The organism is Stenotrophomonas sp. YJH_SMC_64 (assembly GCF_059371375.1).
In genome coordinates this window covers 1-53893 of the sequence record NZ_JCAFUN010000007.1, presented here as the reverse complement: position 1 = coordinate 53893, position 53893 = coordinate 1, and the positions used below count along the sequence as shown (strand labels likewise).

At 67.6% G+C, this 53893-nt stretch carries 61 protein-coding genes (1 of these 61 cut by a window edge); 44 read left to right on the top strand and 17 right to left on the bottom strand.

Going from position 1 to position 53893, the window contains the following annotated elements; all coding sequences use genetic code 11:
- Together sufD and AC5P9L_RS08860 are read left to right on the top strand one after the other, a co-directional pair.
- A protein-coding gene (sufD, locus tag AC5P9L_RS08865; protein ID WP_012479367.1) for a Fe-S cluster assembly protein SufD crosses the window boundary here: on the top strand, positions 1-326 show its final stretch. Its footprint begins 937 nt before the window's first position; 326 of the gene's 1263 nt are visible here — the last part of the coding sequence; its start codon lies beyond the left edge, outside the window; the stop codon is at positions 324-326.
- The gene (locus AC5P9L_RS08860; protein ID WP_010483557.1) at positions 323-1579 is read left to right on the top strand and encodes a cysteine desulfurase; all 1257 of its coding nucleotides are present in this window, start codon (positions 323-325) and stop codon (positions 1577-1579) included. The genes sufD and AC5P9L_RS08860 overlap by 4 nt, the downstream gene beginning before the upstream one ends.
- A 15-nt stretch (positions 1580-1594) precedes the next feature.
- Here AC5P9L_RS08860 and AC5P9L_RS08855 read toward each other — a convergent pair whose 3' ends face one another.
- Positions 1595-2245 carry a transposase gene (locus AC5P9L_RS08855; RefSeq protein ID WP_227415302.1) on the bottom strand — a complete coding sequence of 217 codons (651 nt, stop codon included), beginning with the start codon at positions 2243-2245 and terminating at the stop codon, positions 1595-1597.
- Positions 2246-2452: 207 nt separating this feature from the next.
- Here AC5P9L_RS08855 and AC5P9L_RS08850 point away from each other — a divergent pair, with 207 nt between their 5' ends.
- The 13 genes from AC5P9L_RS08850 (at position 2453) to AC5P9L_RS08790 (ending at position 15928) form a co-directional block, all read left to right on the top strand.
- Positions 2453-2992 carry a GNAT family N-acetyltransferase gene (locus tag AC5P9L_RS08850; protein ID WP_005408429.1) on the top strand — a complete coding sequence of 180 codons (540 nt, stop codon included), beginning with the start codon at positions 2453-2455 and terminating at the stop codon, positions 2990-2992.
- A complete protein-coding gene (locus AC5P9L_RS08845; RefSeq protein ID WP_005408428.1) occupies positions 2989-3321 on the top strand; it encodes a non-heme iron oxygenase ferredoxin subunit in 333 nt (110 codons plus the stop codon). The genes AC5P9L_RS08850 and AC5P9L_RS08845 overlap by 4 nt, the downstream gene beginning before the upstream one ends.
- Before the next feature lie 200 nt (positions 3322-3521).
- Positions 3522-3926 carry a hypothetical protein gene (locus tag AC5P9L_RS08840; RefSeq protein ID WP_005408427.1) on the top strand — a complete coding sequence of 135 codons (405 nt, stop codon included), beginning with the start codon at positions 3522-3524 and terminating at the stop codon, positions 3924-3926.
- A 151-nt stretch (positions 3927-4077) separates the two neighbouring features.
- The gene (locus AC5P9L_RS08835) at positions 4078-6384 is read left to right on the top strand and encodes a TonB-dependent receptor (protein ID WP_005408426.1); all 2307 of its coding nucleotides are present in this window, start codon (positions 4078-4080) and stop codon (positions 6382-6384) included.
- 68 nt (positions 6385-6452) lie between these two features.
- Entirely contained in the window at positions 6453-7172 is a 720-nt protein-coding gene (locus AC5P9L_RS08830; protein ID WP_227415301.1) for a tetratricopeptide repeat protein, read from the top strand.
- 10 nt (positions 7173-7182) lie between these two features.
- Entirely contained in the window at positions 7183-7860 is a 678-nt protein-coding gene (locus AC5P9L_RS08825) for a Fe2+-dependent dioxygenase (protein WP_012510312.1), read from the top strand.
- 164 nt (positions 7861-8024) lie between these two features.
- Positions 8025-8426 (top strand): hypothetical protein, encoded by a 402-nt coding sequence (locus AC5P9L_RS08820; protein WP_044569619.1) that lies wholly within the window; start codon positions 8025-8027, stop codon positions 8424-8426.
- A gap of 146 nt (positions 8427-8572) precedes the next feature.
- Entirely contained in the window at positions 8573-10993 is a 2421-nt protein-coding gene (locus tag AC5P9L_RS08815; RefSeq protein WP_227415300.1) for a TonB-dependent receptor domain-containing protein, read from the top strand.
- Positions 10994-11192: 199 nt separating this feature from the next.
- Positions 11193-11831: a PepSY-associated TM helix domain-containing protein gene (locus AC5P9L_RS08810; protein WP_005408421.1), complete on the top strand. Its 639-nt coding sequence runs from the start codon at positions 11193-11195 to the stop codon at positions 11829-11831.
- Between the two features lie 26 nt (positions 11832-11857).
- Complete coding sequence (locus tag AC5P9L_RS08805; protein WP_005408420.1) at positions 11858-12376, top strand: DUF2271 domain-containing protein; 519 nt, start codon at positions 11858-11860, stop codon at positions 12374-12376.
- 122 nt (positions 12377-12498) lie between these two features.
- Positions 12499-13302: a DUF4198 domain-containing protein gene (locus tag AC5P9L_RS08800; RefSeq protein ID WP_005408419.1), complete on the top strand. Its 804-nt coding sequence runs from the start codon at positions 12499-12501 to the stop codon at positions 13300-13302.
- Positions 13303-13355: 53 nt separating this feature from the next.
- On the top strand, positions 13356-14327 hold the full coding sequence (locus tag AC5P9L_RS08795) for an FAD:protein FMN transferase (RefSeq protein WP_111117617.1): 972 nt from the start codon (positions 13356-13358) through the stop codon (positions 14325-14327).
- Positions 14324-15928 carry a sulfite reductase subunit alpha gene (locus AC5P9L_RS08790; RefSeq protein WP_227415299.1) on the top strand — a complete coding sequence of 535 codons (1605 nt, stop codon included), beginning with the start codon at positions 14324-14326 and terminating at the stop codon, positions 15926-15928. The genes AC5P9L_RS08795 and AC5P9L_RS08790 overlap by 4 nt, the downstream gene beginning before the upstream one ends.
- A 147-nt stretch (positions 15929-16075) precedes the next feature.
- Here the strand turns inward: AC5P9L_RS08790 and AC5P9L_RS08785 are convergent, their stop codons facing one another.
- The 4 genes from AC5P9L_RS08785 to AC5P9L_RS08770 all read right to left on the bottom strand — a co-directional run bounded on the left by AC5P9L_RS08785 (position 16076) and on the right by AC5P9L_RS08770 (position 19226).
- Entirely contained in the window at positions 16076-16684 is a 609-nt protein-coding gene (locus AC5P9L_RS08785; RefSeq protein ID WP_262238512.1) for a HutD/Ves family protein, read from the bottom strand.
- A gap of 34 nt (positions 16685-16718) precedes the next feature.
- Complete coding sequence (locus AC5P9L_RS08780; RefSeq protein WP_005408415.1) at positions 16719-17444, bottom strand: murein L,D-transpeptidase catalytic domain family protein; 726 nt, start codon at positions 17442-17444, stop codon at positions 16719-16721.
- A 17-nt stretch (positions 17445-17461) separates the two neighbouring features.
- Entirely contained in the window at positions 17462-18547 is a 1086-nt protein-coding gene (locus tag AC5P9L_RS08775) for a L,D-transpeptidase (RefSeq protein ID WP_227415297.1), read from the bottom strand.
- Between the two features lie 352 nt (positions 18548-18899).
- Positions 18900-19226, bottom strand: coding sequence for a ComEA family DNA-binding protein (locus tag AC5P9L_RS08770; RefSeq protein WP_024958219.1), 327 nt, complete (start codon positions 19224-19226; stop codon positions 18900-18902).
- A 199-nt stretch (positions 19227-19425) separates the two neighbouring features.
- Here AC5P9L_RS08770 and AC5P9L_RS08765 point away from each other — a divergent pair, with 199 nt between their 5' ends.
- From AC5P9L_RS08765 to murU, 4 genes are all read left to right on the top strand, one after another.
- Complete coding sequence (locus AC5P9L_RS08765; protein ID WP_049459155.1) at positions 19426-20919, top strand: M20 family metallopeptidase; 1494 nt, start codon at positions 19426-19428, stop codon at positions 20917-20919.
- 68 nt (positions 20920-20987) lie between these two features.
- Positions 20988-21257 (top strand): GlsB/YeaQ/YmgE family stress response membrane protein, encoded by a 270-nt coding sequence (locus AC5P9L_RS08760; RefSeq protein ID WP_005408411.1) that lies wholly within the window; start codon positions 20988-20990, stop codon positions 21255-21257.
- Positions 21258-21321: 64 nt separating this feature from the next.
- Positions 21322-22347 (top strand): aminoglycoside phosphotransferase family protein, encoded by a 1026-nt coding sequence (locus AC5P9L_RS08755; protein WP_279915752.1) that lies wholly within the window; start codon positions 21322-21324, stop codon positions 22345-22347.
- Positions 22344-23054 carry an N-acetylmuramate alpha-1-phosphate uridylyltransferase MurU gene (gene murU, locus AC5P9L_RS08750; protein WP_005408409.1) on the top strand — a complete coding sequence of 237 codons (711 nt, stop codon included), beginning with the start codon at positions 22344-22346 and terminating at the stop codon, positions 23052-23054. Before AC5P9L_RS08755 ends, murU begins: the two co-directional genes overlap by 4 nt.
- Positions 23055-23545: 491 nt before the next feature.
- Here the strand turns inward: murU and hda are convergent, their stop codons facing one another.
- The 3 genes from hda to AC5P9L_RS08735 are packed head-to-tail and all read right to left on the bottom strand — an operon-like array spanning position 23546 to position 26558.
- Complete coding sequence (gene hda / locus AC5P9L_RS08745; protein WP_005408408.1) at positions 23546-24253, bottom strand: DnaA regulatory inactivator Hda; 708 nt, start codon at positions 24251-24253, stop codon at positions 23546-23548.
- A complete protein-coding gene (locus AC5P9L_RS08740) occupies positions 24253-25422 on the bottom strand; it encodes an AI-2E family transporter (protein WP_005408407.1) in 1170 nt (389 codons plus the stop codon). Before AC5P9L_RS08740 ends, hda begins: the two co-directional genes overlap by 1 nt.
- Complete coding sequence (locus AC5P9L_RS08735; RefSeq protein WP_005412509.1) at positions 25419-26558, bottom strand: DUF2066 domain-containing protein; 1140 nt, start codon at positions 26556-26558, stop codon at positions 25419-25421. Before AC5P9L_RS08735 ends, AC5P9L_RS08740 begins: the two co-directional genes overlap by 4 nt.
- A gap of 99 nt (positions 26559-26657) precedes the next feature.
- On the opposite strand from AC5P9L_RS08735, the gene purM reads away from it, so the two are divergent.
- The 7 genes from purM to AC5P9L_RS08700 all read left to right on the top strand — a co-directional run bounded on the left by purM (position 26658) and on the right by AC5P9L_RS08700 (position 31582).
- Positions 26658-27716, top strand: coding sequence for a phosphoribosylformylglycinamidine cyclo-ligase (purM, locus tag AC5P9L_RS08730; protein WP_005412508.1), 1059 nt, complete (start codon positions 26658-26660; stop codon positions 27714-27716).
- Between the two features lie 23 nt (positions 27717-27739).
- Positions 27740-28228, top strand: a complete 489-nt coding sequence (locus AC5P9L_RS08725; RefSeq protein WP_005408404.1) for a hypothetical protein — start codon at positions 27740-27742, stop codon at positions 28226-28228.
- Positions 28225-28647, top strand: coding sequence for a hypothetical protein (locus AC5P9L_RS08720; protein ID WP_005412507.1), 423 nt, complete (start codon positions 28225-28227; stop codon positions 28645-28647). The genes AC5P9L_RS08725 and AC5P9L_RS08720 overlap by 4 nt, the downstream gene beginning before the upstream one ends.
- Positions 28648-28688: 41 nt before the next feature.
- Complete coding sequence (locus AC5P9L_RS08715) at positions 28689-29351, top strand: DUF2238 domain-containing protein (RefSeq protein WP_262101735.1); 663 nt, start codon at positions 28689-28691, stop codon at positions 29349-29351.
- Positions 29348-30007, top strand: coding sequence for a phosphoribosylglycinamide formyltransferase (gene purN / locus AC5P9L_RS08710; RefSeq protein ID WP_227415294.1), 660 nt, complete (start codon positions 29348-29350; stop codon positions 30005-30007). The genes AC5P9L_RS08715 and purN overlap by 4 nt, the downstream gene beginning before the upstream one ends.
- Before the next feature lie 67 nt (positions 30008-30074).
- Positions 30075-30896, top strand: coding sequence for a DUF3108 domain-containing protein (locus AC5P9L_RS08705; protein ID WP_005412504.1), 822 nt, complete (start codon positions 30075-30077; stop codon positions 30894-30896).
- Positions 30897-30898: 2 nt separating this feature from the next.
- A complete protein-coding gene (locus AC5P9L_RS08700) occupies positions 30899-31582 on the top strand; it encodes a DUF3108 domain-containing protein (RefSeq protein ID WP_005408399.1) in 684 nt (227 codons plus the stop codon).
- A 139-nt stretch (positions 31583-31721) separates the two neighbouring features.
- Here AC5P9L_RS08700 and AC5P9L_RS08695 read toward each other — a convergent pair whose 3' ends face one another.
- Genes AC5P9L_RS08695 through AC5P9L_RS08685 form a run of 3 tightly spaced genes read right to left on the bottom strand, consistent with a single transcriptional unit; the run spans position 31722 to position 33559 of the window.
- Positions 31722-32039 (bottom strand): hypothetical protein, encoded by a 318-nt coding sequence (locus AC5P9L_RS08695; RefSeq protein WP_005408398.1) that lies wholly within the window; start codon positions 32037-32039, stop codon positions 31722-31724.
- Entirely contained in the window at positions 32036-33307 is a 1272-nt protein-coding gene (gene murA / locus AC5P9L_RS08690; RefSeq protein WP_227415293.1) for a UDP-N-acetylglucosamine 1-carboxyvinyltransferase, read from the bottom strand. The genes AC5P9L_RS08695 and murA overlap by 4 nt, the downstream gene beginning before the upstream one ends.
- 21 nt (positions 33308-33328) lie before the next feature.
- A complete protein-coding gene (locus tag AC5P9L_RS08685; RefSeq protein ID WP_005408396.1) occupies positions 33329-33559 on the bottom strand; it encodes a BolA family protein in 231 nt (76 codons plus the stop codon).
- A gap of 54 nt (positions 33560-33613) precedes the next feature.
- Between AC5P9L_RS08685 and AC5P9L_RS08680 the strand changes: the two genes are divergently transcribed.
- The 16 genes from AC5P9L_RS08680 to AC5P9L_RS08605 all read left to right on the top strand — a co-directional run bounded on the left by AC5P9L_RS08680 (position 33614) and on the right by AC5P9L_RS08605 (position 47026).
- Positions 33614-34615, top strand: coding sequence for a KpsF/GutQ family sugar-phosphate isomerase (locus tag AC5P9L_RS08680; protein WP_005412502.1), 1002 nt, complete (start codon positions 33614-33616; stop codon positions 34613-34615).
- A gap of 66 nt (positions 34616-34681) precedes the next feature.
- A complete protein-coding gene (locus tag AC5P9L_RS08675) occupies positions 34682-35230 on the top strand; it encodes a KdsC family phosphatase (RefSeq protein WP_099527774.1) in 549 nt (182 codons plus the stop codon).
- Positions 35227-35802, top strand: a complete 576-nt coding sequence (gene lptC, locus AC5P9L_RS08670; protein ID WP_164223284.1) for an LPS export ABC transporter periplasmic protein LptC — start codon at positions 35227-35229, stop codon at positions 35800-35802. The genes AC5P9L_RS08675 and lptC overlap by 4 nt, the downstream gene beginning before the upstream one ends.
- Positions 35803-35905: 103 nt before the next feature.
- On the top strand, positions 35906-36457 hold the full coding sequence (gene lptA, locus AC5P9L_RS08665; protein WP_005408392.1) for a lipopolysaccharide transport periplasmic protein LptA: 552 nt from the start codon (positions 35906-35908) through the stop codon (positions 36455-36457).
- A complete protein-coding gene (lptB, locus tag AC5P9L_RS08660) occupies positions 36457-37176 on the top strand; it encodes an LPS export ABC transporter ATP-binding protein (protein ID WP_005408391.1) in 720 nt (239 codons plus the stop codon). The genes lptA and lptB overlap by 1 nt, the downstream gene beginning before the upstream one ends.
- A gap of 39 nt (positions 37177-37215) precedes the next feature.
- A complete protein-coding gene (locus tag AC5P9L_RS08655; protein WP_099474778.1) occupies positions 37216-38637 on the top strand; it encodes an RNA polymerase factor sigma-54 in 1422 nt (473 codons plus the stop codon).
- Positions 38638-38695: 58 nt separating this feature from the next.
- Complete coding sequence (gene hpf, locus AC5P9L_RS08650; RefSeq protein WP_004147311.1) at positions 38696-39013, top strand: ribosome hibernation-promoting factor, HPF/YfiA family; 318 nt, start codon at positions 38696-38698, stop codon at positions 39011-39013.
- Between the two features lie 21 nt (positions 39014-39034).
- Entirely contained in the window at positions 39035-39487 is a 453-nt protein-coding gene (locus tag AC5P9L_RS08645) for a PTS sugar transporter subunit IIA (protein WP_005408389.1), read from the top strand.
- Positions 39484-40434 carry an HPr(Ser) kinase/phosphatase gene (hprK, locus tag AC5P9L_RS08640; protein WP_099484778.1) on the top strand — a complete coding sequence of 317 codons (951 nt, stop codon included), beginning with the start codon at positions 39484-39486 and terminating at the stop codon, positions 40432-40434. The genes AC5P9L_RS08645 and hprK overlap by 4 nt, the downstream gene beginning before the upstream one ends.
- A gap of 27 nt (positions 40435-40461) precedes the next feature.
- Positions 40462-41346 carry an RNase adapter RapZ gene (gene rapZ, locus AC5P9L_RS08635; RefSeq protein WP_005412498.1) on the top strand — a complete coding sequence of 295 codons (885 nt, stop codon included), beginning with the start codon at positions 40462-40464 and terminating at the stop codon, positions 41344-41346.
- A gap of 500 nt (positions 41347-41846) precedes the next feature.
- Complete coding sequence (locus tag AC5P9L_RS08630; RefSeq protein ID WP_005408386.1) at positions 41847-42239, top strand: PTS sugar transporter subunit IIA; 393 nt, start codon at positions 41847-41849, stop codon at positions 42237-42239.
- Positions 42232-42501 (top strand): HPr family phosphocarrier protein, encoded by a 270-nt coding sequence (locus tag AC5P9L_RS08625; RefSeq protein ID WP_005408385.1) that lies wholly within the window; start codon positions 42232-42234, stop codon positions 42499-42501. Before AC5P9L_RS08630 ends, AC5P9L_RS08625 begins: the two co-directional genes overlap by 8 nt.
- 2 nt (positions 42502-42503) lie before the next feature.
- A complete protein-coding gene (gene ptsP, locus AC5P9L_RS08620; RefSeq protein WP_059033400.1) occupies positions 42504-44273 on the top strand; it encodes a phosphoenolpyruvate--protein phosphotransferase in 1770 nt (589 codons plus the stop codon).
- 194 nt (positions 44274-44467) lie between these two features.
- A complete protein-coding gene (gene mgtE / locus AC5P9L_RS08615; RefSeq protein WP_005408383.1) occupies positions 44468-45829 on the top strand; it encodes a magnesium transporter in 1362 nt (453 codons plus the stop codon).
- 62 nt (positions 45830-45891) lie between these two features.
- On the top strand, positions 45892-46158 hold the full coding sequence (locus tag AC5P9L_RS08610) for a hypothetical protein (RefSeq protein WP_005412494.1): 267 nt from the start codon (positions 45892-45894) through the stop codon (positions 46156-46158).
- Between the two features lie 70 nt (positions 46159-46228).
- Positions 46229-47026, top strand: a complete 798-nt coding sequence (locus tag AC5P9L_RS08605) for a carboxylesterase family protein (protein WP_033834838.1) — start codon at positions 46229-46231, stop codon at positions 47024-47026.
- A 120-nt stretch (positions 47027-47146) separates the two neighbouring features.
- Here the strand turns inward: AC5P9L_RS08605 and AC5P9L_RS08600 are convergent, their stop codons facing one another.
- The 4 genes from AC5P9L_RS08600 to AC5P9L_RS08585 form a co-directional block, all read right to left on the bottom strand.
- Positions 47147-47638 carry an REP-associated tyrosine transposase gene (locus tag AC5P9L_RS08600; RefSeq protein WP_227843833.1) on the bottom strand — a complete coding sequence of 164 codons (492 nt, stop codon included), beginning with the start codon at positions 47636-47638 and terminating at the stop codon, positions 47147-47149.
- A gap of 397 nt (positions 47639-48035) precedes the next feature.
- Entirely contained in the window at positions 48036-48986 is a 951-nt protein-coding gene (locus tag AC5P9L_RS08595) for an aspartate carbamoyltransferase catalytic subunit (RefSeq protein WP_043398325.1), read from the bottom strand.
- A 15-nt stretch (positions 48987-49001) separates the two neighbouring features.
- The gene (gene ruvX / locus AC5P9L_RS08590; RefSeq protein ID WP_005408378.1) at positions 49002-49496 is read right to left on the bottom strand and encodes a Holliday junction resolvase RuvX; all 495 of its coding nucleotides are present in this window, start codon (positions 49494-49496) and stop codon (positions 49002-49004) included.
- The gene (locus AC5P9L_RS08585; RefSeq protein ID WP_005408377.1) at positions 49489-50055 is read right to left on the bottom strand and encodes a YqgE/AlgH family protein; all 567 of its coding nucleotides are present in this window, start codon (positions 50053-50055) and stop codon (positions 49489-49491) included. Before AC5P9L_RS08585 ends, ruvX begins: the two co-directional genes overlap by 8 nt.
- A gap of 91 nt (positions 50056-50146) precedes the next feature.
- Here AC5P9L_RS08585 and AC5P9L_RS08580 point away from each other — a divergent pair, with 91 nt between their 5' ends.
- Both AC5P9L_RS08580 and AC5P9L_RS08575 read left to right on the top strand, forming a co-directional pair.
- A complete protein-coding gene (locus AC5P9L_RS08580; RefSeq protein ID WP_227416100.1) occupies positions 50147-51934 on the top strand; it encodes a DUF4153 domain-containing protein in 1788 nt (595 codons plus the stop codon).
- Positions 51931-52476, top strand: a complete 546-nt coding sequence (locus AC5P9L_RS08575) for a DNA-3-methyladenine glycosylase I (protein WP_114619170.1) — start codon at positions 51931-51933, stop codon at positions 52474-52476. Before AC5P9L_RS08580 ends, AC5P9L_RS08575 begins: the two co-directional genes overlap by 4 nt.
- 83 nt (positions 52477-52559) lie before the next feature.
- Here AC5P9L_RS08575 and AC5P9L_RS08570 read toward each other — a convergent pair whose 3' ends face one another.
- A complete protein-coding gene (locus tag AC5P9L_RS08570) occupies positions 52560-53267 on the bottom strand; it encodes a YitT family protein (RefSeq protein ID WP_043034218.1) in 708 nt (235 codons plus the stop codon).
- A gap of 110 nt (positions 53268-53377) precedes the next feature.
- Positions 53378-53590, bottom strand: coding sequence for a DUF4287 domain-containing protein (locus AC5P9L_RS08565; RefSeq protein ID WP_043034209.1), 213 nt, complete (start codon positions 53588-53590; stop codon positions 53378-53380).
- Positions 53591-53893: the final 303 nt, after the last annotated feature.

The following is a 53893-nucleotide window of genomic DNA, read 5'->3' as shown; positions in this document are numbered from 1 at the left end:
GCATCCAGATCCGCGAAGGCGCCGACGGCACCGATGCGAACCTGTCCAACAAGAACCTGCTGCTGTCGGCCGACGCCGAGATCGATACCCAGCCGACGCTGGTCATCGACGCCGATGAAGTGAAGGCCGCGCATGGCGCCACCGTCGGCCAGCTCGATGCCAACGCGCTGTTCTACCTGCGCTCGCGCGGCCTGCCGCAGGCACAGGCGCAGGCACTGCTGAGCGCCGCGTTCTGCCACGAGCCGCTGAAGATCCTGCCGGAAGCCCTGCGCGAGCAGCTGGCACGCCGTTTGGACAAGGCCCTGGCCGAGGCGGGTGTGGCATGAACCTGTCCACCCCGCGCCCGATCGAAGAACGCACCGGCGCGCCCGATTGGGATCGCGTCCGCCTCGACTTCCCGCTGCTGATGCGTGAAGTGCACGGCAAGCCGCTGGTCTATTTCGACAATGCCAACACCGGCCAGAAGCCGGTGCAGGTGATCGGCGCGGTGGACGAGTTCTACCGCCGCTACAACGCCAACGTCAGCCGCGCGGTGCATGCACTGGGCAGCGAAGCCACCGACGCCTACGAAGGCGCGCGCAACACGCTGGCACGCTTCCTCAACGTGCGCCCCAGCGACCTGGTGCTGTGCAGCGGCACTACCTTCGCCATCAACCTGGTGGCGTATTCGTGGGCCCTGCCGCGGTTGAAGGCCGGCGACGTGATCCTGATCACGCGCATGGAACACCACGCCAACATCGTGCCGTGGCAGCTGGTCGCACAGCGTACCGGCGCCACCATCCGCGTGGCCGAGATCACGCCTGACGGCGCACTCGATCTGGATGCGCTGCGCGCGGCAATGACCCCGGAGGTCAAGCTGCTGGCGGTCACCCACGTGTCCAACGTGCTGGGCACGGTCAACCCGGTGCGCGAGATCTGCCGTGAAGCGCGCAAGCGCGGCATCATCACCGTGGTTGATGGCTCGCAGGCCGTGCCGCACCGCAAGGTCGACGTGGCCGCGATCGGCTGTGACTTCTACGCCATCACCGGCCACAAAATGTGTGGTCCGACCGGCACCGGTGCGCTGTGGGCGCGCCGCGAGCACCTGGATGCGATGCCGCCGTTCCTTGGCGGCGGCGAGATGATCAAGGAAGTCAGCTTCGACGGCACCGTGTTCAACGATGCCCCGCACAAGTTCGAAGCCGGCACCCCGAACATCGCCGGCTTCATCGGCCTGGGCGTGGCCGCCGACTACCTGCAGCAGCTTGGCCAGGAGAACGTGGAAGCACGCGAGGCTGAACTGCTGGCGCATTTCACCGAAGAGCTGCGCCGCGTCGACGGTCTGCGCATCATCGGCGAAGCACCGGAGAAGGCCGCCGTGGTCTCGTTCCTGATCGACGGCGCGCATGCCCACGACCTGGCAACCCTGCTCGACCTGGAGGGTGTGGCCGTGCGGTCAGGCCAGCACTGCGCGCACCCGCTGCTGCAGTACTTCGGTGTGGCGGCCACCTGCCGTGCCTCGCTGGCGTTCTACAACACCCACGCCGAGATCGAGCGCTTCATGACCGCGCTTACCAAGGTGCGCAAGCTGCTGGGCTGAGCCGGCACACCGGGGTCAGAGCCCTTTCGCGATGCGAAAGGGCTCTGACCCCACCAGCATTCCCGACAGCCGCCGTTGCGACTGCAATGCCCGCCGGATCGCCAGCAGATCCCCCGCCGGAATGCCCGCCTCGATGAACTCCACATAGCGCCTGCGCCGTTCATCCGCATCAGAACCCATCAGCTCGAATGCCGAATGCGGCTCGAGCAGCGCATTGGGCCTGCCACGCGCATTGGCGCGATAGCTGGACCAACGATAGTCGCCGGGATGCGCCACCTTCCCCGCCCGAACCGGGTTGAGCTCTATGTAGCGCTGGCAGGCCAGCAGATAGCGATCCGAATCCACCACCGTGGAGTGGAAGCGCCCCTCCCATAACGTGCCGGTGCGGCCCTGCCGATCATTCACCCGACGTACGTAGGCCCGGCTCACGGCCTGCATCATCCGGGACAACCCGCCGGATGCATCAGGCGTTGCCAGAAGATGGACGTGGTTGCCCATCAACACATAGGCGTGAACCCGGCAATGCTGCTGGTGCGCGTGATGACACAGCAGGCGAAGGTAGGCGGCGCGGTCGCCATCGGTGAAGAACACGGGCTGGCGATTGTTGCCGCGCTGGACGACATGTTGCGGGTATCCGGGCGCATCGACCCGTCGTGGCCTCGGCATGGGCAGCTCCTGGTAACAGAGGGTCAGAGCCCTTCGCTGCGCAAAGGGATCTGACCCCGAGCATCTGCCGATTCCGCGCCCGTGCCAGTCGGTCCATGGCCTGCCGTTGGGTCAGTAGACGCCGGGGGCAGAGCTCCTCCGCGTTGCGAAAGGGATCTGCCCCCTCCCCCCATTTGCGCCCGCCCACGCCCAACCTAGAATGGGGCCATGAGCACCCTGACCTTCCGCGCCGCCACGCCGGCCGACATCCCCGCCCTGATCGCCCTCGTCACCTCGGCCTACCGTGGCGACGCCAGCCGCGTCGGCTGGACCACCGAAGCCGACCTGCTGGATGGCGCCCGCATCGACGCCGAAGGCATCCAGGCCGACCTCGACCGCCCGCGCTCGACCATCCTGCTGGCCGAGCGCGGGGACCAGCTGGTGGCCTGCGCCCACGTCGCCGATGTCGACGGCAAGGGCTACTTCGGCATGTTCTCGGTCGATCCGGCCCAGCAGGGCGGCGGCGTCGGCAAGCAGCTGATGGATGCCGCCGAAGCACACGCCGCGCGCGAATGGAACGTACCGGTGATGCAGATGACCGTCATCGACGTGCGCGACGAGCTGATCGCCTTCTACGAGCGCCGCGGCTACAGCCGTACCGGCATCAAGAAGCCGTTCCCGTATGGCGACGAACGCTTCGGCATCCCGAAGCGCGACGACCTGCGCTTCGAGATCCTGGAAAAGCCGCTGAACGGAGCCGCCGCGTGAGTGAGGCCTGGACCTTTGTCTGTGCCGGCAACGAGCTGCTGCCGGGTGAAATGAAGAGCGTGTTCGACGAAGTGACCGGCACGCCGATCGTGGTATTCAACCTCGACGGCGAGCTGTACGCACTGGAAGACCAGTGCACGCATGAAGAGTTCGAACTGTCCTCGGGCGAGTTCAACACGACCGAAGGCAGCGTGGAGTGCGTGCTGCACGGCGCGCGCTTCGACGTGCGCGATGGCCGCGCCCTGTGCGCCCCGGCCTACAGCCCTGTGCCCAAGTTCCCGGTGAAGCGCGAGCACGACGCGATCTGGACCCGCGACGACCGGGATTGAGGCGGCGCTGGGCCCGGAGAGCCCCCAGAGGGCGCCTCGCGGGAGAGCATCCACCCATGGGGTGATCCACTGGAGTGCACTGAGGGGCCCTCCAGGGCCCTTCCAGGCCATCCAGATCGGCAACCCGATTGCGCATATGCGAATCATTATCGTTGATGTTATTCTACGTAACATCTTCGTAACGACATCGCCCCTGCGCCATGGCTTCGCCCGCGCCCACCGCCACGCTGTGCCAGCTCGCCCGCCAAGGGTGGCCACTGCTCGTGGCCGTGCTGCTGACGTTGCTGCTGGGCTGGTCGGCCTTGCACGAAGGGCGTGGCGGCGATCCGGCTGCGCATGGCTGGCAGGCACACGCTGAAGATCTGCTGCAGGCGATGCCGCTGCCGCAACCGCCAGCCGACGAATGCCCGCAGCACGCCGCACCAGCACCGGAGCCTCCGTTTGATGGCGAGGGCACCTCGCCCTGCACCGGTCTGGTCCCTGCACGCGCCGCTCTGGTCGCGCGTATCCCGCTGTGGCGCTCCGATGCCCTGCGCTGGCAGTTGCATGATCCCGCGCTGCGGTTGAACCCCGGCCACGCACCGCCCGCACCGCACGCCAGCTGAGGCGCCCTGCGGCCGTTGCCGTGCGCCTGATTGCGTTCCCGCCAGCCGAGCCTGGCTCGGCTCTACAGCACCCACCTCCCGCCTGTCGCCGCATGCCCATCTGCGCCGGCTCGCGCTCGCCCTTTCCCGATCCAAGCCACTACCCACCGCCATGACCCACATCACGTCCCGCAAGCACGCCCCGCGCGTTTCCCTGCTCGCCACCGCCACCCTGGCCGCGGGCTTTGCTCCGCTGGCTGCGCAGGCTGCCGACGGCGCCGACGCCGGTTCCCGCAACGCCACCGAGCTGGACAAGGTGCAGGTGCGCGGCAGCTGGTTCAACCCGTCCTCGCCGAAGTTCACCGCCGAGCTGCTGGACACCCCGAAGTCGGTGTCGATCGTGTCGGAGAAGCTGATCGCCGAAACCGGTGCGACCAACCTGCAGGATGCGCTGCGCATGGTGCCGGGCATCACCTTCGGTGCCGGCGAAGGCGGCAACCCGACCGGTGACCGCCCCTTCATCCGTGGCTTCGATTCGCAGAGCAACGTGTTCGTCGACGGACTGCGCGACGTCGGCTCGCAGACCCGCGAGATCTTCGACCTGGAGCAGGTGGAAGTGGTCAAGGGCCCGAGCTCGGCCTACGGCGGCCGTGACTCCGGTGGTGGCAGCCTGAACCTGGTGAGCAAGACGCCGAAGCTGAAGAACGAGACCAGCGCCAGCATGGGCATCGGCACCGACAGCTACGCGCGCGGCACCGTGGACGCCAACTACGTGCTGGGGGATGGCATCGCCGCCCGCCTGAACCTGATGAAGCACGAATCGGACATCGCCGGCCGCGACGCCGCCAACGTCAGCCGCTGGGGCATCGCGCCGTCGATCGCGTTCGGCCTGAACGGACCGGCGCAGCTGATCGCCAGCCACTACCACATGCAGAGCGATGACCTGCCGGACGCGGGTGGCTTCCCCTACAGCAATCCGTTCTCCAGCGGCCCGAACGTGGCCAAGAACGGCGATGGCCGGCCGATGGTGCCGGACCGCAACAACTACTACGGCCTGGTCGACCGTGATTTCCAGCGCACCCGCGCCGACATCAGCACCCTGGATGCCAGCTACGACTTCGGTGGCCACAAGCTGCGCAACATCGCGCGCCTGGGCAACACCAGCAACGACTACCTGTGGACCCAGCCGGACGACAGCAAGGGCAACCCCAACCTGTACGGCACCTTGTGGCGTCGCACCAACACCCGTGCGGTCGACGTCAAGAGCTTCGCCGACCAGCTGGGCCTGACCGGTGCGTTCCAGACCGGCGCGCTCAAGCACAGCTACAGCGCGGGCGTGGAGTACAGCGACGAGAAGATGACCCGTGGCAGCTACCTGATGTCGCCGGGCACCGCCAATCCCCTTGAAAACAGCGCCAACAGCACTCGCTGCCAGGTGTCCGGCGCGGCCACCGGCTACAACTGCACCGACTTCAACAATCCGAACCCGAACGATCCGTGGGCGGCCGGTCAGATCGTCTATCGCAGCGACAAGGCACTGGACGTCGAGCAGCGCACCAAGACCACCTCGGCCTACGTGTTCGACACCATCGAGCTCAATGAGCAGTGGATGATCAACCTCGGCCTGCGCTACGACGACTTCCGTACCACCCTGACCACTCCGGTGGCCGGCAAGGCACCGACCCGCGTGCGCAACAGCAACGACTTCCTGAACTACCAGGCCGGCGTGGTGTTCAAGCCGGCCGCCAACGGCAGCATCTACCTGTCCTGGGGCACCTCCTCGACCCCGCCGGGCATGGACGGTGGTGACGGTTCGGACGGCCTGAGCGCCGCCGTGGCCGACCTCAAGCCGCAGGACACCAGGAACCTCGAACTGGGCACCAAGTGGGACCTGTTCGACAAGCGCCTGAACCTGACTGCCGCGATCTTCCACACCGTGATGAACAACGCACGTGTGACCATCGACAACGGCACCAGCCAGAACGCCGGCAAGAAGGAAATCAACGGCTTCGAGCTGGGCTTCACCGGCCAGCTGACCGATGCCTGGAGCCTGTACGGCGGCTACACCTACCTGGACTCGGAACTGAAGGACAACGGTTTCGTCTGTGGCGCACCGGTGGGCCGCACCTGCCCGTCCAACGTCTACGTGCCGTCGCCGAACAACGGCAACGAGTTCCCGAACACCGCCAAGCACAGCGCCAACCTGTGGACCACCTACCGCTTCCCGATCGGCCTGACCATCGGCGCCGGTGCGTTCTACTCGGACAAGCAGTACGGTGACGTCGCCAACACCAAGTGGATTGCCAGCTACACCCGCTTCGACGCGATGGCCAGCTACGCGATCCAGGACAACATCAGCCTGCAGCTCAACGTGCAGAACCTGACCGACAAGACCTACTTCACCAAGGCCTATGCCTCGCACTACGCGAGCATCGCCCCGGGTCGCTCGGCCACCCTGGCACTGAACGTGAAGTTCTGATGTAACTGCGCTCCACCACGGCGGCAGGCTCTCCTGCCGCCGTTTTTGTTTCCGGCGATACTCACCCCATGGCAACCCGTACCCCCATCGACAGCGATGCTCTGGCCGCGCTGCTGCAGCACGATCCGCAGGCTGCCTTCGCACGCGTGCGCGACGCCGCGCAGGCCGGACAGGTCGAGGCACAACTGCTGCTCGCGCAGATGCACATGGAAGGCAAAGGCACCGCACAGGACGCCTCGGCGGCACGGCTCTGGTACGAAACCGCCGCCAACAACGGCGCGCCGATGGCGATGAACATGCTGGGCCGCTGCCACGAACTGGGCCAGGGCACCGCACCCGACCCGGTGCTGGCCGCGGTGTGGTACCGGCGCGCGGCCGACACCGGCTTGGACTGGGGCCTGTACAACCTGGCCAACCTGCTGGCCACCGGCCGCGGCGTGCCCCAGGACCGCGCACAGGCGCTGGCCCTGTACACCCGTGCCGCACACCTGGGCCATGCCAAATCGATGAACCTGCTGGCCCGCCACCTCGAAGACGGGCTGGATACCGCACCCGATCCGCAGGCAGCGCTGGCCTGGTACCAGCGCGCGGCCGAAGCCGGTGATTTCCGCGGCCAGGCGAACTACGCCTCGATCCTGCTGCAGGCCGGCCAGGTCGAGCAGGCCGTGCACTGGCTGCGGCTCGCACTGGCCCACGGCAGCCCGGCGTTCATGGCGCACATCGTGCCCGAACTGGCCGCGTCGCCGCATCCACAGGTCCGCGCCCTGGTCGCGCCGCCGTCCCTCTGAGGAGTCCCGCATGCTGCTGCACATCCCCGACATTCTCAGCGCCGACCAGGTGGCCGACTTTCGCCGCCGACTGGATGCCGCCGACTGGACCGATGGCCGCGAAACCGTCGGCCATCTGGGCGCGCAGGCCAAGCACAACCAGCAGCTGCCCGAGGCCTCACCGCTGCGCCGCGAACTGGGCGAGATCATCCTCGTCGCGCTGGCCCGGCACCCGCTGTTCTTCAGCGCCGCGCTGCCGCTGAAATACCTGCCGCCGCGCTTCAACCGCTACAGCGGTGGCGGCACCTATGGCTTCCATGTTGATGGCGCGGTGATGAACCTGGCCAACGGCGAACAGCTGCGTTCGGACATTTCCTGCACCCTGTTCCTGTCGGCGCCGGACGAGTACGAGGGCGGCGAACTGATCATCAGCGACACCTACGGCGAGCACGAAGTGAAGCTGCCGGCCGGCGACCTGATCGTGTACCCGTCCAGCAGCCTGCACCAGGTGCGCCCCGTCACCGCCGGCGCGCGCGTGGCCTCGTTCTTCTGGGTGCAGAGCATGGTCCGCGACGATGTGCAGCGCCGCCTGCTATGGGAAATGGACGGCTCGATCGAGCGCCTGCGGCAGACCGGCGGCGACGCCGAGGCGGTGCTGCAGCTGACCGGCGTGTACCACAACCTGCTGCGGCGCTGGAGCGAGGTCTGAGCCCGGTCGGGCTGGCCTGCGACATTTTGGCAATCATTCTCATTTGCAACGGCTAACAGCTCTCATTACAATCACGCCCCGTTGATGCCGGCCGCTGCCGGCAGACCCCTGGGGACCCCTGCTTGCTGCGCCCGCTTCGCCCTCGTCCACTCATCCATCGCAAGATGGGCACCGCCATGCGCGGCCAGCGTCCTGCGCTGGCCAGCCTGCTGGCGTGGGTGGCGATGCTGGCCTTGCTGCTGGGCACCCTGCCGCTGCTGCCACACGGCCAGGCCGGAATGGCCGTGCAGATGCCGCTGGAAGAGCGCGGCGGCGAAGGCGCCTTGCAGGAAGAGGCACCGGCCAAGCTGCGCCGCTGTGCTGCCGCTCCGGTGAAATCAGCCGAGAAGGCACGCCCGCCGTTGCTGCTGGCCAGCCAATGGCTGCGCACCGAGCTTGAACTCATACCCGCCACGCCGGCCATGCCCGGCGTGCGCCCGGACTGGCCGCTGGCCGCTCCGGACACGCCCTGGGCCGATGCGCCCGGGCGCCGCCAGCAACGCGGCCAGGCGCCGCCGCTCGCCTGATTCACGGCCCCGCGTGACCGCCTGCGCGGTCGTGCCCGCGCGCCGCTGCCTGCTTCATCCCTGCCGCCCCTGACCGGGCCTCCCCGTGCATGCCGCGCCGTTCGCGCCTGGCATCGCACCACCCTGCATCCTTCGAGGTTACTGCCATGGCCCAGCGCCATCGTGTCCGTTCGTCCCTGTCCCGTACCCTGCTGACCAGCGCCGTGCTGGCGGCCATGACCGCCCCTGCCTTCGCCCACGGTGACGCTTCCGGCGCGCCACAGACGCTGGACAAGGTGGTGGTCACCGCCTCCGGCTTCGAGCAGAAGGTGATCGATGCACCGGCCAGCATCAGCGTGGTCAGCCGCGAAGAACTCAGCAAGCGCCCCTACACCAACCTGGTCGACGCGCTGCGCGACGTCGAGGGCATCGACGTCGGCCTGGAGGCCACCGACAAGAACGGCCGCGCCACCATCTCCATGCGCGGCCTGCCGTCCGAATACACCCTGGTGCTGATCGACGGCCGCCGCCAGAGCAATGTCGGCCAGCTGTACCCGAACAATTTCGGTGGCGGCCAGTTCGCCTACCTGCCGCCGCTGGACGCGATCGAGCGCATCGAAGTCGTGCGCGGCCCGATGTCCACGCTGTACGGCTCGGACGCGATGGGTGGCGTCATCAACATCATCACCCGACGCAACCAGGACAGCTGGCACGGCGCCGTGACCCAGGGCTTCACCGTGCAGCAGGACGACCAGTTCGGTGATGCGCGCACCACCGACCTGTATCTCAGCGGCCCGCTGCTGAAGGACCGCCTCAGCCTGGCGGTGCGCGGCAGCTACTACGACGCCAAGGCCTCCAATCCGGAGTGGGACGCACTGACCCTGCCCGACGGCAGCCTGTGGGAGCGCAGCATCGGCTTCGGCGGCGGTGGCAAGTCGGTGGCCAACACCAACTGGAATACCGGCGTGCGCCTGGACTTCCGGGTCAACGATGACCACGAACTGTGGCTGGACTACGACGTGTCGCGGCAGAAGTACGACAACAGCGAAGGCCAGACCGGCACGCTGGACAGCCTGGGCAGCCTGTGGCGCGTCGGCAATGCGGTCATCCCCAACCCGAACGGCAGCGGCACCGTCACCCGCCGCGTGGTGCAGCCGCGCGTGGGCTACACCGCCTACCAGCGCTATGAGCGTGACCAGGTATCGCTGACCCACCAGGGCCGCTACAGCTTCGGCACCTGGCAGACCTCACTGACCCACAGCAAGAGCAGCAACCTGGGTCGTTCGCTGCCGCTGACCCTGGACGAGCGCGCCAACCTGCAGACGCTGTGGAATGACGTCTGCCGCCGCACCGGTGCCGCCAACAACTGTGCGGCCGGCCGTGGCAATGCCCTGGCCGCGCTCAACCCGAGCGAGATGGCGCGCCTGCAGGCGTTCCTGCCGCGTCCGCTGCGCACCATGGAACTGGAAGGCTACGTGCTCGACACGATGCTCGACCTCGACTTCGGCGCGCACAAGCTGACCGTCGGTGGCCAGTACAACGACACCGACATGATCGACGGCGTGTTCGGCATGGATGGCGCCGGTTATCGCAGCAACACCAGGCAGAAGCACCGCATGTGGGCGCTGTTCGCCGAGGACAACTGGGCGCTGACCGATACCCTCACCGCTACCTTCGGCCTGCGCTACGACGACCACAACGTGTTCGGCAGCCACGTCAGTCCGCGTGGCTACCTGGTGTGGAACGCCAGCGATGCGTGGACCTTCAAGGGTGGCGTCAGCACCGGCTACAAGACCCCGCGACCGGACCAGTTGTTCCCGGGCATCACCGGCTTTGGTGGCCAGGGCGTGCTGCCTCTGGTCGGTTCCCCGAACCTCAAGCCTGAAACCAGCACCAACTACGAGCTGGCCGCCTACTACGAAGGCCAGCGCTGGGGCTTCAACGTCACCGGCTTCTTCAACACGTTCGAAGACAAGATCGCCAGCGGCGGCACGTTCCCGAACTGCGAAGTGGCCCGCGCCGGCAGCGGCTACTGCGTGGACATCGGCCCAGGCTGGGCAGCACTGGGCTACAGCACCTTCACCCAGAGCGTGAACATCGACAAGGCCGAGACCCGCGGTGCAGAACTGGCCGGTCATGTCGACCTGCTCGACAACCTGCAGCTGCGCGGCAACTACACCTGGACCAGGAGCGAGCAGACCAGCGGCCCCGACAAGGGACGCCCGATCTCAGGTACCACGCCGGCAAAGCACATGGCCAACGCCAGCCTCAACTGGCAGATCAACGAAGCGATCAGCCTGTCGCTGATCGGCGAAGGCCGCTACGACCGCTATCGCGACACCCTCATCGACAGTGCCGGCACCCGCCACGTGCGCTATTACGAGGACTACACGATCTTCCACCTGGGGGGCAGCTGGAAGGCCACGCCGTGGCTGACGGTCAACGCACGGGTGAACAACCTGTTCGACAAGGACTTCGTTTCACAGTCGTGCCTGCTGCTCAATCCCAGCGAGTTCAGTTGCGTGGATGACTACGCGACCAAGGACCAGCGCCGCAGCTACTGGATTTCGTTGAACGCGAAGTTCTGATCGCCGCGCCCTGCCCCGGTGGGTGCCGACCTTGGTCGGCACCGCTTCATCCACGCATGGCGTGGATCTACTGATCGGTAGTGCCGGCCGCTGGCCGGCAACCCGCAATGCCTGCTCCCGGGATACAGAACGATACGCAATTGCGAGCTATTCTCACCAATGATGTAATGGGCAGTCCCCGTCCGCCTCGAACCGTGCCGTGAGCCGTCCTGCCTCTTCCACCGTGCAGCAGCAACAGAACCGTGGCTTCTGGCTGCGGACGCTGCACCAGTGGCACTGGATCAGCTCGGCGGTGTGCCTGATCGGCATGCTGCTGTTCGCGGTGACCGGCCTGACCCTCAACCATGCCGCGAAGATCGAGGCCAAGCCCGAGGTGCAGAACCAGCATTTGGAACTGCCGGCCGCGCTGCTTGGACAGCTCGGCACGCGCGAAGACGGCAACGCACCGATTCCGCGCCCTGCCCGGCAGTGGCTGGACACGCAGCTTGGCATCGCCATCGGCGGGCGACCGGCCGAGTGGTCGCCCGAAGAGATCTACCTGTCGCTGCCCCGCCCCGGCGGCGACGCCTGGCTGAGCATCGATCGCGAGACCGGCGCGGTGGAATACGAATCGACCTCGCGCGGCGCGGTGTCCTACCTCAACGACCTGCACAAGGGCCGCAACGCGGGCCCGGCGTGGGGCTGGTTCCTGGACCTGTTCGCCGTGGCCTGCCTGGTGTTCTGCATCACCGGCCTGTTCCTGCTGCACCTGCATGCGCGGCAGCGGCGCATGACCTGGCCGCTGGTCGGCCTCGGCCTGATGATCCCGCTGCTGATCGCCCTGTTGCTGATCCACTGACTTTTCCCCGTTTCCGGAGCCGCCCCATGCGCGTCACACTGACCATCGCCCTCAGCGGCCTGCTGGCCACCTCGCCGGCCTATGCCACCACCCTCGACATCAACGTCGAAGTGCCCAAGCTCAACGTGGCCGAATACCACCGCCCGTATGTGGCCGTGTGGCTGGAAGGCGCCGACCAGAAGGTCGCGGCCAACCTCTCGGTCTGGTACCAGCAGACCAGCAACAGCGAAGGCCACGGCACCAAGTGGCTGCCCGACCTGCGCCAGTGGTGGCGCAAGAGCGGCCGCACCCTGCAGGTGCCGGTGGACGGCGTGACCGGTCCGACCCGCCCGGCCGGCAAGCACGCACTGTCGTTCAATGACAGGCAGCCGGCACTGAAGCAGCTGGCCCCGGGCAACTACACCCTGGTGGTGGAAGCGGTGCGCGAAGTCGGCGGCCGCGAACTGCTGAAGATCCCCTTCACCTGGCCGGCCACCGCCGCGCAGAACGGCAAGGCGCAGGGCGCCACCGAACTGGGCCAGGTCACCCTCGCCGTCAAACCATAACTGCCTGAGCCGGGGTCGGATCCCTTCCGCAGGAAGGGCTCCGACCCCATCGCCGTATCCCCCGGGGTCAGAGCCCTTTCCGATGGAAAGGGATCCGACCCCTTCCAACTGGAGTCTTCCGCATGAAGCGCACGCTCGTCCTCGCCGCCGCCCTGGCCGCTGCCCTTCCCTTCTCCGCCCTGGCCCACAAGGCCTGGCTGCTGCCCTCGCAGACCGTGATCGCCGGCAACGCGCCGTGGATCACCGTCGACGGTGCGGTCTCCAACGATCTGTTCTACTTCAACCACGTGCCGCTGCGCCTGGAATCGCTGGTGATCACCGCACCGGACGGCAGCACCGTGCAGCCGCAGAACGCGTCGACCGGCAAGTACCGCAGCGTGTTCGACATCGAACTGAAGCAGCCGGGCACCTACCGCATCGCGTCGGTCAACGATGGCCTGTTCGCCACCTACGAGCAGAACGGCGAGCGCAAGCGCTGGCGCGGCAGCGTCGCCACCTTCGGCGAACTGCCCAAGGACGCGAAGAAGCTGGAAGTGAGCCAGTCGGTCGGCCGCGTGGAGACCTTCGTCACCAACGGCGCGCCTAACGATACTGCGCTGAAGCCGACCAACCGTGGCATCGAGCTGGTCGCCGTCGGCCACCCGAACGATCTGTTCGCCGGCGAGGAAGCCACCTTCCGCGTGCTGGTCGACGGCAAACCGGCCGCCGGCCTGGAATTCGAGATCGTGCGTGGCGCCACCCGCTACCGCAACGCACAGGACGAGCTGAAGGTCACCAGCGATGCCAAGGGCGAGATCAAGGTGACCTGGCCGGAAGCCGGCATGTACTGGCTGGAAACCGGCACCGAGGACAACAAGACGTCGGTGAAGCAGGCCGCCAAGCGCCGCCTGAGCTATGTCGCCACGCTGGAAGTGCTGCCGCAGTAATGACGCGGACCGCGATGCCGGGCAGCCCGGCATCGCACCCGCAACGCATCACCATGACCGATTCCCTGCTCGACATCGCCCGCCTCGGCGGCACCACCATGGGCACCACCTGGAGCGTGTCGCTGGTCGCGTCGCGCCAGCGCGACCTGCACCCGCTGCACGCCGGCATCCAGGCGCGGCTGGACGAAGTGGTCGCGCAGATGAGTACCTGGGAGCCCGGTTCGGACCTGAGCCGCTACAACCGCGCCGACGCGGGCCAATGGTGCGTGCTGCCGGCCGAGACCCGCCACGTTGTGGCCTGCGCACAGGCCATCGCTTCCGCCAGTGGCGGCGCCTTCGATCCCACCGTCGGTCCGCTGGTTGCACTGTGGGGCTTCGGTGCACATGCCGGTGAACGCCGCCAGCCCGACGACGCTACCCTGCAGGCCACGCGCGATCGCTGCGGTTGGCAGCGCCTGCAATGGCAGGACGATGCGCTGCTGCAACCGGGTGGGCTGGAACTGGATCTCTCCGCGATCGCCAAGGGCTTTGGCGTCGACCATGTCGCTGCGTGGCTGCGCACACAGGGCATCACTGCCGCGCTGGTCGAAGTCGGCGGCGAACTGGCCGGCTACGGCCGCAAACCGGACGGCCAGCCGTGGCGCGTGCTGGTGGAGTCCGCGCCGGAAGAAGATGCGCACACCAATACCCCGCCGCGGGTGCTGGCGCTGGAGGGCAAGGCGGTGGCCACCTCCGGCGATCGCTGGCACCAGTACCAGGTCGATGGCGAGGCCTACAGTCACAGCCTGGACCCGCGTTCGGGCAGACCGGTGCGCCAGGTTGCCGCGGCAGTCACCGTGGTGGCCGACGACGCCATGCACGCCGATGCCTGGGCCACCGCACTGACCGTGCTGGGCCGCGAACAGGGCATGGCGCTGGCCGAGCGCGAAGGCCTGGCTGCACGCTACCTGCAGCGTGCAGCAGACGGCCCGCAGGAATTCCTCAGCAGCGCCTTCCAGCGCCTGCTCGACGAGCAGAGCCCATGAGTACCCGGCCGTCGCGCGCGTGGCTCGGCAACGCGCTGGTCCTGCTGCTGCTGGCGCTGATCGGCTGGGCGCTGCTGCGCCTGCACCTCGGTGAAGCGTGGTGGCAGGGTGCGCCACCTGCGCGGCAGTCACAGATCGCGGTACTCGCCACGGCGCTGTATGCGCTGGCCTGCGTTGCACTGTGGTGGCGTGGGCGCCCGCGCGACGATGCCGCAAGCGGAGACACCGCGCCCGTCCTGCTGGCCTGGTCCAGCCAGACCGGCTTCGCCCGCGACCTGGCCGAACGCAGCGCCGAGGCCCTGCGCGGTGCCGGCGTGCCAGCGCGCGTGCGCGGACTGCATGAGGTCGACGCCGCGTTGCTGGCCGACAGCCAGCGCGCGCTGTTCATTGCCAGCACCACCGGCGAAGGTGATCCGCCCGACCACGCCCTGTCGTTCCTGCGCGGGGTGATGGCCACGCCGCCCTCGCTGCAGCATCTGCACTACGGCGTGCTCGCACTGGGCGACCGCAGCTATGGCCACTTCTGCGGATTCGGTCACCAGCTCGACCAATGGCTGCGCCAGCACGGCGCGCATCCACTGTTCGATGCAATCGAAGTCGACAACGCCGATCCGGCGGCGCTGCGTCATTGGCAACAGCTGCTGGGACAACTCGGCGATAGCGCCAGCGAACTGCCCGACTGGAGTCCGGCCGAGTACCAGCCGTGGACGCTGCTGCAGCGCGAGCATCTGAACCCCGGCAGCCCCGGCGGCCCCGTGTATTGGTTGCGCCTGCAGCCCCCAGCCGATGCAGATGCGCAATGGCAGGCCGGTGACATCGCCGAGATCGGCCCACAGCACGCATCGCACACCGTGCGTGCCTGGCTGGACACACAACGCTTTGACGCGGACATCGTGCTGGATGACGGACAGACGTTGCTGGCACGCGTCGCGCGCTCGCACCTGCCCTCATTGGTTCCCCCGGGTGATCTGCCTGCATTGCTGGCGACCCTGCAGCCGCTGCCGCATCGCGAGTACTCGATCGCCTCGGTGATGGCCGACGGTGCGGTGGAGCTGCTGCTGCGCCGCCAACTGCGCGCCGATGGAACACCGGGCATCGGCAGTGGCTGGCTGTGCGACCACGCGACCATCGACGAACCGGTGCAGCTGCGTCTGCGCCGCAACGACAATTTCCATGGCGTGCCCGCCGATGTGCCGCTGCTGCTGATCGGCAACGGCACCGGCATCGCCGGCCTGCGCGCGCATCTGCACGAACGTGCCCGGAGTGGCGCGCGCCGCACCTGGCTGCTGTTTGGCGAGCGCACCGCCGCGCACGACTTCCACTTCGGTGAAGAACTGCAGGCGATGCTGGCCGACGGCACGCTGGCGCGGCTGGATGCGGTATTCAGCCGCGATGGCGGCGCGCATCGCTATGTGCAGGACCGGCTGCTGGCCGAAGCGGCAACGCTGCGGCAGTGGGTGGATGAAGGCACGACGATCCTGGTCTGCGGCAGCCTGCAGGGCATGGCCCCGGCGGTGGATGCGGTGATCGAGCAGGTGTTGGGTACTGCGGGCAAGGAAGCGCTGTTGCTGGCCGGTCGTTACCGGCGCGATGTGTATTGAACGAACCATCGGGGTCGGATCCCTTTCCGCAGGAAAGGGCTCTGACCCCAACCACAGCCGAACCATGACGGCGTGCCCAGGCATGGTGACAACCTCACAGCTGTAGATCCACGCCATGCGTGGATGGAGCCCACCGGCGCCCAGCAATCATCCCGCTGCTGCACTGACCCGTATCGCCAGCAACTCGCCACCACCCTGCAACGCGTGCCGCTGACGTTCGCCGGCCGCCAACCATGCGGTATCGCCCGCCTGCAGCGCCGGCAGGCCGCTGTCGGCACCAAACTCCGCCTGACCGGCCAGCAGATGCAGCGCCCAGGCCACGCCCGGTTCGCAGAAGAAGAACATCGCGCCCACCAGCGGCCGGTGCAGCAGTTCGGCCTGCAGCAGCTCGCGCTTCCACATCAGGTTGAAGTCGTGGGTGATGCCGTCCACCAGTTCGCCGTGCAATGTTTCCTCGCCCGCAAAGCGCACCCGCCCATGCGGTGGCAACACTTCGGCCACGCGGCCATCGTCGAAGCGCAGACGCACGCCATTGCCCTGCAGCAACACCAGTTCGCGCTCCACGCCGGGGAAGGCAGAGAACGCGGCATCCTGCTCGATTTCGGCCACCGACAGGCGCAGCGCCCAGTCATCGCCCTGCGCGGGCAGGCGCAGGATCTCGCGGGTCCAGCCCAGGCCGTTGCGCCAACGTTCGCGGCGGTAGTCCAGGCTGGAGATCACCTGGCTCGGAATGTGCAGCAGGGAGTCGATGTTCATCGGCGCATTGCATCATGCCGCGCGCCGTCGTGCATCACCGCGTGGCGAGCGTGCCCTGGCCACCGCACCCGCCGGCCAGCAGCTGCGAGTGCTTCAGCCAATCCTGGTCGGGGTAGTAAGCAAACACCATCGTGCCGCCACGCAACGCATCGATCAGCGGCCTGGCCACCGACAGGCGCACCGCCGGGCAACCCAGGCTGCGGCCCAGCCGCCCCTGCAGCTGCGCGGCAGCCGGGTTCACGTATGGCGCACCATGGATGACGATGGCTCGGTCACGCGCGCGGTCGTTGAAGCCCGGTTCCAGCCCGGCCAGGCGCAGCGAATATCCATTGCCACCCATGTAGGTCTCCTGCGCGGTGAACGCGCCGAGGCTGGACATGAAACTGCCATCGCGGTTGGAGAAGTGCTCGGTGCGGTTCTCGCCACTGTTGCGGCCATGCGCCACCCACTCCTCGAACAGCAGGCGCTGGTGGGCCAGGTCGAACACCCACAGGCGCGGCTCGGTGGACGGGCGCGAATAGTCGATCACGCTGAGGCGATCACCATTGATGCCCAGTTCCGGCCGCTGCAGCGCACAGCGCATGGCGTGCGCCGCCAGCTGCAACACGTGGCGGTCGGCCTTGGGCGCACTGCGCGACAGCAGGGCAGCCAGATCATCGGCGCTGGTGGCAAGGGCGGGCGTCTGTGCCAGCGCCGGGGCGCTGGCCGAGGTCGCCAGCAGGCCGAACGCGGCCAGCCGGCACAGGCGGGATGCAGTCATGGGCACAACGAGGGGACTCAGTTGCCCTTGAGGGTGGACCCTGGCGGCTCGGATTCCAAGACCGGCTGCATTCCGGATTCAGCCGGGCTTGGGCGGACCGCCGGCAGCGAGGTCACCAGCAGGGTCGTGCCCGGCACCAGCACCTGGTACAGCTGGCGGGCGAAATCGGCTGGCAGCGCCATCGGCAGCGAGGGCGTGGCCAGCAGGTCCGGCGTGGCCTGGGCACGGTCCTGGCCCAGCAACGGGTAGGCCGTCCACTGGTGCAGGCGCTGGTTCACGTCCAGCGGGCTGGGGGTGTCGCTGTAACCCTGCCCCATCACGAACAGCGTGGTGCCCTGGAACGCCGGCAGGGCGTCAGCCTTCAGCGGCGACTCGCCGATCATCACGCCATCGCGCAGCACGTACAGGCGCTGGTCGTGCAGGCTGACCAGGATGCCGACCTGCCCGGCCGGCGCCGCGCTGTCGTCCCACCAGGCCTGTGCCGGGGCTCCGCCCTCGGCCTCCGGCAGCGCCTGACCGCGCGCGTTCACCGGCGCCAGCACCGACGGATAGGCCAGGGTCATCGGTGAGCTCTTGGCATCGGCCACGACCACGGTATCGCCGCGCTGGGTTTCGCTGAACAGCTTCTGCGCGAAGGCCTGCGGCAGGCGCACGCAGCCGTGCGAGGCGGGATGCCCGGGCAGGCTGCCGCCATGCAGGGCGATGCCGTCCCAGGTCAGCCGCTGCATGTACGGCATCGGCGCGCTGTTGTAGAGGTTGGACCTGTGGTCCTTGTCCTTCTGCAGGATGGTGAACACGCCGGTTGGCGTCTCGTGCCCGGCCTTGCCCGAGCTGATCGTGGTCAGGCCGATGGCAATGCCGTTGCGGTAGACGTAGGCGCGCTGCTCATCGAGGCTGACCACCAGCACGATCGGGCCGGTCGGCGAGATTTCCGGATGCCAGAGGTATTCGCCCGGCTTGAGGTCGGTCGGCCCGCGCACTTCAGCGCTGCTGGCTGCGGCAGCCGTGGGCTTGCCAGCCGCTGTCGGCGCAGCGGCATGGGCCAGCAGCGGCAGGGCCAGTGCAAGGGCGAGCATCAGGGTGGTGGGGCGGAGCGCGAGCATCCAGCGGGGGTCCTTTCCATGCGGTGCGGCCACCGTACACCATCGGCCCGTGGTGGCCGCGGCAAAACCAGGCGCCGGAAATGAAACTGCCCGGCGACACAGCCATGTGTCGTACCGGGCAATCGTTACGTCCTTGTCGGCCTGCTGCCGCCCCCTCGCATCCTGCGCTGTGGGGGTAGCGTTGCATCCTGCACGCGGCCGCGTCTGTCCTGCTTGTATCTCAGCCCCTTCCACAGGTCTGTGATGCCACCATCCTGGTGATTGGTGCCGCGTCCTGCGGCGGTCGGTGGTCACGGCCGTCCTGTCCGTGACCGCTGAACCAGCTTCCTGCCGGTTCCGACGATTCCTGCTGTCAGCGCCTCGGTACGGTTCGCACCGGTACCGATCCGGGTACCGGATCCGCCGGCAACAACCTGTTGCCTACGGTGATCCGCTGTCGATTCCGTTCGACGATTGCTTTCCCTATCCCCTTCACCTGCGTCAGGTCCTCGACGCGATGAAACGGGCCGTGTCTGCGCCGGTGCTCGACGATCGCCTCGGCCTTGGCGGCTCCGACCATCGTCAATCCCTGCTGCAGCGCCTGGGCATCGGCGCGGTTGATGTCGATCGGTTCGGCGGCATGCGCCCCAGCGATCCCCATGACCAGCACCAGTGCCCTCAACACGACAAACCAAGGCACAACGTGTATCTCCTTGTGATTCTGGCCGCCCCGACCGGCAATCCCGTCGGTAGGAACAGTGTCCGTCACCACATGCACACAGCCTATCGGTTTCCCGGATTTCCGTAAGCCAGCCAAATACCCGACGTGATGTAGGAAAAACCCTACCCGTGGCACAGGCGTAGAATGGCCGGATCAGCCCATGCAACCGGAGTTTCAGATGGACAGCGCCAAGCTCGGCCAATTCGTCAATGACAAGTGGGACAGCGAGATCGTCCCGCAGTTGGTCGACTACATCCGCATTCCCAACAAGTCGCCGATGTTCGACGCCGATTGGGTGCAGAACGGCTACATGGAACAGGCGGTGACGCTGATGGAGAACTGGGCCAGGGCCCAGCAGCTGCCCGGCCTGAAGGTTGAAGTGGTGCGCCTGGAAGGCCGTACCCCGCTGATCTTCCTGGAAATTCCGGCCACCGGCGCCGAGACCGGCGACGACACCATCCTGCTCTACGGCCACCTGGACAAGCAGCCGGAAATGACCGGATGGGACGACGACCTCGGCCCGTGGACCCCGGTCCTGCGCGGCGACAAGCTGTATGGCCGCGGCGGCGCCGATGACGGCTACGCCATCTTCGGCTCGCTGGCCGCCGTGCTGGCGTTGCAGGCCCAGGGCCTGCCGCACGCGCGCTGCGTGGTGCTGATCGAAGCCTGTGAAGAGTCGGGCAGCTACGACTTGCCAGCCTACGTCGACCACCTCGCCGACCGCATCGGCAAGCCGTCGCTGGTGGTCTGCCTGGATTCGGGCTGCGCCAACTACGACCAGTTGTGGTGCACCACCTCGCTGCGCGGCCTGACCGGCGGCAATTTCACCGTGAAGGTGCTCAACGAAGGCGTGCATTCCGGCGATGCCTCCGGCGTGATCCCGTCCAGCTTCCGCCTGCTGCGCCAGATCCTTTCGCGCATCGAAGACCAGGAGACCGGCCGCATCCTGATCGACGGCATGAACGTCGAGATCCCGGCCGAGCGCCTGGAACAGGCCAAGCGCGCCGCCGAAGTGGTGGATACCGAGATCTTCGAGAAGTTCCCGATGGTTGACGGCCTGCGCCCGATGAACGAGGACCTGACCGAGCTGGTGCTCAACCGCACCTGGCGCCCGGCGCTGTCGGTCACCGGCGTCGGCGGCATGCCGCCGCTGGAATCGGCCGGCAACGTGCTGCGCCCGCAGACCTCGGTGAAGCTGTCGCTGCGCTTGCCGCCGACGGCCGATGGCAAGACCTGCGGCGAGCTGCTGAAGGAAGCGCTGCTGCGCGACCCGCCGAATGGCGCGCAGGTCACCCTGGACCTGGAAAAGGCCTCCACCGGCTGGAACGCCCCGGCCATGGCGCCGTGGCTGACCCAGGCCATCGACGACGCCAGCCAGGCTTTCTTCGGCAAGCCGGCGATGTACATGGGCGAAGGCGGCTCGATCCCGTTCATGGGCATGCTGGGCGAGAAGTTCCCCGGTGCCCAGTTCATGATCACCGGCGTGCTCGGCCCGCACTCCAATGCGCACGGCCCGAACGAGTTCCTGCACATCCCGATGGGCAAGAAGGTCACCGCCTGCGTGTCCAAGGTGATCAGCGAGCACTACGCGGCCAGCCTGCGCGGCGAGACCAGCGGTTCGCCGGTGGCTGCCGACAGCGGCACCCGCCACGGCGACCACGGCTGCTGCTGATCCGGCACCCGTGACGGACGCAGCCTGGCCTTGCTAGGCTGCGTCCACCCTTGGCGGAAATCGCGCGCATGAATGGTCTGTTCGGCAGCAGCAGCTGGCTCTACATCATCCTGGTCGGCTTCTTCGTCGGCCTGCTCGGGCGTTTCTTCATGCCCGGCAACAACCGCATGGGCTGCCTGCTGACCATCGTGCTGGGCATCCTTGGCGCCCTGGTGGCCGGCTGGTTCGGCCAGTACATGGGCTGGTACGCCCCCGGTGAGCCGGCCGGTTTCCTCGGTGCGGTAGTGGGTGCGGTGGCCGTGCTGGCCGTGCTGCGCCTGTTCAGCGGCCGTCGCTGACCCCGTCCCTCCTTCCCTTCCTGTTCCCGACGTTGGCGCGCCCGGCGCGCCCGGATATGCCTGCATGACCGAACCCGCCTCCGATCCCCAGCGCAGCGCGCAGCGCCTGCAGTGGGCCCGTACCCAGCTCGATGATGCCAACGCGGTGGTCGAACGCGCCTCGGTCGATGCCGGCATGCGCAGCTACTGGCGCACCACCAGCACGCGCGGCAGCCACATCGTGATGGATGCCCCGCCGGGGCTGGAAGATCCGAGGCCGTGGCTGCGCATGCGCGGCCTGCTGCACGACAACGGCCTGCGCGTGCCCGCGCTGCTGGCGCAGGATCTGGATGCCGGCTTCCTGCTGCTGGAAGATCTCGGCGGCCCGACCCTGGCCAGGATCCTCGACGAGCGCAATGCCGATGAATGGTTCGGCCGTTCGATCGAACAGCTGCTGCGCCTGCAGGCGATCCCGGTGCCGACCGACTTCGGCCAGTTCGGCGAAGCACTGCTGCAGCGCGATGCCGGCCTGTTCGACGAATGGTTCCTGCAGCGCCACCTGAACCTGGAGCTGGACTGCGGCGAGATCGAAGGCCTGCAGCTGGTACACCGCCGCTTGATGGACAACGCGCTGGGCCAGGCCCAGCTGATGACCCACCGCGATTACATGCCGCGCAATCTGATGCCGGTCGAAAATGGTCCCGCAGTGCTGGATTTCCAGGACCTGGTGCGCGGCCCGATCGCCTACGACGCGATGAGCCTGTTCAAGGACGCGTTCCTTAGCTGGCCGCTGGAGCGTGTGGACGAGTGGCTGGCGCAGTACCACGAGCGCGCCCGCGACGCCGGCCTGCCGGTGCCCAACCGCGCCACCTTCCTGCGCGATGCCGACTGGATGGGCATCCAGCGCCACGTGAAGATCCTGGGCCTGTTCTGCCGGCTGCGTTACCGCGACAACAAGGGCCATTACCTCGACGACGCACCGCGCTTCATCACCTATCTGGATGAAGTGCTGCCGCGCTATCGGGAACTGGCACCGCTGCAGCAGCTGCTGGACGAGCGCATCAAGCCGGCGCTGGCCGAGCTGGGTGCACCGATGCGCGTGGCCCGATGAAGGCGCTGGTCTTTGCCGCCGGCCTCGGCGAGCGCATGCGCCCGCTGACCCTGCACACGCCCAAGCCGCTGCTGGAAGTGGCTGGCAAGCCGTTGATCGTCTGGCACCTGGAACGCCTGGCCGCACTCGGCGTGCGCGAGGTGGTGGTCAACACCGCATGGCTGGCCGAACAGTTCCCGGCGACGCTGGGCGATGGCAGCCAATGGGGCCTGCACCTGCATTTCCTGTACGAAGGAGCGACCCCGCTGGAGACCGGCGGTGGCATCCTCAACGCCCTGCCGGTGCTGGGCGATGCCCCGTTCCTGGTGGTGAACGGCGACATCTGGACCGATTTCGATTTCGCCACGCTGCCGCGCGAGCCGCGGGGCCAGGCGCACCTGGTGCTGGTCGACAATCCGGTTCAGCACGCGGACGGTGACTACCGCCTCGATACGCAGGGGGTGCTGCACCACGATCGCGAAGGCCCGTGCCTGACCTATGCCGGCATCGGCGTGTACCGTCCTTCGATCGTGGCCGACTGGCGCACGGTGATCGGCGAGGCGCCGGGCAGCGAGCGGCTGCCGCCGAAGTTCTCGGTGGTGCCGCTGCAGAAGCATTTCATGGCGCAGGGGTTGATGACGGGACAGCACCATCGGGGGCGCTGGACCGATGTCGGCACCGTGGATCGGCTTCGTGCGCTGGATGCTGAGTTGGCGGCGAACGGCTGAGCCCCTCGTGGCTGGTCGCTCAAATCAACAGCTGTGCTTGGCCGGGCGGTGTGGGTTCGCGGGGGACGCCGTGGACCCGTCCCTGGGGGCTTGGCCGCGGCATCCATGCCGCGGACACCCCCGCGAACCCACCCCGCCCGGCCTCTGACAGTTTCCGTGGGCGTCCAGCCACGGAAAAGAAAAAAGAAAAGCAAAAGCGGGTCGCTTCGCTGCGCTTGCTCTGGTGACGACCAAGGTCGACACCCAACAACAGCAGTCAGCAGTCAGCAGTGCAGTACGCAGTCCCGGCAGATCGCGGCCAACTGTCGAAGGCGGGGTGGGTCCGGTTGCGGGGGCGTGAGCCGCATGGATGCGGCGACCGAGCTTACATGGACGTACTTGCAGCGTCCCCCGCAACCGGATCCACCCCGCCATCCCCACGGATAGCCAGCTTTTGACGTTGACGTTGCTTCTGCGGGTGCAGGGCGCAGCCCTGCAAACAAACCCCACCCTCAGTAGCGGGGCCGGCCTTCTTCCAGCACCTGGCGCAGGAACGGCACGGTGATCCGCCGCTTCGCCGCCAGCGACTCGCGGTCCAGCCAGTCCAGCAGCGTGATCAACCCACCCAGCTCGCGCCCGGTGTGCGACAGCAGCCACTCGATGGATGCCTCGTCGATCGCCAGGCCGCGTCGCAGCGCGCGTTCGCGCAGCACCGCTGCCCGCCCCTCCTCATCCAGCGGCTGCAGCAGCACGCGCACGCACTGGCCCAGCCGTGAACGCAGGTCCGGCAGCACCAGGCCCAGCGCTTCCGGGGCCTTCTGCGCCGTGTACAGCACGGTCACGCCTGCAGCGCGCGCGCGGTTGTGGAAATCGAACAGCGCGATCTCGTCGTCGCGGTTGCCGGCAACCTCGTCCAGGCCGTCCAGCGCCACCAGCTCACGCGCCTCCAGCCCATCCAGCGCCGCACGCACGCGGCCGGCGGCACTGGCCAGCGGCACATAGGTCGGCAGGCGCCCTGCCTGCTCGGCGCTGGAACACATCGCCAGCGCCTGGTGGGTCTTGCCCGTGCCCGCCGCACCTTCCAGGTAGACCCAATCGTGGCTGGCACCCACCGCGATCGCGCGCAGCTGCGCCAGCGCACCATCCGGCGCGCCGATGAAGGTCTCCAGGCGCTGGTCCCGCGGGTAATGCAGGGCCAGCGGCAGTTGCGGCACACCCATCACTTCAGGTCGGGGCCTTTTTCGTTCGGAACGATGATATGGGGCGCATCGACCACGCCGTCAAGCACGATTGCCGGCTTCTCGCCCACGTACAGCTCGCTCTGGCGGTAACGCTGGTGCGCGTAGCGCAGCAGCACGTTGGTCACCGCCGCCACCGGCAGCGCCAGCAGCATGCCGAGGAAGCCGAACAGCTGGCCGCCGGCCATCACCGCGAAGATCACCGCCACCGGGTGCAGGCCGATCTTGTCGCCGACGATGCGTGGGGTCAGTACGTAGCTCTCCAGCAGCTGGCCCACGGTGAACACCACGCCGACCAGGATCAGCAGCTTCAGGTCGAAGCCCTGTGCCTGCACCAGCGCGGCGATCACCGCCATCAGCACGCCGGTGGTCGCTCCCAGGTATGGGATGAAACTGATCAGACCGGCAATCAGGCCGATCAGCAGGCCCAGCTTGAGGCCGACCAGCGACAGGCCGCCGGCATAGATCACGCCCAGTGCCAGCATCACCAGGAACTGGCCGCGGATGAACGCACCCAGCACCTCGTTGGACTCACGCGCCAACGCGCTGATGGTGCCAATGTGGTTGCGCGGAATCACCGAGGCCACGCGCTCGACCAGCTTGTCCCAATCACGCAGGAAGTAGAACGCCAGGATCGGCAGCAGCAGGATGTTGACCACCCAGGTCACCATCGCGAAGCCGGAGCGCGAGACGTAGCCCATGAACGTGGTGGCGAAGCCGCCGGCCTGCTGCCAGTGGCTGCGCACCCATTCGATCAGGCGGTCCGGGTCCAGCCACTGCATCACTTCCAGGCCGGTCTTCTGCTCGAACCAGGGAATCCCCTTCTCCATCAGCCACGCCTGTGCCTGCGGGGCAACCGCGATCAGGGTGGTGATCTGGCGCTCGATCATCGGTACCAGCACCAGCAGCAGCGCCACGATCACCAGCACCATCGCCGCGAACACCAGCACCACGCCGGTCATGCGCGAGCGACCGGTGGCCTCGATGCGGTCCACCAGCGGGTCACCCAGCCAGGCCAGCGCCAGCGCCAGCACGAACGGGGTCAGGATCGGCGCCAGCAGCCACACCACCCAGCCGATCAGGCCGGCGAACAGGATGTATTTCAGGCGGCGCAGGAACTGCGCGATTTCCGCTTCCGGGGTCAGAGTCATCGCAGGCGGTACTCGTTGCTGACCGGGGCGGCCACCGGAGTACCGGTGGTGTCGTCGATCGGAGCGGGCAGGGCCGGCAGCGGAGCGCTCGGCGCCAGCACGCCGTTGTCGCCCAGCATGCGGTTGAAGCCGGCCAGGCCGGTGGTCATCTCCAGGTTCAGCTCCAGCTGGCCAGCCGAGGCATGCAGGGGGGTGACATTGCGCACCACCGGCACCTCGCGCAGGCCGGCGGCCAGACGCAGGTAGTCGTCGGCGCTGTTGATGCCGGTGACCACCACACGGTAGGTCCCGGCCTGGCCGACGGCGGCGCCGGCCTTGGCATAGCGTTTGACCAGCGCATCGGCGGCGCCGTCGGCACCGGCCGCCATCGCGCGCATGGCGTTGGCGTCCTTGCTGGTCCACTTGTTCAGTTCACGGCCGTTGTCGACGAACACCCAGTCCGCCTGCCAGCCGCCATTGGCGCGGTACAACTTGCCGATCAGCTGCATCGGCGGCGAGTAGCGCGAGGAGGCACGGGCCACGGCGGCACTGTCCTGGCGCCAGATCGCACCCGCCAGCGCCTGTTCAGCGGCGCCACCACTGGGCAGGCCCAGCTTGTAGCCGCGCTCGATGGCGCGGTTCAGCAACGGCCGGGCGGCGTTGGCCTGCTGCACGCTGACCAGGCGCGGGCCACTGCCATCGTCGACGGCCAGCCACAGCACCGGCTTCGGTCGCGGCTGCGGCCACAGCGGCAGGCCCAGCGCCGACACCAGCGAGTCGACATCATCCTCGCGGAAGCGGGCCACCAGCAGGGTACGGAAGCTGGGGGCGCCACTGGCGCCCACGCTCTGGTCCTGCTTGTAGTCGTAGCTGGCCACGTAGTCCTTGGCGTTGCGCAGCGCCTGCACCACGCCGGGGCGGGACATCACGCTGCGGTCGCCGGACAGCTTGCCCAGTACCACGCTCAGGGCGCGGGCCAGGGCGCCGTTGCGATCGGCCTCGGCTTGGCTGTTGACGGGCACTTCGGCCTCGTACGCGCCACTGGCGGTGGCGACATCACCCTCGGTGCGAAGGCCGCTCTGGGCCATCGTGGCCACCGGCAGGCTCAGCGCAAGGAGCAGGGTCAGAATCAGGCTGCGGCGCATCAGGACATCCATTGGCTCGACGTATCCGGGGGAATTGTTGCCCGAATACGGCCTTTGCGCCAATGCGGCCTGTTAAAATCGCCCGTTCAACCCCTGCCAGCGCCGACGCCCGTGACCAACACCCCGTCTTCCGCCCCCTCCCCCCTCACCTACCGTGACGCGGGGGTCGACATCGACGCCGGCAATGCGCTGGTCGAGCGGATCAAGCCCCTGGTCAAGCGCAGCTTCCGCCCGGAAGTGATGGGCGGCCTGGGTGGCTTCGGTGCCCTGTTCGACCTGTCCAACAAGTACCGCGAGCCGGTGCTGGTGTCGGGTACCGACGGCGTGGGCACCAAGCTGAAGCTGGCCCACCAGCTGAACCGCCACGATACGATCGGCATCGACCTGGTCGCCATGTGCGTGAACGACGTGCTGGTGCAGGGCGCCGAACCGCTGTTCTTCCTGGACTACTTCGCCACCGGCAAGCTGGACATCGACACCGCCGCAGCGGTCGTGGGCGGCATCGCCAACGGCTGCACCGAGGCCGGCTGTGCGCTGATCGGCGGCGAAACCGCTGAAATGCCCGACATGTACGCCCCCGGCGAATACGACCTGGCCGGCTTCACGGTCGCCGCGGTGGAGAAGAGCGAGCTGAAGGACGGCGCCAGCGTGGCCGCCGGCGACGTGCTGATCGGCATCGCCTCCTCCGGCCCGCACTCCAACGGCTACTCGCTGGTGCGCCGCATCTACGACCGCGCCGGTCGCCCGGCCGATCTGGAGCTGGAAGGCGGCGTGAAGCTGGTCGATGCGCTGATGGCACCGACCCGCCTCTATGTGAAGCCGATCCTGTCGCTGCTGAAGTCGCACGGCGAGGCCATCCATGGCATGGCCCACATCACCGGCGGCGGCCTGACCGAGAACATCATCCGCGTAGTGCCCGACGGCCTCGGCCTGGACATCCAGGCGTCGTCATGGACCCTGCCGCCGGTGTTCCAGTGGCTGCAGAAGGAAGGCGCGGTGGCCGACAGCGAGATGTGGCGCACCTTCAACTGCGGCATAGGCTTCGTGCTGATCGTCGCAGCGGACCAGGTGGCTGCCGTTTCCGATGCAGTCAAGGCGCAGGGCCTGGAGCACTGGACCATCGGCCAGGTGGTCACCGCCGAAGGCGCCGAACGCGTCCACATCGGCTGACGCCGGCAACCCAGGAGCCCCGCATGGACGCAACGCCCCCTTTGTCGCCCGCCCCCGTGCCGCCGCCGCTGGCGACGGTACCGCCGTTCAGCGCGCAGGATGCCGACCACCTGCGCATGCTGGCCATCGCACACTACGTGGTCGGTGGCCTGATCGTGCTGTTCTCGCTGATCTTCATCCTGCACATCGTGATCGGCATCGCCGCGTTGACCGGCAGCCTGCCGATGAAGTCCGGCGGCGAGCCCTCCTCGCTGGAGGAACAGCGCCTGATGGGCTGGGTGTTCACCGTTCTCGGCTGCGTCGTCGTGTTCGGTGGCATCACGCTGGGCGCGTTCGTGGCCTATGCCGGCCGCTGCCTGTCCCGCCGCCGTCGCCATCTGCTGTGCCTGATCGCGGCTGGCCTGGCTTGCCTGTTCACGCCGGTCGGCACGGTGCTGGGGGTGTTCAGCCTGATCACCCTGCTGCGCCCGCAGGTCAAGGCCGCCTTCGACCTTCCCGCCGCGACCGCATGACCGCCTCCGGCAATCCACCGCCGCTGCCGCATCAGACCCTGGCGCAGCTGCAGCTGACCAGCCATCTGCAGACACTGAGAGTGCTGTTCTACGCCCTGGCCGGTTTCCACTGGGTCGCCGCGGTGGCGTTCCTCGGCCTCAGCGGCTGGGTGGCCCAGTCGCGCGGGTTGGAGGATGCCTGGATGCTGACCACGGTCTATGCGTCCATCGCCGTGCTGGCCGCCGTGCTGGGGTTCGTGCAGCTGCACACCGCGCGCCAGCTGTCACATCGCACCGGGCTGGCCTGGTGCCAGCGCGCGGCGTGGCTGGGCGTGCTGGCTGGACCACTGGGCATGGCGTTGGCCGCCTATGCCTGGGTGTTCCTGTCCAAGCCGGAAATGGCTGCGCTGTTCGACCGCGGTGATCACCTCAGTGCCTGAACCTGGCGGCAGACGCCGCGCCCTATCCTGATCGATTTCCCATGTCCGCGCCTGTCCTCCCGACGTCTGCTTCGCCCACCACCCGCCGCTTCCCGGGCCCGAAGAAGTGGGCTTTCGCCGCCGTACTGGCGGTCTTCGCGATCAGCTGGATCCACCCGCTGTGGCCCACCGAGCAGGCCCTGCACAGCACGCTGACCGTGGTCGGTCTGGCCGCGCTGCTGTGGGTCGACCGCCGCGGCGGCTGGCTGGGCAACGGCGCCTTCATCGCCATCTGCGGCTTCATCGCCCTGCACTGCGTGGCGGCGCGCTGGCTGTATTCCAACGTGCCCTACGACGCCTGGGCGCAGATGCTGACCGGCTGGTCGCCGAATGCGGCCTTCGGCTGGCAGCGCAACCATTTCGACCGCCTCATCCACTTCCTGTTCGGCGTCTGCTTCACCCCCGCACTGCTGCAGCTGGCCCGTCATGCGTGGCCGGCGCTGCGCCCGGGCCAGGCCTTCACCCTGGCGGTGATGACGGTGATGTGTGCCAGCCTGGTCTACGAATGGTTCGAATGGGCCATCGCGCTGGCGCTGTCGCCGGATGCCGCCGAAGCCTACAACGGCCAGCAGGGTGACATGTGGGATGCGCATGCCGACATGCTGATGGCGACCGTCGGCAGCCTGCTGACCTGGTCGCTGATCCGCCGGAGTTCCCTGCAATGACCGCCCCAACCCGCATCGCCGTGCTCGCCTCGGGCCGCGGCAGCAACCTGCAGGCCATCCTCGACGCGATCGGCAGCGGCCGCCTGTCGGCCGAGGTGGTCGGCGTGTTCTCCGACCGCCCCGCCGCAGAGGCCCTGCTGCGTGTCGATGCCGGCCTGCGCTGGGCGCATGCACCGAAGGAATTCAGCGACCGCGCCAGCTACGAGCAGGCGCTCGGCGATGCGCTTGCCGCGGTACAGCCGGACTGGATCGTCTGTGCCGGCTACATGCGCATCCTTGGTCCGGTCTTCGTGCAGCGTTTCGATGGCCGCCTGGTCAACATCCACCCGTCGCTGCTGCCGCTGCACAAGGGCCTGGACACCCACGCGCGGGCGCTGCAGGCCGGTGACGCCGAGCATGGCGCCAGCGTGCACCTGGTGGTCCCCGAACTGGATGCCGGCGCGGTGCTGGCGCAGGCCCGCGTGCCGGTGCGGCCCGGCGACGACGCGCAGGCGCTGGCCGCACGCGTGCTTGCGGTGGAGCATCCGCTGCTGATCGCCACACTGCAGCTGCTGTGCGAGGGCCGCCTGGCTGAACGGGAGGGTCAGCCCTGGCTGGACGGTCACCCCCTGTTTAGCCCGTTGGCCCTAGATTCCGCCGGAAACCTGAACCGGTAACGCTCTTGCACACGCCCCGCTGACTGCGGGGCTGGCATCCTGCCCCCTCCCGCGGTTCCTGTCCTCCATGAAGACCACGACGCTGCTGTCCACTTCACTGCTGTTGTCGCTTGCCGTGCTTCCCGCTGTGGGCTGGGGCCAGGCGCAGCCGCCTGCGGCTTCCCCGCCGCCCACACCCGCTGCGCTGCCACCGAACGAGCCCAGTGTGCCGCTGTTGCCGGCACTGGCCTGGGAGCCGCCGCCGCTGCAGCCGTTCACCGCCACCTACCAGGCCTTCTACAAGGGCAAGGAAGCGGGTGATGCCAGCATGCAGGTCACCCACACCGGCGGCAGCCAGTGGCGCGTGGACATGCAGGTGGTCGGCCGCCGCGGCTTTGCCAGCGTGCTCGGCCTGAACATCGAGCAGAGCACGGTGTTCGAGGAGCGCAGTGGCGTCTACGCACCGCTCAGCCAGAGCACGGTGCGCAAGGGCCTGTTCCTGGGCAAGAAGGCCGTGGGCACTTACAACTGGCAGGCCGGCACCGCGCAATGGACCGGCGACGTCAAGAAGGAGCGCGCGCAGCCGATCCCGCTGCGGGCCGGCGACCAGAGCGCGCTGCTGATCAACCTGGCGATCATGCGCGATGCGCGTCCGGGCGCCACCATGCATTACCGCTACGTGGACATGGGCAAGGTCCGCGAACACGACTACCAGGCCGCGCCGCAGACCGAGAACGTCGAGGTCGGCGACCTGTCCTACAACGCGCTGCGGGTCTACCGGACCAACGGTGGCAGAAACGAAACCATTCTCTGGATCGCCAACGGTGTCCCCACCCCGGTGCGCATCCTGCAACGCGAAGACGGCGAAGACCGCGTCGACCTGCGCCTGATCGAATACCAAGGAGTCTGAGCATGAATACCCTGACCCGCCCCCTCACCTGGATCGCCGCCGCTGCCCTGACCGTGGCCAGCCTGCCGGCCATGGCGCTGGAACCGTTCAAGGCGGATTACCTGGCCAGCTACATGGGCATGCAGGCCAACGGCACCATGACCCTGGCCAGCGAAGGCAGCAATAAATGGCGCTACAGCCTGCAGGTGAAGAACCAGCTGGCCGACCTCAGCCAGAGCACGGTGTTCGAGGAAGTGCGTGGCCAGCTGCGTCCGCTCAGCAGCCAGGACCGTTCGGCGCTGCTGGTGAAGAAGCGCAACGTGCAGGCCAACTACAACTGGACCAGCAACCAGGCCACCTGGACCGGCGACATCAAGCCGGACCGTGCGGGCCCCATCGCGCTGAAAGCAGGCGACATGGACGCGCTGCTGATCAACCTGGCGATCGCCCGTGACCTGGCCGCCGGCAAGCCGCTGACCTATCGCATGGTGGACGAAGGCCGCATCAAGAACATGACCTACCGCGTGATCGGCAAGGAATCGATCACCGTGGCCGGCAAGAGTTACGAGGCCACCAAGGTCTCGCGCGCCGATGGCAACAAGGAGCTGATCGCCTGGATCGTGCCGGACTTCCCGGTGCCGGCGCGCATGCTGCAGCGTGAGAGCGGCCGCGATGCGCTGGACCTGACCATCAAGGCGATGAACTGAGTGCCGGGGTCGGATCCCATCCCCTCGGGGATGGGCTCTGACCCCGGTTGTGTGGCTGGGGTCGGAGCCCTTTCCGAGGGAAAGGGCTCCGACCCCGGGCCCCGCGAAAAGAAAACGCCCGCTTTCGCGGGCGTTTTTCTTACTTCTTTTCCTCGGCCGCCGCCGGCTTGAACTCGGTGCGGCAGTCCACGCGGATCTGCTCGCCGGTGCTGCGCCAGACAAAGGTGCGGCAATGACGGTTGCCGTCCTGGCTGTCGTTCACCGCGACCGCATAGAACGACTCGATGATCTCGTCACGCGTGACCGTGCCGTCGCCGTTCCAGTCCATGTCCTTCTGCTCGATGCCCTGGGTGATCGCGATGTTGGCGTACCAGGCATAGCCCAGCCACGCCAGCACGATCAGCACCAGGGCCAGCAGCGCCTTGCGACGCGGGCTGAACTTGCCGCGCAGGATCATGGCACGCGCCGGATGGTGGCGCCGAGTGAAGACAGCTTCTCTTCGATGTTCTCGTAGCCACGATCAAGGTGGTAGATGCGGTCGATGGTGGTATCGCCGCTGGCCATCAGGCCGGCCAGGATCAGCGAGGCCGACGCACGCAGGTCGGTCGCCATCACCGGTGCGCCGCTCAGGTGCTCGCTGCCACGCACGATGGCAGTGTGGCCTTCAACCTGGATGTCCGCGCCCAGGCGCAGCAGTTCGTTGACGTGCATGAAACGGTTCTCGAAGATCGTTTCGTTGATCACGCCCACGCCGTCAGCCACGCAGTTGAGTGCCATGAACTGCGCCTGCATGTCGGTCGGGAATGCCGGGTACGGCGCGGTGGTCAGGTTGACCGCCTTCGGCCGCCTGCCCTGCATGTCCAGGGTGATGGTGTCGTCGGTGGTCTCGATCTTCGCACCGGCCTCGACCAGCTTGGACAGCACCGCGTCCATGGTGTTCGGGCGCGCACGGTTGACCGTGACCTTGCCACCGGTCATCGCTGCGGCCACCAGGAAGGTGCCGGTCTCGATGCGGTCGGGCAGCACTTCGTGGCGGCCACCGGACAGGCGCTCGACGCCCTCGATCACCAGGCGGGCGGTGCCCAGGCCTTCGATCTTCGCGCCCAGCGCGATCAGGCAGTGCGCCAGGTCGGTCACTTCCGGTTCCATCGCGCAGTTGTCGAGGACGGTGGTCCCTTCAGCCAGCACCGCGCCCATCAGCACGTTCTCGGTGCCGGTGACGCTGACCATGTCGAAGGTGAAGTGGCCACCCTTCAGGCGCTTGGCGCTGGCCTTGATGAAGCCGTTCTCGACCACGATCTCGGCGCCCAGCGCCTGCAGGCCCTTGATGTGCTGGTCGACCGGTCGCGAGCCGATCGCGCAGCCGCCCGGCAGCGACACTTCGGCGGCGCCGAAGCGGGCCAGCAGCGGGCCCAGCACCAGGATCGAGGCGCGCATGGTCTTGACCAGCTCGTACGGTGCCACGTGCTGGTTCACCGGACGAGGGTCGACCACGATCGCGCTGCCGCGCGACAGCGTGCCTTGGTCGATGGTGACCTTGGCGCCCAGCTCGCCAAGCAGCTTCACCGTGGTGACCACGTCGTGCAGGTGCGGCACGTTGGTGATCTCCACCGGCTCATCGGCCAGCAGGGTCGCGCAGAGAATGGGGAGGACGGCGTTCTTGGCGCCGGAGATGCTCACTTCACCGTGCAGCGCAGCGCCGCCGGTCACAACGATCTTGGCCATGTATTCGGGATCTTCTGCGGTTCAGCCGGCTTCGGCCGGGGTCACGGTTTTCAGCGCCAGCGCGTGGATCGCGCCGCCCATCAGGTCGCCCAGGGTGGCATACACCATGCGGTGGCGGGCCAGCGGCATCTTGCCGGCGAAGGCCTCGCAGACCACGGTCGCTTCGAAATGCACGCCATCGTCGCCCTGCACGTCGGCGCGGGCGCCGGGCAGGCCGGTTTCGATCAGATTGCGGATGGTGTCGGCGTCCAACGGGCTTTCCTAATAAAATGTGGGTCCATTCTACTTCCGCTGCGTGGCGTCCGCATGGCCGAATCCCTGTTGCCCCCCCGTTCCGTCGACCCTGCCGGCCTGGTTGCCAGTGGCCGCCGCGTGTTCGAGATCGAGCGGCAGGCCCTGGATGCCGTGGCCGACCGCCTCGGCGAGGCCTTCCAGCAGGCCTGCCAGGCGATTCTGGCCAGCCGCGGGCGGGTGGTCGCCACCGGCATGGGCAAGTCCGGGCATATCGCCCGCAAGATCGCCGCCACCCTGGCCTCTACCGGTACGCCGGCGTTCTACGTGCACCCCGGTGAAGCCGGCCACGGCGACCTGGGCATGATCACCGAGGACGACGTCGTGCTGGCCCTGTCCTACTCGGGCGAATCGGACGAGGTGCTGATGCTGCTGCCGGTGCTCAAGCGCCAGGGCAACCTGCTGATCTCCATGACCGGCCGCCCGCAGTCCAGCCTGGCCACCGCCGCCGACATCCATCTGGACGTGAGCGTGCCGGCCGAGGCCTGCCCGCTGGCGCTGGCACCCACTTCCAGCACCACCGCCTCGCTGGCGATGGGCGATGCACTGGCCGTGGCCCTGCTCGATGCACGTGGCTTCACCGCCGATGACTTCGCCCGCTCGCACCCGGCCGGCAGCCTCGGCCGTCGCCTGCTGCTGCACATCACCGACGTCATGCACACCGGCGACGACCTGCCCAGCGTGGGCGCCGACGCCAGCCTCAGCGAGGCGCTGGTGGAAATGAGCCGCAAGCGGCTGGGCATGACCGCCGTGGTTGACGCCGACGGCGTGCTGATCGGGCTGTTCACCGACGGCGACCTGCGCCGTGCGCTGGACAGCGCGCTGGACGTGCGCACCGCGAAGATCGCCGACGTGATGACCCGCAACCCGCGCACCATCGGCGCCGACCAGCTGGCGGTCGAGGCCGCCCGCCTGATGGAGACCCACAAGATCACCGGCCTGATCGTGGTTGATGACCAGGGCCGCGCGGTTGGCGCGCTGAACATTCATGACCTGTTGCGGGCCCGGGTGGTTTAACCGACAGTCCGTAGACCCCATTCAGTCTGTAACGCCGCACCTGCCCATAACGAGCCTTCCACCCTGATGCCCTGGTCCCCCCTGCCCGCCTTCCCCGCCCACCTGCATGCCGCTGCGGCCCGGATCCGCCTGGCCTGCTTCGACGTGGACGGCACCCTCACCGACGGTCGGCTGTACTACGACAAGGACGGCAACGAGAGCAAGGCGTACTTCGTGCAGGATGGCCTGGGCCTGAAACTGCTGCAGCAGCACGGTATCCACCCCGTGCTGATCACCGCGCGCAACAGCCAGTCCGCGCTCAAGCGCGGCGCCGACCTCGGCATCGATACCCAGATCGCCGTGGGCGACAAGCTGGCCAGCGTGCAGGCGCTGTGCGCGCAGCACGGGATCGGCCTGGAACAGGTGGCGTTCATGGGCGATGACCTGCCCGATCTGGCGCCGCTGGGTGCGGTCGGCCTGGCGGTGGCCCCGGCCAATGCCCATCCGTGGATCGCCGAACGCGTGCATTGGCAGACCCGCGCCGAGGGTGGCCGTGGCGCCGCGCGCGAGCTGTGCGACATCCTGCTGGCCGCCCAGGGCCGCGCGGATGCGGTGCTGGCGAGGTTTGGCGCATGAACCTGCCCACCTTGAACTGGCGCACCGTGCTCGGCATCAGCCTGCTGCTGGCCGCCCTGCTGAGCAGCTGGGCGGCGCTGCGCAACCGCGACAAGGGTCCAGCCACGGGAGGCCAGGAAATCGGCGTGGATTACATCCTGCATGACTTCCAGATCGTTGCCCTGGATGAGCACGGCAAGGAATCGACCACCCTGCGCGCACCGCGGCTGGAGCGCCAGCGCGGCGACCAGACCATCAACATCGCCACCCCGCTGTTCGAGATGCCGGACAAGGATGGCAAGCACTGGACGCTGCGTGCCGAGACCGGCTGGCTCAGCGCCAAGGGCGACGAGATGAAGCTGCGCGGCAAAGTTGCCGGCGACAGCCCGGCGGGCCCGGGTGTGGTGCCGACCACCTTCCGCACCGACCACCTGGACGTGTTCCCGAAGGAGAGCCGCGCCCGTACCGACGCCCTGGTGACCATGACCCGCCCGGGCATGGAACAGTCCGGCGTCGGCTTCGAAGTGGATTCGAAGAACAACACGTATCATTTCCTCAGCCAGTCCAAGGGCCGTTACACGCCCAGACGCTGATTCCGCCGCCAGCCCGCGACGTCTCCGGACAGGCGCAGGGCCGGCAGCCCCACCCTCCGCCCCCGGCCCGCCCGGCAGGCCCCCACCGGTAGAACGGACCCCGATGAAGATTCCCTTTGCCGCCGTACTCGCGCTCGGTCTTCTTGTCCCCAGCGCCGCCTTCGCCAAGTCCACCGACCGCAACGAAGACATGCACATCGATTCCGGCGCCCAGTCCGGCATGCTCACCGGCGACGGCAAGACCGTGCTGTCGCAGGGCGTGATCATCACCCAGGGCACGCTGGACCTGCGTTCGTCCGAGGCCGAGATCTACCTCAAGGACGGCGAGGCCGTGCGCGTGGTGTTCACCGGCAAGCAGGCCAAGATGAAGCAGCAGCTTGATGACGGCACCTGGATGGATGCGCTGGCTGATCGCATCGACTACGACATCAAGACCGAGATCATCACCCTGACCGGCAACTACAAGGTCACCAGCGCGCGCGGCACCAATGCCGGCCAGCGCATGGTCTACAACACCCGCACCGGCGAGATGAACTCCGGTGGTGACGGCAGCCGCGTGCGTACCGTCATCCCGCCGAAGAACAAGACCCCGGCCGCGCCTGCGGCACAGCCCAAGGCCACCACGCCGGCACAGCCGGCCGGGAGCAGGAAGTAATGCTCGTCGCCAAGGGCCTGCGCAAAAAGTACAAGCAGCGCGAAGTGGTCAAGGACTTCGGGCTGACCCTCGATGCGGGTGAAGTGGTCGGCCTGCTCGGCCCCAACGGTGCCGGCAAGACCACCTGTTTCTACATGATCGTCGGTCTGGTGGCCGCCGATGCCGGCAGCATCGTGCTCGACGGCAAGGACATCACCGGCGACCCGATGTACACCCGCGCCAAGCAGGGGGTGGGCTACCTGCCGCAGGAACCGTCGGTATTCCGCAAGCTTACCGTGGCCGACAACATCCGCCTGGTGCTGGAACTGCGCGAGGACCTGGACTCGGCCGGCCGCGAGCGCGAATTGAACGGCCTGCTAGACGAACTGCAGCTGGGCCATGTCGCCGACCAGCTCGGCGCCAGCCTGTCCGGTGGCGAACGCCGCCGCTGCGAGATCGCCCGCGCACTGGCCGCACAACCGCGCCTGATCCTGCTCGACGAACCGTTCGCCGGTGTCGACCCGATTTCGGTCGGCGAGATCCAGCGCATCGTCACCCACCTCAAGCAGCGTGGCATCGGCGTGCTGATCACCGACCACAACGTGCGCGAGACCTTGGGTATCTGCGACCGCGCGTATATCCTCGCCGAGGGCAGCGTGCTGGCCCAGGGTTCGCCGGAGGCGATCCTGGACAACGCCGATGTACGCCGCGTCTACCTCGGGGATTCCTTCAAGCTGTGAAGCAATCGCCGGGTCCCTTTCCTTCCTTTCGGCACAGGCATGAAGACTCGGCTGCAGACATCGTTGGGACAGCAACTGGTGCTCACGCCCCAGTTGCAGCAGGCGATCAAGCTGCTGCAGATGTCGGCCACCGAGCTGGAGCTGGAGATCGCGCAGGCAGTGGAAAGCAACCCACTGCTGGACTGGGCCGACAGCAACGACAGCAGCGCCGCCAATGAAGGCAGCGATGGCAACGACAACGAAGCGCCTGCAGAGCGCAGCGATGAGGGCGACGACTGGGCGCCGACCGAACTGGACTGGACGACGACCGGCAGCGGTGGCAGCTTCGATGATGACGACGACAACGGCAGCGCTGCCGAGCGCGTAGCCGAAACCGAAACACTGGCCGACCATCTGCTGTGGCAGCTGCATCTGTCGCATCTGTCCTCGCGTGATCGCAGCATCGGTGCCGCGCTGATCGATGCACTGGACGACGATGGTTACCTGCGCGAGTCGCTGGCCACCATCGCTGAAACCCTGTTGCCGGCGATCCACGCCGACGAGGACGAGATCCTCGCCGTGCTGCACCGCATCCAGCGCTTCGATCCGGTGGGTGTGGCTGCACGCACGCTGGGCGAATGCCTGCTGCTGCAGCTGGATGTGCTGGACGGCGACACGCCCGGCCTGCTCCTGGCGCGACAGATTGCCGCAGGACCCCTGGAACGTTTGCCGCGCAGCGGCGTCACCGGGCTCGCCCATGAGTTGAAGCTGCCGCTGGACGAGGTCGAGACTGCCGTGGCGCTGCTGCGTTCGCTGGACCCGCGCCCGGGCACGCAGATCGCGCCGCTGTCGCAGGACACCTACGTGGTGCCGGATGTGGTGGTGTGGCGGCAGAACGGCGTATGGCGCGCAGCGCTGGCCGCGCATGCCGGGCCGAAGGTGGTGATCCACCGCGGCTACGAACAGCTGATCCGACGTTGTGGCGACGCCGATGCCGGCTACCTGCGTGCCCAGCTGCAGGAAGCGCGCTGGCTGCTGAAAGGGCTGCAGCAGCGTGGCGAAACCCTGCTGCGCGTCGTGCGCAGCCTGATCCTGCAGCAGGCCGGCTTCCTCGAATTCGGCGAGCAGGCGCTGCGTCCACTGACCCTGCGCGAGATCGCCGCCGAGCTCGGCCTGCACGAATCCACGGTCTCGCGCGCGATCGCCCGCAAGCACGTGCGTACCCCGCGAGGCACCCTGCCGCTGCGCGCCTTCTTCGCCTCGGGCATCGATACCGAGAGCGGTGGCGAGGCGTCCAGCACCGCCATCCAGGCGATGATCCGGCGCCTGATCGACGACGAGAACCCGCGCAAGCCGCTTTCTGACGCCAAGCTGGCTGACCTGCTCAAATCGTCGGGAATTCCAGTAGCGCGACGCACCGTGGCGAAGTATCGTGAAGCCATGAACATTTCCGCCTCGCACGAAAGGGTCAGAATCGCTTGACGCGCCGCCGCGCCCGGCGGAGAGGTTCATTGGCACATCCGAACACAGGAGAAACCCGATGCGCATCGAAACGTTTGGCAAAGATGTCGAAGTCACCCCGGCCCTGCAGTCCTATGTTGAGGAGAAGCTGGCCCGGATCGGAAAGCACTTCGACCAGCACTGCGAAGCGCGGGTGACCCTCAAGCTGCAGAAGACCGAACACCACGTCGACGCCAGCCTCAACATTCCCGGCCAGACCCTGCACGCCGAGGCCAATGCCCAGACGATGTATGCCGCGATCGACCTGCTTGCGGACAAGCTTGACCGTCTGGTGATCAAGCACAAGGAGAAAAAACAGCAGCACGCACCGCTGCCGGTGGGCGACAATGGTGGCTGATCGCCACCGTTCCCCGCAGACATGCCCCTGACTGACCTCCTGGCGGCCGTGCAGACCCAGCTCTGCACGGCCACCGACCGTGACAGCGTCCTGCAGGCCGCCGCCGGGTTGCTGGCCTGCCGCCAGGCCAACGCCGAACAGATCTATCTGAACCTGTGCCAGCGCGAAGCGCTGGGCAGCACGGCCATCGGCCACGGCATCGCCATTCCCCACGGCCGCGCGCCAACCCTGGACCGCCCCCGCGGCGCCCTGCTGCGGTTGGCCACCCCGGTCGATTTCGGTGGCGAGGAGCCGGTGGACCTGGTGTTCGCGATGGCCGTCCCCGCCCACTACACCCACCAGCACCTGATGCTGCTGTCCGAGCTGGCCGAGCTGTTCTCGGCGCCGGACATCCGCCAGGCCCTGCGCGAAGCGGGCGATGCCCGGGCGCTGCGCGAGGCGCTGGACATGACCCCACCTGCGAGTGCCGCATGAATACCAGCATCACCGCCCGTGAACTGTTCGAACAGCAGCGCGAGCGGCTGGGACTGCGCTGGGCTGCCGGCAAGTCCGGCGAGCAGCGCGAGCTGGAGGCCGGCAACACGGTCTCGCGGCGCCCCTCGCTGGCCGGCTACCTCAATGCCATCTATCCCAACAAGGTGCAGATCCTGGGCACCGAGGAACTGTCCTGGCTGGATGCGCTGGAACCGCGCCAGCGTTGGGAGACCATCGAAAAGATCATGCAGTCGCACCCGCTGGCGCTGGTGCTGACCCGCAACCAGGCCTGCCCGGAAGACCTGCGCGCTGCCGCGGACGAATCCGGCACGCCATTGTGGCTGTCGCCCAAGCGCGGCCACGAACTGCTCAACCACCTGTCCTACCACCTCGCGCGGACGCTGGCGCCGCGGGTGATCCTGCATGGCGTGTTCATGGAGATCTATTCCATCGGCGTGCTGATCACCGGCGAAGCGGGATCCGGCAAGAGCGAACTGGCGCTGGAACTGCTCAGCCGTGGCCATCGCCTGGTGGCCGACGATGCCCCCGAATTCACCCAGATCGCGCCCGATGTACTCGATGGCACCTGCCCGGAGCTGCTGCAGGACCTGCTGGAAGTGCGCGGCCTGGGCGTGTTGAACGTGCGCGAGATGTTCGGCGACACGGCTGTAAAGAAGAACAAGTACCTTCGGCTTATCGTCCACCTGACCAAGCCGATGACCGAACCCACCCCGCATGGCTACGAGCGCCTGACCGGCGATTCGGGCACCCGCCATGTGCTGGACCTGGACGTACCGCTGATCACCCTGCCGGTGATGCCCGGCCGCAACCTGGCCGTGCTGACCGAGGCGGCCACCCGCCTGCACATCCTGCGCACCAAGGGCATCGACCCGGCAGCCATGTTCATCGCCCGTCACAGCAACCTGCTGGAACGGCGAACACCCTGATTTCCCTGCCCTTCGAAGAGCCTGTCCATGAGCACCGTCACCCCCTCCGCCCCGACCCTGATCATCGTCAGCGGCCTGTCCGGCTCGGGTAAATCCGTCGCCCTGAAGACCTTCGAGGACCAGGATTACTACTGCTCGGACAACCTGCCGATCAATCTGCTGCCCGACTTCGTGCGCAGCCTGCTGGCCAACCACGACGGCAGCGCACCACGGCGTCTGGCCGTAGGCATCGACGTTCGCGGCCAGGCCGACCTGAGCCAGCTGGGCGACTGGCGGCAGCTGGCGGCCGACGCCGGCGTGGACGTGAAGGTGCTGTTCTTCGAAGCCAGCGACGAGACGCTGCTCAAGCGCTACGCCGACACCCGCCGCCGCCATCCGCTGAGCCAGCTGGGCCTGTCGCTGCCTGAAGCCATCGCCCGCGAACGCGAGTTGACCGCACCGCTGCGCCGCGAGGCCGATGCGGTGATCGACACCAGCAGCCTCAACGTGCATCAGCTGCGGCGGCGGATCATCACCGAGTTCACGATGGACCATGCCACCGGCCTGTCGCTGCTGTTTGAATCGTTCGCCTACAAGCGCGGCGTGCCGGCCGAGGCGGACTTCGTGTTCGATGCGCGGGTGCTGCCCAATCCGCACTGGGACCCGGACCTGCGCGCGCTCAGCGGTCGCGAACCGGGTGTACGCGACTACCTGGAAGCGCAGCCGGACGTGCAGCGCTACCTGGCCCAGCTGATGGACTTCCTCGATACCTGGCTGCCGAAGCTGAGTGATGGCACCCGCAGCTATGTGACCGTGGCGTTCGGCTGCACCGGCGGCAAGCACCGGTCGGTGTTCCTGGCCGAGCGTTTGGCCCGGCATGCCCGCGAGATGGGCTGGGAAGACGTGGCGACGTACCACCGCGAACAGGATTGAGGGGGGTCGGCCGGGCTGCGCCCGGCACCCGCCGGTAGTGCCGGCCGCTGGCCGGCAACAGCAACAGCAACAGCAGAAGCGGCATTCCGTGGGATGGCGGGGCGGTGTGGGTCTGCAGGACACGCCGTGAACCCCGCTCCGCGGTCCGGCCCAGCCGCTGGCGGCTGGGCGTTCGGGCGCTTGCGAAGCAGTGCTTCGCAAGCAAAGCGCCCTCCCCCCTGGGGGCTCGATGGCGCCATCCATGGCGCCAACGGTCCTGCAGACCCACACCGCCCCACCTCTGACAGATTTCTGCTGCTGTTGGTGGGTGTGTCGACCCTGGTCGACACGTTGGATCCACGTCATGCGTGGATGAATCGCTGTCAGGCATCGAAAAACGGATGGGGTCGGATCTCTTTCTCAACGGAAAAGGCCTCCCCTGGGAGCAACGCTGAATACGGGACACAGTGCCCCTCTCCTGCTGCTATCGCCAATTCACCTTGACCTGTTAACGTGCAGTAATGACCTGTGGCATTCTCCTCGTAACACATCCTGGGGTCGGGACCGCCCTGCTTGACGTGGCGACCCGGCTCCTGCGGCAGTTGCCGCTGAAAACCGAAGCTTTCGAAGTACCGTTCGACGCAGACCTGGACGCCCTGCTCCCGCTCGCCTCGGCCGCCCTGCGGCGGGTTGACGGGGGTGATGGTGTGCTGATCCTGACCGACCTGTACGGCGCCAGCCCTGCCAACCTTGCCGGGCAGCTGGCCCGGCTGGGGACCCCGGTTCGCCGGGTGTCGGCGCTGAGCCTGCCGATGTTGCTGCGGGTGATGAATTATCCGGAACAGGGACTGGATCAACTGCCCGCCACAGCCGCGGCGGGTACCCGTAATGGAGCGATAGTCGACGATGCTTGAACGAGAACTCACCGTGAGCAACCGCCTGGGCCTGCATGCCCGGGCCACCGCCAAGCTGGTGCAGACCCTGGCGCCGTTCCGCTGCAACGTGACCATGGCCGCCAAAGGCCGTGAGATCAACGCCAAGAGCATCATGGGCGTGATGCTGCTGGCCGCCGGCCAGGGCACCCCGGTCACCGTGCGGATCAACGGCGAGGACGAAGCCGCCGCGATGGAGGCGGTGGTCGGCCTGTTCGAACGCCGTTTCGACGAGGACAGCTGAGCGTGCCACGCGCACGCGCCGGCCAACCCCCTTCCGGCCAGCGGCCGGTACTGCTGCTGGCCGGGCATGGTGCCGCCCGCGGCACGGCAATGGGCCGCGCCCGCGTGCGCCTGCCGCATGCACTGGAAGTGGCCGAGCAGCGCGTTGCCGCCCACCAGGTCGAGGCCGAGCTGGCGTGCCTGCATCGCGCGGTGGACGCCGCGCGCTCGGAGATGCACGAGCTGCGCCAGCGCCTGCATGGAGCGCTGAACCAGGAAGTGGGTGAGTTCCTCGACCTGCATGCGCTGCTGCTGGACGATCCCGAGCTGCTGTATGGGCTGGACGAACTGATCCGCAGCGGACCGTACAGCGCCGGCTATGCGTTGCGCCTGCAGCGCGACCGCCTGGCCAAGGTCTTCGACGGCATGGACGATGCTTACCTGAAGAGCCGCATGGACGACCTCGACCATGTGATCGGCCGCATCCATGCCTTCCTGCAGCCCGAACGCCCGCCAGCGGTGAAAGGCCTGGCCGGCGAGATCCTGGTCTGCGACAACATCGCGCCCTCCGAACTGGCACAGCTGCAGGCGCAAGGCGTGGTCGGCATCGTCACCGCCGCCGGCAGCGCGCTCTCGCACAGCGCGATCCTTGCGCGCAGCCTGCACCTGCCCTTGATCGTCAACGTGCCGCAGCTGCTCAGCCGCATCGCCGATGGCGACGTGCTGATCATCGACGGCGCCGACGGCAGCATCACCGCCAATCCACAGGCCGACAATCTGCGCGACTACCGCGCACGACTGAAGGAACACGCGCGCGAACAGCGCGAGCTCGGCCGCCTGCGCAGCAAGCCCAGCCGCACCCGCGACCAGGTCGACATCGCCCTGCTGGCCAATGCCGAGTCGCTGGAGGACGTGACCCAGGCGCATGCGTTGGGCGCCCACGGCCTGGGCCTGTACCGCACCGAATTCCTGTTCCTGCAGCGCAACGAGCTGCCGGATGAAGAAGAACAGTTCCAGACCTACCGCGATGCGGCACTGGGCATGAGCGGGCGACCGGTGACCATCCGCACCCTCGATCTGGGCGCGGACAAGGCCGACCGCACCGGCCTGACCCTGAGCAACGAAGAAAACCCGGCGCTCGGCCTTCGCGGCGTACGCCTGTCGCTGGCACGGCCGAAGGTAGCCGACACCCAGCTGCGCGCGATCCTGCGCGCCTCGGCCTACGGCAAGCTGCGGGTGCTGGTGCCGATGGTCAGCACCCGGGAGGAACTGCTGGCAGTGCGCCGCCGCATGCTCAAGCTGACCGAACAGCTGCGCGGCGAAGGCCACATGGTGTCCGACCACGTGCCACTGGGCGCGATGATCGAAGTCCCTGCTGCGGCGCTGGCGCTGGAAAGCTTCATCGACCTGGTCGATTTCCTGTCGATCGGCACCAACGACCTGGTGCAGTACCTGCTGGCGGCCGACCGCAACAATGAAGCACTGGGCGAGCTGTATTCGCCGTTGCACCCGGCGGTGCTGCGGCTGCTGCAGATGGTGATCGAGACCGGCGCGCGCCACCGCATCCCGGTGGCGGTCTGTGGCGAGATGGCCGGCGATGCGCGGATGACCCCGCTGTTGCTGGCACTGGGCCTGACCGAGTTCAGCCTGCACCCGGGCACGCTGCTGGAAGTACGCCGCGCGGTCCGCGAGGCCGACCTGGCCATGCTGCGCGCGCGCGCACCGAAGCTGCTGGCCGCGCGCGACCGCCGCGCGATCGAACGCTGGCTGGCACTGGTGGCGGATACGCCCTGAGCGCCAAGGGTAGTGCCGGCCGCTGGCCGGCAGCCTCCCCATCGAAGACCAAGAGGTTGCCGGCCAGCGGCCGTCACTCCCGCCATCCGGCGGCTATGCGTTGAAACATCGCCTTGCGATAATGACGCGCTGAACACCCCTGTTGCCGCATCCTTGCCGGGATCGCGGCTTTTCTTATCCCCGCGGGAGCTGCGATGGCTGAAGCTGTACGCCACGACAAGACTGCGCGCCAACTGCGGATGCTGTCCGATGCACTGGACAGCGGCCGGCTGGGCCCGGTGCGTCGCCTGGTCAACACCCTGGCCCCGGCCGAGATCGGCAACCTGCTCGAATCGTTGCCGCCGGGCAAGCGCGAGGTGGTGTGGGGACTGGTTGATCCGGAAGACGACGGCGAGGTGCTGGTCCACGTCGGCGACGACGTGCGCGAAAGCCTGCTCGCGGACATGGACCCGGACGAGATCATCGCCGCGGTCGAAGACCTGGACATCGACGATCTGGCCGACCTGGTCGAAGACCTGCCGGACACGGTCATCGACGAAGTCCTCAAGTCGATGGACCGCGAGAACCGCGAGCGCCTGGAACAGGTTCTGTCCTATCCCGAGGACAGCGCCGGTCGCCTGATGAATCCGGACGTGGTGACCGTGCGCGCCGACGTCAATGTCGACGTCGTGCTGCGCTACCTGCGCCTGCGCGGTGAACTGCCCGACCACACCGACCACCTGTTCGTGGTCAGCCGCCGCCATCAGTACCTAGGCCGCGTGTCGCTGGCGGCACTGGTGACCCACGAGGACACCACCCCGATCAATCGCCTGATCGACGACGAGCAGCCAGCCATCGACGTCGGCGAGAGCGACCAGGAAGTCGCCCGCCAGTTCTCCGACCATGACTGGATCTCCGCGCCAGTGGTGGATGACAACAACATCCTGATTGGTCGCATCACCATCGATGACGTGGTCGACATCATCCGCGGCCAGGCCGAGCACCAGGCGCTGGGCGCCGCCGGTCTGGACGAGGACGAAGATCTGTTCAGCCCGGTCTGGCGCGCGATGCGCCGCCGCCTGATGTGGCTGTCGGTGAACCTGTGCACGGCCTTCCTGGCCTCCAGCGTGGTCGGCCACTTCGAAGGCACCATCGACAAACTGGTGGCGCTGGCGGTGCTGATGCCGATCGTCGCCGGCCTCGGCGGCAACGCCGGCACCCAGGTGCTGGCACTGATGGTGCGCGGCCTGGCGCTGGGCCAGGTCGGCGCCTCCAACGCCCGCACCCTGCTGTGGAAGGAAGTTCGGGTCGCGCTGTTGAACGGCGTGATGCTGGGTTCGGTGCTGGGCCTGATCGTGCTCGCCTGGTTCCACTCGCCCGGGTTGTCGGCAGTGATCGCCATCGCGTTGACCTGCAACCTGTTGTTTGCTGCGTTGGCCGGCGTGCTGGTGCCGTTGACGCTGAAGCGCTTCGGCTTCGACCCGGCGCTGGCCAGCGGCATCTTCCTCACCGCCGTGACCGATTCGATGGGCTTCTTCACCTTCCTCGGCCTGGCCACCCTGGTGCTGCTGCACTGACCATCTCGACGGTCGGATCCCCGCTGCGCGGCGCTCTGACCCGATCCCAACTGGATCCCCCCATGGCAACGACAATCGAAAACTACTTCCAGCCCGGCTGGCGCGACCAGCAGCACACCTGCCCGGCCTGTGAATGGAAGGGCAGCTCGCGCGCCATGGAAATGGAACTGGACGAGGACGCCACCGAGTACGACTGCCCGGTCTGCGAGAACCCACTGCTGGTGGTCCTGCACCCGGACATTGCGCAGGTGCAGGCCGCCGCCGCCGAAGGCAATGCCGAGGCACAGGAGCAGTTGGAGATCATCGCCAGCTTCCCGCGCCCGCAGTGACGCGGCGCACGATGCCGGGCCGACGTCGGCGGACTACGATGCAGGCGATCTCGCCGCTTCGGAAAATCCCATGGTCCGTTTGCTGTCGCGCTGGCTGCCACTGCTGGCCCTTCTGATGATGAGCGGTTGCACTTCGCTGCCGGACAGCGCGCGTGGCCGCTTCGAAGCACGTGCGGTGAAGGTGGACGGGCAAACGGCTTACTACCAGGTGTTCATTCCGGCCGGCGTGCAGGCCGCCGCTCCCACCCACCTTCCGGTCGTCCTGTTCCTGCACGGCTCGGGCGAGCGCGGCGCCGATGGCGTCAAGCAGACCCACGCCGGGCTGGGGCCTTACCTGCGCGCGCATCCCGATTTCCCCGCCCTGGTGGTGTTCCCACAGGTGCCGGGCCACGAGGAATGGAGCGGCCGCAACAACCGTGCGGCAGTGGCCGCGCTGGACGCGACGATCGCCGAATTCGGCGCCGACCCGGCGCGGCAATACCTGACCGGCATGTCGATGGGCGGCTATGGCAGCTGGAACATCGCATTGGATGACCCACGCCGCTTTGCCGCGATCGTCCCCGTATGCGGCGCGGTGCTCGCCCCGCGTGCGGTACGCCCGACCCTGTTCGTCGAGCAGGTCGCGCACGAAGCGGACCCGTACGCGGTGATTGCCCAGCGCCTGCAGCACACGCCGATCTGGATCTTCCACGGCGCACTGGATGACGTGGTGCCGCCGGACGACGACCGCAGACTGCATGCCGCATTCCAGCGCGCCGCCGCACGCGACGTGCGCTACACCGAATACCCGGAAGGCAACCACAATGCCTGGGACGCCACCTACGCCGACCCGGCAATGTGGGAATGGCTGTTCGCGCAGAAGCGCTGAACCGCAGCTTCTGCTGGGAAACACCTGTTGGTGGATGCCTACCGTTGGTCGGCTTGGGTATTGGTGGGTGCCGACCGTTGGCCGGCTTGGGTATGGGTGGGTGCCGACCGTTGGTCGGCACTACCTCTCCGCTTCGGGGTAATCCATTGCCTGGTACCTCTCATCGATCTCCCATCGGCACCAGGCATACGGATACTCTCCCACGCAGCTCGCCAAGTTCGCCCTGACCGGGTTGGCGACGATGTACATCGCATGGCGAAACAGTGATTCTTCAGAACGAATGGCGTGATCGTGATAACTCGATTGCCAGAATGGTCCTGTCCTACCCAGCATGCGGTTGATCCGCAATGCACTGCTCGATTTGAAGCGTTGCATGATGTAGTCCAGCGAGAACGCACGGATCTCCACAAGCCAATGGATGTGGTCCGGCATGACCACATAGGCAAGTGAGTGCGTCAGGCCCTCAGCATCAATGCGACGGAACACATCCATCACCTCATGTGCCGCAGTGGCATCATCGAAGTAGCGTCGACGCTCCTGGATGACGGTGGTCAGGATGTAGGATTGTCCGATCCGGGAATGGCGGCCAAGGCGTAGGCGTGCGCGGCTCATGGGCCCAAGCGTGCGCCTGCCGCTACTCCGGTTCTATCGGGCAATCACGTCAGTACAGGTAGGCCCGGAACCATTCAATGGCTAGGCCCGCACTTCACCGCACTGACGGTTCAGTGCCGACCAACGGTCGGCACCCACCGGATCGGATAAGGACAGATCAACCGTGCCGACCAACAGTCGGCACCCACCGGATCGGATGAGGACAGATCAACCATGCCGACCAACGGTCGGCACCCACCGGATCGGATAAGGACAGATCAACCATGCCGACCAACGGTCGGCACCCACCGGATCGGATGAGGACAGATCAACCGTGCCGACCAACGGTCGGCACCCACCGGATCGGATGAGGACAGATCAACCGTGCCGACCAACGGTCGGCACCCACCAGGGCAGGTCAGCCCAGCAGGGTTTCCAGCACGGCCATGCGCACGGCGACGCCGTTGGCGACCTGGCGCAGCACCCACGACTGCGGGCCGTCGGCCACCTCGTCGGTCACTTCCACGCCGCGGTTGATCGGGCCCGGGTGCAGCACCGCGGCATCCTTGCCCGCGCGCGCCAGGCGTTCGTTGGTCAGGCCGTACTGCGCGTGGTACTGCTCCAGCGACGGCACCAGGCCTTCTTCCATGCGCTCGCGCTGCAGGCGCAGCATCATCAGCGCATCGACGCCTTCCAGCATCGCGTCGAAATCATCGCCGACCACGCAGCCCTTCAGGGTCTCGTCGTCCGGCAGCAGCGACTGCGGGCCACACACGCGGATCTCGCCCACGCCCAGCGTGCGCAGCGCATGCAGGTCGGTGCGGGCCACGCGCGAGTGCTTCACGTCGCCGACGATCACGACTTTCAGCTTCGAGAAATCCGGGCCCTTGGCCTGGCGCAGGGTCAGCATGTCCAGCAGGCCCTGGGTCGGGTGCGAACTGCGGCCGTCACCGGCATTGATCAGCGCGGTGCCCTCGCCTGCCGCATCGGCCAGTGCGGCCACGGCGCCGTCATCGGGGTGGCGCACCACGAAGCCGCGCACGCCCATCGCTTCCAGGTTGCGAAGCGTGTCGCAGGCGGTCTCACCCTTGCGGGTAGAGGAGGTCGAGGCGTCGAAATTCAGCACGTCCGCCCCCAGCCGCTGCGCGGCCAGCTGGAACGAACTGCGGGTGCGCGTGGACGGTTCGAAGAACAGCGTGCACACCGCCGAACCGGCCAGCACGTGGCGCTTGTTGCCGACGCGGCCGACTGCGGCATCGCGGATCTGCCCTGCGCGGTCGAGCAGCTGCAGCAGCGTTTCGCGCGGCAGGCCCTCCAGGGTCAGCAGGTGGCGCAGGCGTCCGGAGGCATCGATTTGCTGGGCGGTCATGGCGGTGTCGGGCAGTCAGGGAATGGGGGTGGCGTCGTCCGGCGACGACAGCCAGCGGTCGATGATCACCGCTGCGGCGACGGCATCGAGGGCGGCCGCATCACGGCGGCGCTTGCGCCCTTCGGCGCGCTCGACGGCGAAGCGGCGTGCGGCCTCGACCGAGCTGGAACGCTCGTCGATCATCACCACCGGCAGCTTGAAGCGCTCCCGCAGCTGGCGGGCGAAGCCCTGCGCGCGCTTGCGGTTGGGCTGGTCCTGGCCGTCCAGGGTCAGCGGGTCGCCGACCACCAGGCCGTCGGGCTTCCATTCCTTGAGCAGGCGTTCGATCGCGGTCCAGTCCGGGCCGTTGCCGTGCACATCGACCACGGCCACCGCGCGCGCATGCGCGGCGAAGGCACTGCCGATGGCCACGCCGATCCGTCGCGAGCCGACATCGAAACCCAGAACGGTGCCATCACGGCGGATCGCCGGGGCAGCAGAATCCGGCGCGGGCGTGATGGGCTCAGACATGGCCGCTGTAGTCGGTCAGCCGGAACAGGTCCACGCCGATGCGCGAGGCCGCACCCTGCCAGCGCTGCTCCAGCGGCAGCTGGAACACCAGCTCGGCATCGGCCGGCACGGTCAGCCAGCTGTTCTCGGACAGCTCGCTTTCCAGCTGCCCTGCGCCCCAACCGGCACAGCCGAGGGTGACCACGGCATTGGCCGGGCCTTCGCCGCGCGCCATCGCTTCGAGGATGTCGCGCGAGGTGGTCAGGTACAGGCCGTCGCCCACGGTCAGGCTGGAATCCCACGCCCGCGCGTCGTCATGGATGACGAAGCCGCGCTCGGGATGCACCGGGCCGCCGTTGAGCACCATGCGCGCCTGCAGGTCGCCATCACCGGTGGTGATGTCCATCTGTGCAAGCACTTCACCCAGCGTGTACTCGGAAGGCTGGTTGACCAGCACGCCCATCGCCCCGTTCTCGTCGTGCTGGCAGATCAGCGCGACGCTGCGGGCGAAGGTCGCGTCGAGCAGCGACGGCAGCGCGACGAGCAGGTGATCGGCAAGGGAGGTCGGCGTTACAGGCATGGTCCTATTCTACCTGCTGGGGGCGGGATGGTCGCGCGATGGCGTCGAACTGCGATGGGCTAGGATGGTGCTTTGCCATGGAAGGTCATCGATGCAGTCTTCAACGCCTTTGACCCTGCCGGCACGCAGCGCCATCGTCCTGCTTGCCCTGCTGCAGGGCCTGATGCTGTATGCCGCGCAGGAACTGTCCGACGCGTGGCCGTTCCGCGATATCGGCTGGCGCTACTGCTGGTACGCCTGGGTGCTGGCCATTCCCAGCGCGGTGGCGCTGAGCCTGGTGGAGCTGGGCCAGCGCCGCCTGTGGCTGCAGGCCGTGCTCGGCTCGACGGTGGTGCTGGCGCTGGCCGCCTGGATCGGCTGGAACCTCAATGGCGAGACCGCACTGGAATCGGGCGCGTTGCAGCTTCCGTTGACCCTGGGCATGGCCGTTGCGGTGTTCGTGGTCCTGCCCTGGTGGCAGTTCCAGCTGCAGCACGGGCACTGGCGTGCCAGCTACCCCGAGCTGTTCGAGCGCGCCTGGCAGAATGGTTTGACCCTGGCCCTCGCGGCACTGTTCACCGGGCTGACCTGGCTGCTGTTGTGGCTGTGGTCGGCGCTGTTCCAGCTGCTCGACGTGACCGTCTTCCGCGACCTGTTCCGGCAGGACGCGTTCATCGCACTGGCCACCGGCAGCCTGGCCGGGTTCGGCGTACTGATCGGGCGCACCCAGCACCGCGCCATCCAGATCACCCGCCAGGTGCTGTTCGCGATCTGCCGTGGGCTGTTGCCGCTGCTCTCGTTCATCGCCGTATTGTTCGTACTGAGCCTGCCGCTTACCGGGCTGGAACCGTTGTGGAAGACCCGCTCGGCCGCCGGCCTGCTGCTGGTGCTGTCGCTGCTGCTGGTGACGTTCACCAACGCGGTCTACCAGCAGGGGGAAGACAGCGCCCCCTACCCGCTGCTGCTGCGCCGGCTGGTTGAAGCCAGCCTGCTGGCGCTGCCGGTCTACGCCGCACTGGCGCTGTACGCACTGGGGCTGCGCGTGGTGCAGTACGGCTGGACCGTGGACCGGTTCTGGGCGGTACTCGTCGCAGTGACCGTGGCCGGCTATGCCGCGGGCTACGCGCTGGCGGTGCTGCGCCGGCAGCGCCGCTGGTTGCAGATGCTGGAGCCGGTCAACCGCTGGATGTGCTGGGCGGTGCTGGCACTGGCATCGCTGGGCAACTCGCCGCTGCTGGACCCGGTGCGGCTGACCCTGTCCAGCCAGTTTGCGCGCCTGCGTGCGGACCCGCCTGCAATCACCAGCAGCGACGTCAACGTGCTGCGCTTCGATCTTGGGCGCCGTGGCGTGCAGGCGCTGCGCGACCTGCAGCATGATCCGGCCATCACCGCCGATGCCAACGCGCCGCAGGTGATTGCGGCTGCGCTGGCACGTACCTCACGCTGGGACGACGGACAGCGCCTCGACAAGGGGCCGCAGGACGTCGTCGCCCTGCAGCGCGCGTTGAAGCTGGCCAAGGGATCCAGCTCGCCACCGGACGATTGGTGGCAGGCACTGGCCACGCGCGCGATCGATGGCGAATCCTGCGCCCAGAGCGAGCGCGACTGCCTGATCGTGCATCGCGACCTGGACGGCGATGGCACCGGCGAAGTGCTGCTGTGCGAGCTGTACACCCACCGTGGGCCGGACTGCGTGCTGTACGCACGTGGCAGGGATGCCCACTGGCGCCGGGCCGGTTCGCTGTTCGGCACCGTCAGCGGCCAGGCCGAGGCGATCAACCAGGCCCTGCGTGACGGCAAACTCACGCTCGTGCCACCGCGCTGGCCGATGCTGTCCATCGGCGGGCACCCTGCGCTGGCCATCGATCCCGAATCCGAATCCAACGAGCCTTCCCCATGAGCGGCTACTGCCTCATCGCCCCGGGCCATCCGGTGCACGACTACTACCACGCCAACGAGTACGGCTTCCCGCAGCGTGACGAGCGCGAGCTGTTCGAACGGCTGGTGCTGGAGATCAACCAGGCCGGCCTGAGCTGGGAAACGATCCTGAAGAAGCGCGAGGGCTTCCGCACGGCCTATGACGGCTTCGATGTGGACCGCGTGGCGGCGTACGCCGAGCAGGACATCGAGCGCCTGCTGTCGGACGCAGGCATCATCCGCAACCGGCTGAAGGTGCTGGCGGCCATCCACAACGCGCAGGTGATCCAGCAGCTGCGGGCCAGCCACGGCAGCTTCGCGTCGTGGCTGGATGCGCACCACCCGCGCAGCAAGGCTGACTGGGTGAAGCTGTTCAAGAAGACCTTCCGCTTCACCGGCGGCGAGATCACCGGCGAGTTCCTGATGAGCCTGGGCTACCTGCCCGGTGCGCATGCCGAGGACTGCCCGGTGCATGCGCGGCTGCTGACGCTGTCGCCGCCGTGGTTGCAGGCCGCGCCTGGCTGATGGATATCCGCCGGGCATGGCCCGGCGTCATCACGCGTGGGTTCCGGTAGTGCCGGCCGCTGGCCGGCAACCCCGTTGAACGGTCACACGCCCATGTAGCGGCCGGGGCGGTGGTTGAACATCAGCACCAGGCTGAGCACCACCGCGCCGATGGCCGAGTACATCACCTTCGACGGCGACAACACGAAGAACGCGGCCACCATCAGGCAGGCGTCGTAGGACATCTGCACCTTGCCCGCGCTCCAGCCACGCGTGCGCTGCAGGTACACCGCCAGGATGCCGATGCCGCCGAGACTGGCACGATGGCGGATGAAGAACAGGATGCCCAGGCCGGACAACGCACCGCCGACGATCGCCGAACACAGCGGGTGGATGTGCGAGAAGTCGATCCAGCGCGGCAGCAGGTCGGTCAGCACGCCACAGGCGGTGACCGCAGCGAAGGTCTTCAGGGTGAATTCCCAGCCCATGCGCCGCAGCGCCACCCAGTAGAACGGCAGGTTGACCAGCACGAACACCAGGCCGAAGTTCCAGCCCATCGCGTAGTGCAGCAGGAACGCCATGCCCGCCATGCCGCCGATCATCAGCCCGCCCTTGGCGAAGATGGCCAAGCCCAGCGAGGCCACCATCGTGGCCAGCACCATGCCCTGCACGTCCTCGGCGATCGAGTGGCGCAGCGCTTTTTCGTCGGCGGTGGTGCCGGCGCTGTCGGGCGGCGGGGTCAGCGGACCGGCGGTGACCAGGTGGCCGTCAGCGTCGTCGCACGGCGCGGGGCCATGGGAGGGAAGGGACATACGGGTGGGGAACAGCAGGTGGGGAGCGGTATTAGACACGATCTGCATGACAGTTGCAGATGAAATCGTTCAGCTGAATGCGCCCCGCCCGATCTCCGGCCCGCCGCTGCTCAACCCTTGCCGGCCAGATGGTGCGCCACCAGCGCGTTGGCATGGCCATGGCCCAGCCCATGCTCACTTTTCAGGAAGCTGACCAGTTCCATGTGTTTCAGGCCCTTCTTCGCGGCCAGCAGCCCGAACCAGTGCGCCACCGGCTGCCCGTAGGTCTTCTCGATGGAGGGGAAATACGAGGCCGGGCCTTTCGGCTTGGTGTCAGTGCTCATGTGCAGCTCCCGTTGAAGTCATTCATTCGACGAACCACAGACGCAGAAATCGACATACCCACACGTCCGACCCAGTGCCGACCAACGGTCGGCACCCACCAAAGCAGAATGCCGTTCCAACAGCTCACGGGAAACTGTCGAAGGTGGGGTGGGTCCGGTTGAGGGGGCGTGAGCCGCATGGATGCGGCGACCGAGCCTTATCTGATGAAAATCTGTCAGCGTAGGTGTCGAGAGCCGGCGTGGGCCGCCGTACGAGCCTGGATCTCGACGATCGCCATGTAGCTTGGCGCCCACGCCGGAATC

What these genes read in the sequence shown, in the direction of transcription:
- murU (WP_005408409.1), top strand. Translation starts at nt 22,344, where the DNA reads ATGAAGGCGCTGGTCTTTGCCGCCGGCCTCGGCGAGCGCATGCGCCCG.
- lptB (WP_005408391.1), top strand. Translation starts at nt 36,457, where the DNA reads ATGCTCGTCGCCAAGGGCCTGCGCAAAAAGTACAAGCAGCGCGAAGTG.
- AC5P9L_RS08795 (WP_111117617.1), top strand. Translation starts at nt 13,356, where the DNA reads ATGACCGATTCCCTGCTCGACATCGCCCGCCTCGGCGGCACCACCATG.
- AC5P9L_RS08655 (WP_099474778.1), top strand. Translation starts at nt 37,216, where the DNA reads ATGAAGACTCGGCTGCAGACATCGTTGGGACAGCAACTGGTGCTCACG.
- AC5P9L_RS08600 (WP_227843833.1), bottom strand. Translation starts at nt 47,638, where the DNA reads ATGAGCCGCGCACGCCTACGCCTTGGCCGCCATTCCCGGATCGGACAA.
- AC5P9L_RS08680 (WP_005412502.1), top strand. Translation starts at nt 33,614, where the DNA reads ATGGCCGAATCCCTGTTGCCCCCCCGTTCCGTCGACCCTGCCGGCCTG.
- AC5P9L_RS08800 (WP_005408419.1), top strand. Translation starts at nt 12,499, where the DNA reads ATGAAGCGCACGCTCGTCCTCGCCGCCGCCCTGGCCGCTGCCCTTCCC.
- purN (WP_227415294.1), top strand. Translation starts at nt 29,348, where the DNA reads ATGACCGCCCCAACCCGCATCGCCGTGCTCGCCTCGGGCCGCGGCAGC.
- ruvX (WP_005408378.1), bottom strand. Translation starts at nt 49,496, where the DNA reads ATGTCTGAGCCCATCACGCCCGCGCCGGATTCTGCTGCCCCGGCGATC.
- AC5P9L_RS08605 (WP_033834838.1), top strand. Translation starts at nt 46,229, where the DNA reads ATGGTCCGTTTGCTGTCGCGCTGGCTGCCACTGCTGGCCCTTCTGATG.
- AC5P9L_RS08835 (WP_005408426.1), top strand. Translation starts at nt 4,078, where the DNA reads ATGACCCACATCACGTCCCGCAAGCACGCCCCGCGCGTTTCCCTGCTC.
- AC5P9L_RS08725 (WP_005408404.1), top strand. Translation starts at nt 27,740, where the DNA reads ATGGACGCAACGCCCCCTTTGTCGCCCGCCCCCGTGCCGCCGCCGCTG.
- AC5P9L_RS08780 (WP_005408415.1), bottom strand. Translation starts at nt 17,444, where the DNA reads ATGACTGCATCCCGCCTGTGCCGGCTGGCCGCGTTCGGCCTGCTGGCG.
- AC5P9L_RS08805 (WP_005408420.1), top strand. Translation starts at nt 11,858, where the DNA reads ATGCGCGTCACACTGACCATCGCCCTCAGCGGCCTGCTGGCCACCTCG.
- AC5P9L_RS08705 (WP_005412504.1), top strand. Translation starts at nt 30,075, where the DNA reads ATGAAGACCACGACGCTGCTGTCCACTTCACTGCTGTTGTCGCTTGCC.
- AC5P9L_RS08575 (WP_114619170.1), top strand. Translation starts at nt 51,931, where the DNA reads ATGAGCGGCTACTGCCTCATCGCCCCGGGCCATCCGGTGCACGACTAC.
- AC5P9L_RS08740 (WP_005408407.1), bottom strand. Translation starts at nt 25,422, where the DNA reads ATGACTCTGACCCCGGAAGCGGAAATCGCGCAGTTCCTGCGCCGCCTG.
- AC5P9L_RS08855 (WP_227415302.1), bottom strand. Translation starts at nt 2,245, where the DNA reads ATGCCGAGGCCACGACGGGTCGATGCGCCCGGATACCCGCAACATGTC.
- AC5P9L_RS08755 (WP_279915752.1), top strand. Translation starts at nt 21,322, where the DNA reads ATGACCGAACCCGCCTCCGATCCCCAGCGCAGCGCGCAGCGCCTGCAG.
- AC5P9L_RS08815 (WP_227415300.1), top strand. Translation starts at nt 8,573, where the DNA reads ATGGCCCAGCGCCATCGTGTCCGTTCGTCCCTGTCCCGTACCCTGCTG.
- rapZ (WP_005412498.1), top strand. Translation starts at nt 40,462, where the DNA reads ATGAGCACCGTCACCCCCTCCGCCCCGACCCTGATCATCGTCAGCGGC.
- hda (WP_005408408.1), bottom strand. Translation starts at nt 24,253, where the DNA reads ATGGGTGTGCCGCAACTGCCGCTGGCCCTGCATTACCCGCGGGACCAG.
- AC5P9L_RS08695 (WP_005408398.1), bottom strand. Translation starts at nt 32,039, where the DNA reads ATGATCCTGCGCGGCAAGTTCAGCCCGCGTCGCAAGGCGCTGCTGGCC.
- AC5P9L_RS08630 (WP_005408386.1), top strand. Translation starts at nt 41,847, where the DNA reads ATGACCTGTGGCATTCTCCTCGTAACACATCCTGGGGTCGGGACCGCC.
- AC5P9L_RS08860 (WP_010483557.1), top strand. Translation starts at nt 323, where the DNA reads ATGAACCTGTCCACCCCGCGCCCGATCGAAGAACGCACCGGCGCGCCC.
- AC5P9L_RS08760 (WP_005408411.1), top strand. Translation starts at nt 20,988, where the DNA reads ATGAATGGTCTGTTCGGCAGCAGCAGCTGGCTCTACATCATCCTGGTC.
- AC5P9L_RS08700 (WP_005408399.1), top strand. Translation starts at nt 30,899, where the DNA reads ATGAATACCCTGACCCGCCCCCTCACCTGGATCGCCGCCGCTGCCCTG.
- AC5P9L_RS08765 (WP_049459155.1), top strand. Translation starts at nt 19,426, where the DNA reads ATGGACAGCGCCAAGCTCGGCCAATTCGTCAATGACAAGTGGGACAGC.
- mgtE (WP_005408383.1), top strand. Translation starts at nt 44,468, where the DNA reads ATGGCTGAAGCTGTACGCCACGACAAGACTGCGCGCCAACTGCGGATG.
- AC5P9L_RS08580 (WP_227416100.1), top strand. Translation starts at nt 50,147, where the DNA reads ATGCAGTCTTCAACGCCTTTGACCCTGCCGGCACGCAGCGCCATCGTC.
- hpf (WP_004147311.1), top strand. Translation starts at nt 38,696, where the DNA reads ATGCGCATCGAAACGTTTGGCAAAGATGTCGAAGTCACCCCGGCCCTG.
- AC5P9L_RS08645 (WP_005408389.1), top strand. Translation starts at nt 39,035, where the DNA reads ATGCCCCTGACTGACCTCCTGGCGGCCGTGCAGACCCAGCTCTGCACG.
- AC5P9L_RS08790 (WP_227415299.1), top strand. Translation starts at nt 14,324, where the DNA reads ATGAGTACCCGGCCGTCGCGCGCGTGGCTCGGCAACGCGCTGGTCCTG.
- AC5P9L_RS08565 (WP_043034209.1), bottom strand. Translation starts at nt 53,590, where the DNA reads ATGAGCACTGACACCAAGCCGAAAGGCCCGGCCTCGTATTTCCCCTCC.
- AC5P9L_RS08570 (WP_043034218.1), bottom strand. Translation starts at nt 53,267, where the DNA reads ATGTCCCTTCCCTCCCATGGCCCCGCGCCGTGCGACGACGCTGACGGC.
- AC5P9L_RS08825 (WP_012510312.1), top strand. Translation starts at nt 7,183, where the DNA reads ATGCTGCTGCACATCCCCGACATTCTCAGCGCCGACCAGGTGGCCGAC.
- AC5P9L_RS08850 (WP_005408429.1), top strand. Translation starts at nt 2,453, where the DNA reads ATGAGCACCCTGACCTTCCGCGCCGCCACGCCGGCCGACATCCCCGCC.
- AC5P9L_RS08830 (WP_227415301.1), top strand. Translation starts at nt 6,453, where the DNA reads ATGGCAACCCGTACCCCCATCGACAGCGATGCTCTGGCCGCGCTGCTG.
- AC5P9L_RS08715 (WP_262101735.1), top strand. Translation starts at nt 28,689, where the DNA reads ATGTCCGCGCCTGTCCTCCCGACGTCTGCTTCGCCCACCACCCGCCGC.
- AC5P9L_RS08595 (WP_043398325.1), bottom strand. Translation starts at nt 48,986, where the DNA reads ATGACCGCCCAGCAAATCGATGCCTCCGGACGCCTGCGCCACCTGCTG.
- AC5P9L_RS08625 (WP_005408385.1), top strand. Translation starts at nt 42,232, where the DNA reads ATGCTTGAACGAGAACTCACCGTGAGCAACCGCCTGGGCCTGCATGCC.
- AC5P9L_RS08820 (WP_044569619.1), top strand. Translation starts at nt 8,025, where the DNA reads ATGGGCACCGCCATGCGCGGCCAGCGTCCTGCGCTGGCCAGCCTGCTG.
- lptC (WP_164223284.1), top strand. Translation starts at nt 35,227, where the DNA reads ATGAACCTGCCCACCTTGAACTGGCGCACCGTGCTCGGCATCAGCCTG.
- AC5P9L_RS08785 (WP_262238512.1), bottom strand. Translation starts at nt 16,684, where the DNA reads ATGAACATCGACTCCCTGCTGCACATTCCGAGCCAGGTGATCTCCAGC.
- AC5P9L_RS08720 (WP_005412507.1), top strand. Translation starts at nt 28,225, where the DNA reads ATGACCGCCTCCGGCAATCCACCGCCGCTGCCGCATCAGACCCTGGCG.
- AC5P9L_RS08610 (WP_005412494.1), top strand. Translation starts at nt 45,892, where the DNA reads ATGGCAACGACAATCGAAAACTACTTCCAGCCCGGCTGGCGCGACCAG.
- AC5P9L_RS08675 (WP_099527774.1), top strand. Translation starts at nt 34,682, where the DNA reads ATGCCCTGGTCCCCCCTGCCCGCCTTCCCCGCCCACCTGCATGCCGCT.
- murA (WP_227415293.1), bottom strand. Translation starts at nt 33,307, where the DNA reads ATGGCCAAGATCGTTGTGACCGGCGGCGCTGCGCTGCACGGTGAAGTG.
- AC5P9L_RS08775 (WP_227415297.1), bottom strand. Translation starts at nt 18,547, where the DNA reads ATGCTCGCGCTCCGCCCCACCACCCTGATGCTCGCCCTTGCACTGGCC.
- AC5P9L_RS08585 (WP_005408377.1), bottom strand. Translation starts at nt 50,055, where the DNA reads ATGCCTGTAACGCCGACCTCCCTTGCCGATCACCTGCTCGTCGCGCTG.
- AC5P9L_RS08840 (WP_005408427.1), top strand. Translation starts at nt 3,522, where the DNA reads ATGGCTTCGCCCGCGCCCACCGCCACGCTGTGCCAGCTCGCCCGCCAA.
- hprK (WP_099484778.1), top strand. Translation starts at nt 39,484, where the DNA reads ATGAATACCAGCATCACCGCCCGTGAACTGTTCGAACAGCAGCGCGAG.
- lptA (WP_005408392.1), top strand. Translation starts at nt 35,906, where the DNA reads ATGAAGATTCCCTTTGCCGCCGTACTCGCGCTCGGTCTTCTTGTCCCC.
- AC5P9L_RS08735 (WP_005412509.1), bottom strand. Translation starts at nt 26,558, where the DNA reads ATGGATGTCCTGATGCGCCGCAGCCTGATTCTGACCCTGCTCCTTGCG.